Annotated in this window: 53 protein-coding genes and 1 riboswitch (1 of these 54 cut by a window edge); of the genes, 26 read left to right on the top strand and 27 right to left on the bottom strand. The window is 68.0% G+C overall.

Annotated features, from left to right (window positions below; all coding sequences use genetic code 11):
• From ACW17U_RS18710 to ACW17U_RS18695, 4 genes are all read right to left on the bottom strand, one after another.
• Complete coding sequence (locus ACW17U_RS18710) at positions 1 to 225, bottom strand: helix-turn-helix domain-containing protein (RefSeq protein ID WP_062150138.1); 225 nt, start codon at positions 223 to 225, stop codon at positions 1 to 3.
• A gap of 19 nt (positions 226 to 244) precedes the next feature.
• On the bottom strand, positions 245 to 778 hold the full coding sequence (locus ACW17U_RS18705; RefSeq protein ID WP_062150140.1) for a DUF2975 domain-containing protein: 534 nt from the start codon (positions 776 to 778) through the stop codon (positions 245 to 247).
• Between the two features lie 78 nt (positions 779 to 856).
• Positions 857 to 1,027, bottom strand: coding sequence for a hypothetical protein (locus ACW17U_RS18700; RefSeq protein ID WP_166504095.1), 171 nt, complete (start codon positions 1,025 to 1,027; stop codon positions 857 to 859).
• 87 nt (positions 1,028 to 1,114) lie between these two features.
• Positions 1,115 to 1,708: a glutathione S-transferase family protein gene (locus ACW17U_RS18695; RefSeq protein WP_492054337.1), complete on the bottom strand. Its 594-nt coding sequence runs from the start codon at positions 1,706 to 1,708 to the stop codon at positions 1,115 to 1,117.
• Between the two features lie 25 nt (positions 1,709 to 1,733).
• Here ACW17U_RS18695 and rdgB point away from each other — a divergent pair, with 25 nt between their 5' ends.
• Genes rdgB through ACW17U_RS18670 form a run of 5 tightly spaced genes read left to right on the top strand, consistent with a single transcriptional unit; the run spans position 1,734 to position 5,608 of the window.
• Positions 1,734 to 2,336, top strand: coding sequence for an RdgB/HAM1 family non-canonical purine NTP pyrophosphatase (gene rdgB / locus ACW17U_RS18690; protein ID WP_062150144.1), 603 nt, complete (start codon positions 1,734 to 1,736; stop codon positions 2,334 to 2,336).
• Positions 2,329 to 3,477 (top strand): radical SAM family heme chaperone HemW, encoded by a 1,149-nt coding sequence (gene hemW / locus ACW17U_RS18685; protein WP_492054336.1) that lies wholly within the window; start codon positions 2,329 to 2,331, stop codon positions 3,475 to 3,477. Before rdgB ends, hemW begins: the two co-directional genes overlap by 8 nt.
• Positions 3,478 to 3,531: 54 nt before the next feature.
• Entirely contained in the window at positions 3,532 to 4,422 is an 891-nt protein-coding gene (gene rsmI / locus ACW17U_RS18680) for a 16S rRNA (cytidine(1402)-2'-O)-methyltransferase (RefSeq protein ID WP_492054335.1), read from the top strand.
• The gene (locus ACW17U_RS18675) at positions 4,419 to 4,796 is read left to right on the top strand and encodes a YraN family protein (protein WP_492054334.1); all 378 of its coding nucleotides are present in this window, start codon (positions 4,419 to 4,421) and stop codon (positions 4,794 to 4,796) included. The genes rsmI and ACW17U_RS18675 overlap by 4 nt, the downstream gene beginning before the upstream one ends.
• Entirely contained in the window at positions 4,793 to 5,608 is an 816-nt protein-coding gene (locus ACW17U_RS18670; RefSeq protein WP_492054333.1) for a SirB1 family protein, read from the top strand. Before ACW17U_RS18675 ends, ACW17U_RS18670 begins: the two co-directional genes overlap by 4 nt.
• A 500-nt stretch (positions 5,609 to 6,108) precedes the next feature.
• Here ACW17U_RS18670 and ACW17U_RS18665 read toward each other — a convergent pair whose 3' ends face one another.
• Entirely contained in the window at positions 6,109 to 8,202 is a 2,094-nt protein-coding gene (locus ACW17U_RS18665) for a PDZ domain-containing protein (protein WP_492054332.1), read from the bottom strand.
• Positions 8,203 to 8,704: 502 nt separating this feature from the next.
• Here ACW17U_RS18665 and gshB point away from each other — a divergent pair.
• From gshB to ACW17U_RS18650, 3 genes are all read left to right on the top strand, one after another.
• Positions 8,705 to 9,652, top strand: coding sequence for a glutathione synthase (gshB, locus tag ACW17U_RS18660; protein ID WP_492054331.1), 948 nt, complete (start codon positions 8,705 to 8,707; stop codon positions 9,650 to 9,652).
• Between the two features lie 137 nt (positions 9,653 to 9,789).
• A complete protein-coding gene (locus tag ACW17U_RS18655; RefSeq protein WP_492054330.1) occupies positions 9,790 to 11,340 on the top strand; it encodes a YifB family Mg chelatase-like AAA ATPase in 1,551 nt (516 codons plus the stop codon).
• 176 nt (positions 11,341 to 11,516) lie between these two features.
• Entirely contained in the window at positions 11,517 to 11,780 is a 264-nt protein-coding gene (locus ACW17U_RS18650) for a hypothetical protein (protein WP_492054329.1), read from the top strand.
• Between the two features lie 59 nt (positions 11,781 to 11,839).
• Here the strand turns inward: ACW17U_RS18650 and ACW17U_RS18645 are convergent, their stop codons facing one another.
• The gene (locus ACW17U_RS18645) at positions 11,840 to 12,478 is read right to left on the bottom strand and encodes a glutathione S-transferase family protein (protein WP_492054328.1); all 639 of its coding nucleotides are present in this window, start codon (positions 12,476 to 12,478) and stop codon (positions 11,840 to 11,842) included.
• A gap of 135 nt (positions 12,479 to 12,613) precedes the next feature.
• On the opposite strand from ACW17U_RS18645, the gene ACW17U_RS18640 reads away from it, so the two are divergent.
• Positions 12,614 to 14,164 (top strand): response regulator, encoded by a 1,551-nt coding sequence (locus ACW17U_RS18640; protein ID WP_492054327.1) that lies wholly within the window; start codon positions 12,614 to 12,616, stop codon positions 14,162 to 14,164.
• Positions 14,165 to 14,196: 32 nt separating this feature from the next.
• Complete coding sequence (locus tag ACW17U_RS18635; RefSeq protein WP_492054326.1) at positions 14,197 to 15,906, top strand: AmpG family muropeptide MFS transporter; 1,710 nt, start codon at positions 14,197 to 14,199, stop codon at positions 15,904 to 15,906.
• Positions 15,907 to 15,940: 34 nt separating this feature from the next.
• Here ACW17U_RS18635 and ACW17U_RS18630 read toward each other — a convergent pair whose 3' ends face one another.
• From ACW17U_RS18630 to rlmN, 3 genes are all read right to left on the bottom strand, one after another.
• On the bottom strand, positions 15,941 to 16,768 hold the full coding sequence (locus ACW17U_RS18630) for a S1 family peptidase (protein WP_062150183.1): 828 nt from the start codon (positions 16,766 to 16,768) through the stop codon (positions 15,941 to 15,943).
• Positions 16,769 to 16,792: 24 nt separating this feature from the next.
• Positions 16,793 to 17,221: a DUF350 domain-containing protein gene (locus ACW17U_RS18625; protein ID WP_062150186.1), complete on the bottom strand. Its 429-nt coding sequence runs from the start codon at positions 17,219 to 17,221 to the stop codon at positions 16,793 to 16,795.
• An 83-nt stretch (positions 17,222 to 17,304) separates the two neighbouring features.
• Positions 17,305 to 18,507: a dual-specificity RNA methyltransferase RlmN gene (rlmN, locus tag ACW17U_RS18620; protein WP_062150189.1), complete on the bottom strand. Its 1,203-nt coding sequence runs from the start codon at positions 18,505 to 18,507 to the stop codon at positions 17,305 to 17,307.
• Between the two features lie 241 nt (positions 18,508 to 18,748).
• Between rlmN and ACW17U_RS18615 the strand changes: the two genes are divergently transcribed.
• On the top strand, positions 18,749 to 19,999 hold the full coding sequence (locus ACW17U_RS18615; protein WP_062150192.1) for a UbiH/UbiF/VisC/COQ6 family ubiquinone biosynthesis hydroxylase: 1,251 nt from the start codon (positions 18,749 to 18,751) through the stop codon (positions 19,997 to 19,999).
• Here the strand turns inward: ACW17U_RS18615 and ACW17U_RS18610 are convergent.
• The 5 genes from ACW17U_RS18610 to ACW17U_RS18590 form a co-directional block, all read right to left on the bottom strand.
• The gene (locus ACW17U_RS18610) at positions 19,996 to 21,096 is read right to left on the bottom strand and encodes an acyltransferase family protein (protein WP_492054325.1); all 1,101 of its coding nucleotides are present in this window, start codon (positions 21,094 to 21,096) and stop codon (positions 19,996 to 19,998) included. The genes ACW17U_RS18615 and ACW17U_RS18610 overlap by 4 nt on opposite strands.
• A 6-nt stretch (positions 21,097 to 21,102) precedes the next feature.
• Entirely contained in the window at positions 21,103 to 21,309 is a 207-nt protein-coding gene (locus ACW17U_RS18605) for a Trm112 family protein (RefSeq protein WP_062150199.1), read from the bottom strand.
• A 43-nt stretch (positions 21,310 to 21,352) separates the two neighbouring features.
• The gene (locus ACW17U_RS18600; protein ID WP_492054324.1) at positions 21,353 to 22,027 is read right to left on the bottom strand and encodes an LON peptidase substrate-binding domain-containing protein; all 675 of its coding nucleotides are present in this window, start codon (positions 22,025 to 22,027) and stop codon (positions 21,353 to 21,355) included.
• Between the two features lie 8 nt (positions 22,028 to 22,035).
• Complete coding sequence (locus ACW17U_RS18595; protein ID WP_492054323.1) at positions 22,036 to 22,953, bottom strand: tetratricopeptide repeat protein; 918 nt, start codon at positions 22,951 to 22,953, stop codon at positions 22,036 to 22,038.
• Positions 22,954 to 23,035: 82 nt separating this feature from the next.
• Entirely contained in the window at positions 23,036 to 23,539 is a 504-nt protein-coding gene (locus ACW17U_RS18590; protein WP_492054322.1) for a prolyl-tRNA synthetase associated domain-containing protein, read from the bottom strand.
• A gap of 158 nt (positions 23,540 to 23,697) precedes the next feature.
• Here ACW17U_RS18590 and ACW17U_RS18585 point away from each other — a divergent pair, with 158 nt between their 5' ends.
• Positions 23,698 to 24,441, top strand: coding sequence for a DUF6065 family protein (locus ACW17U_RS18585; RefSeq protein ID WP_062150205.1), 744 nt, complete (start codon positions 23,698 to 23,700; stop codon positions 24,439 to 24,441).
• 125 nt (positions 24,442 to 24,566) lie between these two features.
• On the opposite strand, the gene glmM is transcribed toward ACW17U_RS18585, so the two are convergent.
• Positions 24,567 to 25,913, bottom strand: coding sequence for a phosphoglucosamine mutase (glmM, locus tag ACW17U_RS18580; protein ID WP_492054321.1), 1,347 nt, complete (start codon positions 25,911 to 25,913; stop codon positions 24,567 to 24,569).
• 149 nt (positions 25,914 to 26,062) lie between these two features.
• Between glmM and glmS the strand changes: the two genes are divergently transcribed.
• Positions 26,063 to 27,883: a glutamine--fructose-6-phosphate transaminase (isomerizing) gene (gene glmS, locus ACW17U_RS18575; RefSeq protein WP_062150207.1), complete on the top strand. Its 1,821-nt coding sequence runs from the start codon at positions 26,063 to 26,065 to the stop codon at positions 27,881 to 27,883.
• A gap of 46 nt (positions 27,884 to 27,929) precedes the next feature.
• Here the strand turns inward: glmS and ACW17U_RS18570 are convergent, their stop codons facing one another.
• On the bottom strand, positions 27,930 to 28,397 hold the full coding sequence (locus ACW17U_RS18570; RefSeq protein WP_492054320.1) for a nuclear transport factor 2 family protein: 468 nt from the start codon (positions 28,395 to 28,397) through the stop codon (positions 27,930 to 27,932).
• Between the two features lie 25 nt (positions 28,398 to 28,422).
• Complete coding sequence (locus ACW17U_RS18565) at positions 28,423 to 28,827, bottom strand: YkvA family protein (RefSeq protein ID WP_492054319.1); 405 nt, start codon at positions 28,825 to 28,827, stop codon at positions 28,423 to 28,425.
• A gap of 56 nt (positions 28,828 to 28,883) precedes the next feature.
• Between ACW17U_RS18565 and ACW17U_RS18560 the strand changes: the two genes are divergently transcribed.
• Positions 28,884 to 29,666 carry an SDR family NAD(P)-dependent oxidoreductase gene (locus ACW17U_RS18560; RefSeq protein ID WP_062150209.1) on the top strand — a complete coding sequence of 261 codons (783 nt, stop codon included), beginning with the start codon at positions 28,884 to 28,886 and terminating at the stop codon, positions 29,664 to 29,666.
• 147 nt (positions 29,667 to 29,813) lie between these two features.
• On the opposite strand, the gene ACW17U_RS18555 is transcribed toward ACW17U_RS18560, so the two are convergent.
• The 3 genes from ACW17U_RS18555 to ACW17U_RS18545 form a co-directional block, all read right to left on the bottom strand.
• Positions 29,814 to 30,413 (bottom strand): CC0125/CC1285 family lipoprotein, encoded by a 600-nt coding sequence (locus tag ACW17U_RS18555; RefSeq protein WP_062150210.1) that lies wholly within the window; start codon positions 30,411 to 30,413, stop codon positions 29,814 to 29,816.
• A 92-nt stretch (positions 30,414 to 30,505) separates the two neighbouring features.
• Positions 30,506 to 31,135: a LysE family translocator gene (locus tag ACW17U_RS18550; protein ID WP_492054318.1), complete on the bottom strand. Its 630-nt coding sequence runs from the start codon at positions 31,133 to 31,135 to the stop codon at positions 30,506 to 30,508.
• Positions 31,136 to 31,177: 42 nt separating this feature from the next.
• Positions 31,178 to 31,582: an MAPEG family protein gene (locus ACW17U_RS18545; RefSeq protein ID WP_062150217.1), complete on the bottom strand. Its 405-nt coding sequence runs from the start codon at positions 31,580 to 31,582 to the stop codon at positions 31,178 to 31,180.
• A gap of 224 nt (positions 31,583 to 31,806) precedes the next feature.
• On the opposite strand from ACW17U_RS18545, the gene ACW17U_RS18540 reads away from it, so the two are divergent.
• Entirely contained in the window at positions 31,807 to 33,132 is a 1,326-nt protein-coding gene (locus ACW17U_RS18540) for a PQQ-dependent sugar dehydrogenase (RefSeq protein WP_492054317.1), read from the top strand.
• A 171-nt stretch (positions 33,133 to 33,303) separates the two neighbouring features.
• On the opposite strand, the gene ACW17U_RS18535 is transcribed toward ACW17U_RS18540, so the two are convergent.
• From ACW17U_RS18535 to ACW17U_RS18525, 3 genes are all read right to left on the bottom strand, one after another.
• Positions 33,304 to 34,536: an argininosuccinate synthase gene (locus tag ACW17U_RS18535; protein WP_492054316.1), complete on the bottom strand. Its 1,233-nt coding sequence runs from the start codon at positions 34,534 to 34,536 to the stop codon at positions 33,304 to 33,306.
• An 85-nt stretch (positions 34,537 to 34,621) separates the two neighbouring features.
• On the bottom strand, positions 34,622 to 34,984 hold the full coding sequence (locus ACW17U_RS18530) for an SdpI family protein (protein WP_062150226.1): 363 nt from the start codon (positions 34,982 to 34,984) through the stop codon (positions 34,622 to 34,624).
• A 333-nt stretch (positions 34,985 to 35,317) separates the two neighbouring features.
• Positions 35,318 to 37,294, bottom strand: coding sequence for a potassium transporter Kup (locus tag ACW17U_RS18525; protein ID WP_062150229.1), 1,977 nt, complete (start codon positions 37,292 to 37,294; stop codon positions 35,318 to 35,320).
• A 187-nt stretch (positions 37,295 to 37,481) separates the two neighbouring features.
• Between ACW17U_RS18525 and ACW17U_RS18520 the strand changes: the two genes are divergently transcribed.
• On the top strand, positions 37,482 to 37,907 hold the full coding sequence (locus ACW17U_RS18520) for an Rrf2 family transcriptional regulator (protein WP_062150232.1): 426 nt from the start codon (positions 37,482 to 37,484) through the stop codon (positions 37,905 to 37,907).
• An 87-nt stretch (positions 37,908 to 37,994) separates the two neighbouring features.
• Positions 37,995 to 38,795, top strand: a complete 801-nt coding sequence (locus ACW17U_RS18515; RefSeq protein WP_492054315.1) for an SDR family NAD(P)-dependent oxidoreductase — start codon at positions 37,995 to 37,997, stop codon at positions 38,793 to 38,795.
• A 131-nt stretch (positions 38,796 to 38,926) separates the two neighbouring features.
• On the opposite strand, the gene ACW17U_RS18510 is transcribed toward ACW17U_RS18515, so the two are convergent.
• The gene (locus ACW17U_RS18510) at positions 38,927 to 39,622 is read right to left on the bottom strand and encodes a MarC family protein (RefSeq protein WP_492054314.1); all 696 of its coding nucleotides are present in this window, start codon (positions 39,620 to 39,622) and stop codon (positions 38,927 to 38,929) included.
• Between the two features lie 85 nt (positions 39,623 to 39,707).
• Here ACW17U_RS18510 and pyrF point away from each other — a divergent pair, with 85 nt between their 5' ends.
• Positions 39,708 to 40,409: an orotidine-5'-phosphate decarboxylase gene (gene pyrF / locus ACW17U_RS18505; RefSeq protein ID WP_492054313.1), complete on the top strand. Its 702-nt coding sequence runs from the start codon at positions 39,708 to 39,710 to the stop codon at positions 40,407 to 40,409.
• 41 nt (positions 40,410 to 40,450) lie between these two features.
• Here pyrF and ggt read toward each other — a convergent pair whose 3' ends face one another.
• Positions 40,451 to 42,142 carry a gamma-glutamyltransferase gene (gene ggt, locus ACW17U_RS18500; RefSeq protein ID WP_492054312.1) on the bottom strand — a complete coding sequence of 564 codons (1,692 nt, stop codon included), beginning with the start codon at positions 42,140 to 42,142 and terminating at the stop codon, positions 40,451 to 40,453.
• Positions 42,143 to 42,425: 283 nt separating this feature from the next.
• Between ggt and ACW17U_RS18495 the strand changes: the two genes are divergently transcribed.
• Entirely contained in the window at positions 42,426 to 44,816 is a 2,391-nt protein-coding gene (locus ACW17U_RS18495) for a PAS domain S-box protein (RefSeq protein WP_492054311.1), read from the top strand.
• A 6-nt stretch (positions 44,817 to 44,822) separates the two neighbouring features.
• Here ACW17U_RS18495 and ACW17U_RS18490 read toward each other — a convergent pair whose 3' ends face one another.
• A complete protein-coding gene (locus ACW17U_RS18490) occupies positions 44,823 to 45,038 on the bottom strand; it encodes a DUF1674 domain-containing protein (RefSeq protein WP_084746108.1) in 216 nt (71 codons plus the stop codon).
• A 79-nt stretch (positions 45,039 to 45,117) separates the two neighbouring features.
• Between ACW17U_RS18490 and ACW17U_RS18485 the strand changes: the two genes are divergently transcribed.
• The 7 genes from ACW17U_RS18485 (at position 45,118) to ACW17U_RS18455 (ending at position 53,862) form a co-directional block, all read left to right on the top strand.
• Positions 45,118 to 46,401, top strand: a complete 1,284-nt coding sequence (locus tag ACW17U_RS18485; RefSeq protein WP_492054310.1) for an RsmB/NOP family class I SAM-dependent RNA methyltransferase — start codon at positions 45,118 to 45,120, stop codon at positions 46,399 to 46,401.
• A gap of 61 nt (positions 46,402 to 46,462) precedes the next feature.
• Positions 46,463 to 47,125, top strand: coding sequence for a ribulose-phosphate 3-epimerase (gene rpe, locus ACW17U_RS18480; RefSeq protein ID WP_062150259.1), 663 nt, complete (start codon positions 46,463 to 46,465; stop codon positions 47,123 to 47,125).
• 8 nt (positions 47,126 to 47,133) lie between these two features.
• Positions 47,134 to 48,876 (top strand): heparinase II/III family protein, encoded by a 1,743-nt coding sequence (locus ACW17U_RS18475; protein ID WP_062150262.1) that lies wholly within the window; start codon positions 47,134 to 47,136, stop codon positions 48,874 to 48,876.
• A 51-nt stretch (positions 48,877 to 48,927) separates the two neighbouring features.
• Positions 48,928 to 49,167, top strand: a complete 240-nt coding sequence (locus ACW17U_RS18470) for a hypothetical protein (protein WP_492054309.1) — start codon at positions 48,928 to 48,930, stop codon at positions 49,165 to 49,167.
• 178 nt (positions 49,168 to 49,345) lie between these two features.
• Positions 49,346 to 51,319, top strand: a complete 1,974-nt coding sequence (locus tag ACW17U_RS18465) for a hybrid sensor histidine kinase/response regulator (protein ID WP_492054308.1) — start codon at positions 49,346 to 49,348, stop codon at positions 51,317 to 51,319.
• Positions 51,320 to 51,388: 69 nt separating this feature from the next.
• Positions 51,389 to 51,469: riboswitch (ZMP/ZTP riboswitch) on the top strand.
• A 31-nt stretch (positions 51,470 to 51,500) separates the two neighbouring features.
• Positions 51,501 to 53,093, top strand: coding sequence for a bifunctional phosphoribosylaminoimidazolecarboxamide formyltransferase/IMP cyclohydrolase (gene purH / locus ACW17U_RS18460; protein WP_492054307.1), 1,593 nt, complete (start codon positions 51,501 to 51,503; stop codon positions 53,091 to 53,093).
• Positions 53,094 to 53,103: 10 nt separating this feature from the next.
• Positions 53,104 to 53,862, top strand: coding sequence for a dienelactone hydrolase family protein (locus tag ACW17U_RS18455; protein WP_492054306.1), 759 nt, complete (start codon positions 53,104 to 53,106; stop codon positions 53,860 to 53,862).
• Here the strand turns inward: ACW17U_RS18455 and ACW17U_RS18450 are convergent.
• A protein-coding gene (locus ACW17U_RS18450; protein ID WP_492054305.1) for a DUF418 domain-containing protein crosses the window boundary here: on the bottom strand, positions 53,859 to 55,047 show its 3' portion. Its footprint extends 8 nt past the window's final position; only the last 1,189 of its 1,197 coding nucleotides appear in the window; its start codon lies off the right edge, out of view; the stop codon is at positions 53,859 to 53,861. The genes ACW17U_RS18455 and ACW17U_RS18450 overlap by 4 nt on opposite strands.

Genomic DNA, 55,047 nt, shown 5'->3' with positions numbered 1-55,047 from the left:
TCAGTCGTCGCTGTCGGGTGGCCCGGCGTCGAAGGTCAGCAGATCGCCCGGCTGGCAATCCAGTTCGCGGCACAGGGCGTCCAGGGTCGAGAACCGCACCGCCCGCGCCTTGCCGGTCTTCAGGATCGACAGGTTGGCGATGGTCACGCCGACCCGGTCGGACAGTTCAGTCAACGACATGCGACGTTCGAGCAGGACGCGGTCGAGGTTCACGCGGACGGGCATAGGACGGGATCTCCGCGGATCAGATGGTGAGTTCGGCTTCGCGACGCAGGCGGGCGCCTTCGCGGAAGATCTCGGCGAGGACGAAGACAACCAGAACCGAGAACCAGGCGGTCAGGGTGAAGCTGTCGTCGATGACCTCGGCCTTGGGGGCCAGCCAGCGGGCCAGTCCCGAGAAGATGTAACGCCCGACCTCGAGCCCGGCCAGGATCAGGCCGATCATCCGCAGGCGCAGGACGTTGTCCGGATGGAAAGGGTCGCCGGCCGTCAGGGTGACGAAGATCCGGCGCAGGCGCTCGACGATGAACATCCAGCCGCCCAGCAGCAGGGCCCAGGCGGCCAGGGCACCGGCAAACAGCGGGCCGTCACGGCTGACGGCCTCGACCGCGTCACTGATCGGCAGAATCTGGGCCAGCAACTCCGGATTGAAGCTGAACAGCAGGGCGACGAGGGTGAACAGGGACAGAAGGCTGACGAAGATCCACAGCCCGACATAGATGACGTCGAGGATGATCTTCAGAAAGCTCGATACCGAACCGGGCCCCAAGGCGCGCATGTTTGCCTCCCCCTCACCCTCCCCAGGGCGTCAAAGCCTGCTCCGCATCAGGGCGGAGCGTCAACCCGCCGATTGTCCCTAGAGAGTCTGCACGACGAAGGTGATTGCCGACACCGGAACGCCCACGATCAGGGCCACGGTGAGCACGGTCATCAGGGCCTTGTCGGCGAAACTGAACAGGCGGGCGGCGGACATGGCGGGCGGATCCATCGAGGTGGCCGGACGCCGGCCAGGGTCGGCGGCGTCCATGCTCCACTGATAGTCCCCGATTTGGGCTTCAACAATGCTGAGTATCGATAAACGATATTAAACTTTGGCAATGATGGTCGATCGGCATCAGGTGAGTTGCACAGAAGTCACAACCATCGACTCGCGCCGGCTAGCGGCCTCGAACCAGGCGGCCAGGGTGGGTCGACCGCCGCGCCAGTCGATCACCTGGCGGGCGTCGAAATAGGCCAGTTGGGCCGCGACGGCGATTTCAGCGATGGCGAAACGGGAGTCGCTGAAGCCTTCGGCTTCCAGCCGGTCCAGGCCGGCGATGATCGCGCGCAGCTGGCGGTCGATCAGCTCCGGACGCTGGTCATCGGCCGGGCGCATGCGCTCGCGCACGACGGCGATGGCGGCCGAGCCCATGCCGTCGGCCAGGGCCTGCAGGGTCAGGGCCTGGCGGCGGTCCCGGCCCGCCGCCGGGATCAGGCCGGCCCCGCCCGACGCATCGAGATGGTCGCAGATCACCGACGAGTCGAACAGGATCTCGCCGTCGGCGAGGATCAGGACCGGCACCTGGCTGAGCGGATTGGTCGCCCTCAGGCTCTCGTCGGTGAACGGGGCGACCGTCTCCAGCACGATGGCACCGGTAAAGCCGTTTTCGTGCGCCACGATGCGAACCTTGCGCGCAAAGGGCGACAAGGCAGAGTAAAGGAGCCGCATTGGTGATTTCCTCAAGGAGCCGATCATGGCGCTGAGACTGGAGCCTGGGCTTAAGCTCGTAGTGGCCACACACAATCCCGGCAAGGTCCCCGAGATCGCGGCCCTGCTGGAGGGACGGTTCGAACTGGTCGCCGCCGGCACCCTGGGCCTGCCCGAGCCGGAAGAGACCGAGACGACCTTCGTCGGCAATGCCCTGCTCAAGGCCCGGCACGCCGCCGACCTGTCGGGCCTGATCGCCCTGGCCGACGATTCCGGACTTTCGGTGACCGCGCTCGGCGGCTCGCCCGGTGTCTATTCGGCGCGCTGGGCCGGGCCCGGCAAGGATTTCGCCCAGGCCATGGCCAAGGTCGAGACGCGGCTGGAAGAAACCGGCTCGGACGATCACAGCGCCTGGTTCACCTCGGCCCTGGCCGTGGCCTGGCCCAACGGGCCTTCCGTAGTGGTCCAGGGCGAGGTCCACGGCACCCTGACCTTCCCGCCGCGCGGCACACGGGGCTTCGGCTATGATCCGATCTTCGTGCCCGACGGCCACGCCCTGACCTTCGGCGAGATGGAGCCGGCCGCCAAGGACGCCATGAGCCACCGGGCCCGGGCCTTCGAAAAGCTGAAGGCCGCGCTGTTTGAGTGAGGCCGCCCCCCTCGGCGTCTATATCCACTGGCCCTATTGCGCGCGGATCTGCCCCTATTGCGACTTCAATGTCGTGCGCGACCGGGGGCGGACCGAGGAACAGGCCCAGCTGGCCGACGCCATCGTCGCCGACCTGGTGGCCCAGCGCGCCCTGACCGGACCGCGCCGGCTGCTGTCGATCTTCTTCGGCGGCGGCACGCCCTCCCTGATGGATCCGGCCCAGGTCGCCCGCGTGATCGAGACGGCCAGGGGCCTGTGGTCGCCGGCCGACGATCTGGAGATCAGCCTCGAGGCCAATCCCACCGACGCCGAGGCCGGCCGCTTCGAGGCCCTGGCGGCGGCCGGCGTGGCCCGCCTGTCGCTCGGCGTCCAGTCGCTGCACGATGAGGCCCTGGCCCTGCTGGGCCGCAATCACGATGCCGGATCGGCCCGTCGGGCCATAGCCGTGGCGGCCCGGACCTTTCCGCGCCTGTCGGTCGACCTGATCTATGCCCGCCCCGGCCAGACGGTCGAGGCCTGGCGAGCCGAGCTGGAAGCCGTGCTGGCCCTCGGGCCCGAGCATGTCTCGCCCTATCAGCTGACCATTGAGGCCGGCACCGCCTTTGATCGGGCAGTGGGGCGCGGCAAGCTTGTCGTGCCGGACGAGGACCTCGCCCACGACCTGTTCGAGACCACCCAGGCCGTGCTGGAGGCCGCCGGTTTCGACGCCTATGAGGTCTCCAACCATGCCCGGGGCGAGGCGGCGCGGTCGCGGCACAATCTCGTCTACTGGCGGGGCCACGACTATGTCGGCGTCGGCCCCGGGGCCCATGGCCGCCTGACCCTGGCCGACGGCCGCATCGCCACCACCGCCCATCGCCGGATCGCCGACTATGTGGCCGCCGTGCGCGACACCGGTCTCGGCTTCGAGCGCGAAACCCTCTCGGCCAGTGAAGCCGCCGAGGAGCGGCTGCTGCTGGGCCTGCGGATCGACGAGGGCGTGGCCTTTGAGGACCTGGCCGAGCTGGGCCTGAGCGCCGCTACCGCCAAGGTCCGCCACCATGTCGAGCTGGGCCTGCTGGCCGATGACCCCCGGCGGTTGCGCGCCACCCGGGCGGGGCGCATGGTGCTGGACCGGCTGACAGGCGCGCTCGCGACCTGATAGGACTGCGCTCCGAAACAGTCCCGCGTCTCCCGGCGCGGCAAGGATCCCCGCGTGAGCCGCCACCCCGACCCGCCTGCCCTGTCCGACGCGCCCCTGGCCCCGGGCCTCTATCTGGTGGCGACGCCGATCGGCAATCTGCGCGACATCACCCTGCGGGCCCTGGACGTGCTGAACGCCTGCGACGTGCTGCTGGCCGAGGACACCCGCGTCTCGGGCAAGCTGCTGGCCGCCTACCAGATCTCCAAGCGGCTGGAGCGCTATGACGAACATGTCGCCGACCGGGTAACGCCGAAGATCCTTGAGCGCCTGGAGGCCGGCGAGCGGGTGGCCATGGTCTCCGACGCCGGCACGCCGATGGTCTCCGATCCCGGCTTCCGCCTGGCCCGCGAGGCGATCGCCGCCGGCCATCAGGTCTTTCCGATCCCCGGGGCCTCAGCGGCCCTGGCGGCCCTGACCCTGGGCGGCCTGCCCACCGACCGCTTCCTGTTCGCCGGCTTCCCGCCGCCCAAGAGCGCCGCCCGCAAGACCTTCTTCGAGGAACTGGCCCCGGTCCGCGCCACCCTGATCTTCTATGAAGGGGCCTCGCGGGTCGCCGACAGCCTGGCCGACATGGCCGCCGTCTTCGGCCCGCGCGACGCCGCCGTGGCCCGCGAACTGACCAAGCTCTACGAGACCTGCATCCGTGGCCCGCTGGATGTGCTGGCCGCCGATCCGCGCTTTGACAGCCCCAAGGGCGAGATCGTCATCCTGGTCGGCCCCGGCTCGGAAGCCCCGGTCCAGGCCGGTGACGCCGAAAGCGCCCTGCGTGAGGCCATGTCCCGCCTGCCCCTGGGCGAGGCCGCCTCCGAGGTGGCCAAGGCCCTGGGCCTGCCGCGCCGCGACCTCTACCGCCAGGCCCTGGCCCTGAAGGACGCCGCCGCCGAGGCGGACGAGGCGGGATGACCGCCGCCCGCCAGGTCCGGGGTGCCCAGGCGCGCCAGTCTGGCCGTCGGGCCGAGGTGCTGGCCGCCGCCTGGCTGATGCTGAAGGGCTACCGGATCCTCGGCTTTCGCCTGGCCACGCCCCTGGGCGAGATCGACCTGCTGGCCCAGCGCGGACCGGTTCTGGCGGTGATCGAGGTCAAGCAGCGGGCCCGGCTCGACGATGCGCTCGATGCCGTGACCGCCGACCAGAGGGCCCGCCTGCGCCGCGCCGCCGCCCATATCGCCCGCTCGCGTCAGGGCCTGAGCCCCCTCACCGTCCGCCTCGACCTGATGGCCATGGCCCCCGGTCGCTGGCCCCGCCACCTGCGCGATGCCTGGCAGGAGGGCTCATGAGCCGCGAGGCGGCCGAGGCGGTGCTGACGCGGGTCGGCCAGGGCTCCGATGCGGACTTTCCGCTGTTCGAGGCGGCCCTGGCCTGCGCCCTGCATGACGACCCCGATCGCGATCCGGCCCCGGCCCTCGCCCTGGCCCGGGAGGCCGGCGAGCGCCTGGCCGAACGCCTGCAGTCGGAATCCCCCGAGGAGGCCGTCGCCGAGGCCCTGGCCGGTGACCTGCAGCTCAGCGGCGACGTCACCACCTATGACCATCCCGACAATGCCGATGTCATCGCCATAGCCCGCCGCCGCCTGGGCCTGCCGGTGGGGCTGGGGGTCTTCTACCTGCACGCCGCGCGGACGGCGGGCCTGGCCCTGCACGGCATCGACTTTCCGGGCCACTTCCTGCTGCGGATCGAGTCCGAAGTCGGGCCTCTCGCCCTCGATCCGTTCGGCGAGGGCCGGGTGGTGCTGCCCGCAGAGCTGTCGCGGCGGGCCCTGCGCACCGGCCTGATGCCCGATGTGGCCGCCCGCTTGGACCTGCTGATGGCGCCTGTGACCGATCGGGCAGTCTTGATCCGCCTACAGAACAATGTCTTTGCCCGCGCCCAGCAGGCCCGGGACTGGCCGAGGGCCGAGCGCTCGGCCCTGCGCCGGGCCCTGCTCAATCCGGCCGACCACCGCCCCTGGCTCGACGTCGCCGCCGCGCGTGAGGGCCAGGGTGCTCTGGCTGGGGCGCTGCAGGCGCTGAGCCGGGCGCAGACCCTGGACGGCGGTGCAGCCATCGCCGCCCGCGCGGCGCGGGAGCGGGTGAGGTTGCGGCTGAACTAGGGAGGGCTGGTGCCCCGGTTCGGCCTGCGCCGGATGCGGTCAGGCCGAAGGGCTGTTGAGGATGGGGGGCGGAACTCGAACCCCTCTCTCATAGAGAGAGGGGTTCAGTAGGTCCGACATGGGTCGGGAACGGAAATCACGTTACTGCCTGAAATCGGACATTGGAGCTTTGGTCCGGAAGCGGACATCGCCAAGGTAAGACAAGGATGGAAAGCGACAGGAACCGCTGCGCGCCTTCAGCCGTCCTCGGCGCGCAGGCCTCAGACCCGTCCTGAGCAAACGCTGGCATCGCCATTGGAGCTGTTGCCAACAAAGCCATCACTCGAAGGCTCATGGCTTCCTCAAGCGCCAAAGAGAATGGTTGGTCGTACGAAGCATTTTAGCGCAAATTCGGGCCTCACATGAACGCTAGTGTTTGCGTCTACTCCGGAAATGGTGGGAAGCACTCGTCGATCGTCAAGAACCGGAATGAACGGGTTCAAGTCCCTGGCCCTTAGTCCCTAGAAATACCGCACACAACTCGGCCGCCCCGTTGGGCACTTCCAAGTCATCCGCTCAACGAAGACGCCGAATCGCTTGGCGATATCGGCGGTGTCGGTTGGGTGAAGTGGATAGCCGCAACCGAACACCTTGTAGGGGCCAGACGTGCCAATCTCGCGCATGTTGGAGCTGCAGGTGGCGCTCAGTTCATTGCGCCAGTTCGGCTTATCGAAGTTCACATAGTTCATTTGCAGCGCGCCGGTGCACCGCCAGTTGCCGTATTGAGCCTGGGGCCCGCTCAATTCACAGAGCGTAACGGCCTCGTACCAGGTCGGCCCCTCAGGAACGGACCCCGCCGGCGGTCGACCCGGGGCGGGTGCGGTGCCGGGCGGTCGAGGTGAGCCGGGCGTTCCGGGGACGCCGCCGACCCCGGGGACGCCGCCTGAGACGCCGCCACTGCCATTGCCGCTTGCGCCGGGTCTTGCGCCGCCGTTCGGGCCGCCTTGCGCCACCTGGCGTGTCGGGGCCGTGGTCTTGGCGCAGCGCGGCGCGGCGGCGTTGCGCGGGTCGTAGCAATTCAGCTCCGCCGCACCGGCTTGCGGGCCGTTGCTAACGAACGCCGGGGGTGCCTGGCCGTTCGTGGGTGCGATGATGGGATCGGGGAAGCCACCCAGCGGTGTCTGACCGAGTTGTCCCTCCACCCTCGTTCGGGTTGTTGGAGCGAGTTGAGGCGCTGACGATCCCCCGGCGGCGGTTTGACTTGCGCCACGCCGGGTGGCTTCCTGCGCCGCGACGGCACGATTGGCTTCGGCTTGGGCAATTTGCTGGGCAACACGATACTGCCGGTCGGATTCAGCGGCTGCGTCGATTATGGCCTGAGAGCGGGCGTTGGCTTGGTTTGCTTCCTGCATCCCCGCCGCGTAGCCCTGCCCGACGGCGACTGCGCCCTGCATCAGCAGGCCAAACATTTCGGTGCGGTCCTGAGCCGCGCGAGCCTTAGCCGCCTGTCTCTCCTGCGTGGCGATCGCAACCTGTCTCTTTACTTCTTGCCATTCGACGGTTTCGCGGGGCGTCTGTTCGCGCAGGCTAATCTCATAAGGCTCGGCAGAGAGGGGGCCCTGCACATGCAAAAAAGTTTTGCGACCGGCGGCAGTCACGAAATTGACGTCGACAGCGTTTTCACCGAGACCATAACCGCCAATTGACCAAGGCAGGCCATAGCCGCAGTTGTCATACTGGATATCAATCCTCAGGCTCTTGCGATTTGCCGTGACTCGCGCTCGTAAATTTCTGGCCTCGCTGCTCAGAACTTCTATGCAGTCCGCTTTCCAACCCCAGCCAGATACTGACTCAGCGTCATCGCGTTCTAGCATTCCTAGAATGACTTCCCCGATGCGGATCGGATCAACCGTATAGGAGGGTCCGCTCCAGATAGATCCGGTCCGCTTCTCGGGTCGAGAGGCGTTGACCTTCGGCGTCAGGACGGGAGCAGTGCTTGGGACAATCGGAAGGTCCCAAGCGGCACCACCACGCTGGATCTTCACTATGATGCTACGCTCGACCACAAGCCCCTGGAGGGCGGCTTTGAGGGTGGAATCGTCTTGGACCGTCTTGCCCGCTAAGGCCAACACTCGATCCCCCGTTTGGATGCCCCCCTGTGCAGCGGGGCCGCCGGGCCAAACGCTGGATACGTATGCGCCAGCAACCCCATTAGCCTTTCCGAGCGAAAGCCCAAGCCAGCCCTGGTTTCCGTGGAGCCCTATGTCTTCGGCGTCGACCTTCATTGCCGTACAGGTTTCGGGGCTGAGTTTCGGCGCGTTTGGTGCGCAGAGTTCGCGATAGGCCTTGGCCGCCTCACTGCCGGGCTTAGCCGCACTGTCGATATCGCGTTTCATTGCCTGGCAAGTAGTAGCGCTGAGCGTAGGATCGCTCGGCGCGCAGAGCCGCGCATAGATCGCCGACGGAGACTCTGCCGAAACGGCGGGTGCGCTTGCCGGTGAGCTGGCCGGAGAAGCTTTGCCGGGGCCGAGCAATCCGCCCAGCAGACCTTGTGCCTGAGCCACGCCGCAATCTGCCGCAAGCAGGACCAGGGCCAATACAAGCTTCTTGAACATTCAGACTGCCCCAAGGGGCCATCGCCCCTAGCAAAAGTCAGAAAGTGTGAGTTGGATGTCAAGAACTGCGGAAGCCCCAAGGCCCGCAACGGGTCGGAAGCACGCCTTGCCTTCCCGCCCGAAAGCGGACGCCCCAGCGTCTCGCTCATCCTTACATCTCCTGGATGGCTGTAGCGTGCCGGTCTGACCTGGTTGGTCAAGGACTGGCCTGCGGCCAGCCGCTGCGCGGCGGCGCGGAGCGCCGTACTTGAGCAACCAGGTCAGACCGGTGATCCTCTCGCCGTGAGATTTAAGGAGGACTCCCTTCGGCGCGAAGGCGAGCGGGGCGCCCAATATCTCCCCGTCACTCCCGCCACAAGGGCGGGAATGACGGCGATGGTGTTGAGAGTGTGCATCAGGCCCCGCCAACTCCCCCCTCGCATTCCCCCCCTTGCCGCCTTAACTAGGCAGTCGCCGTGCGGGACGCCCCGCGTCGCCGCGCCAGCCTGATCCGGAGTCGTCCATGTCGTTGAGAGTCGCCGTCCAGATGGACCCCGTGCAGGGGATCAATATCGACACCGACACCACCTTCCAGATGATGATGGAAGCCCAGACCCGGGGTCACCGGCTGTGGGTCTATACCCCCGACAAGCTGTCGATGGAGGACGGCCGGGTCTTTGCCCGCGCCCAGTCCCTGGTCCTGACCGCCACCAAGGGCGCGCACGCGACCCTGGGCGAGGTCGTGCTGCTGGACATGAAGGACGATGTCGATGTGGTGCTGATGCGCCAGGATCCGCCGTTCGACATGGCCTATATCACCGCCACCCACTTCCTCGAGAAGGTCCACCCTCACACCCTGGTGGTCAACAACCCGGCCGAGGTGCGCAATGCGCCCGAGAAGCTGTTCGTCACCGATTTCCCCGGCGTCCAGCCGCCGACCCTGATCACCAGCGACCATGAGGCGATCTACGACTTCCGGGCCCGGCACGGCGACATCGTGCTGAAGCCCCTCTATGGAGGCGGCGGATCGGGTGTGGCGCGGCTGCTGGCCGATGACCCCAATCTCGACGCCCTGCTGGAACTGCACGCCATGATCGGCCGCGAGCAGGTGATCGCCCAGAAATTCGTGCCGGCCGTCAGCAAAGGCGACAAGCGCGTGCTGCTGGTCGACGGCGAGCCGGTGGGCGCGATCAACCGCGTGCCGGCCGCCGGCCAGGTGCGCTCCAACCTGCGGGTCGGTGGCCGGGCCGAGGCGGTCGAACTGACCGCCCGAGATCTGGAGCTCTGCGCCATCATCGCCCCGGAGCTGAAGCGGCGCGGCCTGCTGTTCGTCGGCATCGATGTGATCGGCGAGTACCTGACCGAGATCAATGTCACCTCGCCGACCGGGGCCCAGCAGCTGAAGCGGTTCGGCGGCGCGGATGCCTCGGCGGTGCTGTGGGATCGTATCGAGGCCATCCGGGCGGGCTAGGCCTGATCCGTCGCGGATCGGGGCCTTGGCGGAACCGCTAAAACCCTGATTTCCCAAAATGTTCGTTTTTCGTTCTTGCTACGCCCTGTGTCGCGTGGTTGGCTTGTGGATAAGTCCAACCCAACCCTGAGGCGGGCATGGCCGCGAAGGTCGTCACCGTGGCTTTCGAGGGCGTCGAGGCCCGGCGCGTCGATGTCGAGGTCCAGCTGACCACGGGCCAGCAGGTCTTCGTCATTGTCGGCCTGGCCGACAAGGCCGTGGCCGAGAGCCGCGAGCGGGTGCGCGGGGCCTTTGCCGGTCTGGGCCTGTCCCTGCCGGGCAAGCGCATCGTCGCCAACCTGGCCCCGGCCGACATGCCCAAGGAGGGCACCCACTTTGACCTGCCCATCGCCCTGGCGGTGATGGCGGCGATCGGGGTGGTGCCTCTGGATGCCCTCGACGGCTGGGCGGCCATGGGCGAGCTGTCCCTGGACGGACGGATCGTGCCGGCCGCCGGAGCCCTGCCGGCAGCCATGGCGGCCGGGGCCCTGGGCCTGGGCCTGATCTGTCCCGAGGCCAGCGGGCCGGAAGCGGCCTGGGCCGGCGGCACCCGTATCCTGGCTCCGCGCTCGCTGGTGGCCCTGATCAACCATTTCCGAGGCAGCCAGGTCCTGGGCGCGCCTGCCCCCGGTCCGGTGATCGAGGGCGAGCGGGCCAGGGACCTGCGCGACGTCAAGGGTCAGGAACACGCCAAGCGCGCCCTGGAGATCGCCGCCGCCGGGGGTCACAACCTGCTGTTTGTCGGCCCGCCAGGTTCGGGCAAGTCGATGCTGGCCCAACGCCTGCCGGGACTGCTTCCGCCGCTGTCCTCGGCCGAGCTCCTGCAGACCTCGATGGTCCATTCCGTAGCCGGACTGATCGCCCGCGGGGCCCTGACCCGGGCGCGGCCGTTTCGCGCGCCGCACCACTCGGCCAGCATGGCGGCCCTGACCGGCGGCGGGCACAGGGCCAAGCCCGGCGAGGTCTCCCTGGCCCATAATGGCGTGCTCTTCCTCGACGAGCTGCCCGAGTTCGGGGTCCAGGCGCTGGACAGCCTGCGCGGCCCGCTGGAGACCGGCGAGGTCATGGTGGCCAGAGCCAATGCCCATGTGCGCTATCCGGCCAAGGTGCAGCTGGTCGCCGCCATGAACCCCTGCCGCTGCGGCCATGGCGGCGCGGGGCGCGGCTATTGCGGCAAGGCTCCCCGCTGCCAGCGCGACTATCAGGGCCGGGTCTCGGGACCGCTGATGGACCGCATCGACCTGTCGGTCGACATGCCCGCCGTCACCGCCGCCGACCTGGCCCTGCCGCCGCCGATCGAGGGCTCGGCCGAGGTCGCGGCGCGGGTGGCCCGCGCCCGCCAATTGCAGATCGACCGGGCCGAGGCGGCCGGCAGTTTCGAGACGCTCAATGGCCGGGCCGAGGGGGCCTTTCTCGAAAAGATCGCCGGCCTGGACGAGGCCGGCCGGTCCCTGCTGGCCCGCGCCGCCGAGGCCGGCCGGATCAGCGCCCGGGGCTGGACCCGGGTCCTGCGCCTGTCGCGCACCATCGCCGATCTCGAGGGCGCTGACGGGGTGCGCCGCCTGCATGTGGCCGAGGCCCTGGCGCATCGACGCTCAGCCGCGCCGGGCGAGGAGGCGACGCCGGGCCTGGGACAGGGGGCGGTCTGAGCGGTCCGGTCCGCGCGACGCGACGGGGCCCCGGCGCGGGCCTGGCCCTTGTCGCTTGAGCCTTGGCGCTTGACGCACCCGGCCGAACATCGCGAACCTTCCATCCGGATCGTGCCGGATCCCTGACTGATCGCCCTGCCCCCGAACCCCGGGGCGCGCCTTGAAAGACCCGCCCCATGCGCCTCGCTCTTACCGCCTCACTCCTGCTGCTGTCCCTCGCCACCACGGCCTGTACCGACAGCAAGCGCGCCAGTCGGGAAGCGACCTGGAGCGACAAGCCCGCAGACATCGTCTGCTGGACCTATGGCACCCAGACCTATGCCGGACGTTCGACCGGCAAGGTCGAGTATGACGAAGGCGGCCGGATCTCGTTCGTGGACGCGGCCCATGGCCGCTACACCACGATCGAGGGCGACTGCCGGGTCGTCTACGCGAAATAGCGATCGGCCGGCGTCAGCCGCAGGGCTGAACCGGTCAGACCGCGCCGCGAGGTCCGGATTCACGCCGGCGGCTGGGCACCGGCCGGGATGAGCGCATTGTCGATCTCATCGGCCCGCAGATTGGCGGGGCGCTGAAGGTGCGGTGCCACATAGGCCTCGAACGCCGCGCGCGTCTCGATCGTCCCGAAGCTCATCCCCCAGGACAGGTGAGAGGCGAGATAGAGGTCTGCGGCCGTAAAGCGGTCGCCCACCAGATAGACCCGGTCCCTGACCGCCGCTTCGACGGCGTTCAGGACATCCATCATGCAGCCAAACCCCAGTGACGTGCGCTGCTCAGGCGTCGGTTCAAGGTTAAGCGCCTGACTGGCCACGGCCTGCTCGATCGGACCGGCCCCGAAGAACAGCCAGCGATAATAGGGACCGCGCAGCGGACTATGGGCCGGAGGGGCCAGGCCGGCCTCGGGAAAGGCATCGGCAAGATAGGCGCAGATGGCGGCGCATTCGGTGACGATGACCCCGTCATGGACGATGGCCGGCACCTTGCCCATGGGATTGATGGCGAGATAGTCGGCGGACCGGGTGTCTGCGGTCTCCCAGTGAAGGACCCTGGTCTCATAGGCCTGACCGATCTCTTCCAGCATCCAGCGGACGATGCGGCCGCGCGACATGGGATGGGTGTAAAAGACGAGGTCGGACATGAGCGGCTCCTGGTGTCGGCAGCAGCCTATCCCGAGCCTGCTGACAGCGGAGTGGCAGCAGTCCTTCCCGATCAGCGACGCGGATCCCTCCGCCTTTGACCGGGTGTTAAGTCGCAGCCGCTAGGCTCCACGCCCATGAGCATTCCCCGTACCTCAGACGGCGTCACGCCCGAACAGCTGGCCACCCTGAGCCATGAGTTCCGGACGCCCCTCAACGGGGTTCTGGGCATGGCCCGGCTGCTGGAAGGCACCCGCCTGACCGCCGAGCAGCGGGCCTATGTCACCGCCCTGCGCGAAAGCGGCGACCACCTGCTGTCCCTGGTCAATGACGTGCTGGACTTTGCCCGCCTGGGGGCCACGGCCATCGATCTGACGCTGGCCCCGGTCGATATCGAGGCCCTGCTGCGCCAGGTTGCCGAACTGATGAGTCCGCGCGCCCAGGAAAAGGGTATCGAGATCGCCTGGGCCGTCTCGGCCGGCCTGCCGACCATCCTGGCCGACGAGGGCCGGCTGCGGCAGATCCTGCTGAACTATGCCGGCAATGCCGTGAAGTTCACCGAGACCGGCGGGGTGCTGCTAACGGCCGCGACCACCGCCGGCGGCCGGGTCCGGTTCTCCGTGGCCGACACCGGGCCGGGTGTCGATCCAGACGCCCGCGAGCGGATCTTCGAGGCCTTCGTCCAGACCGATGCCAGCCATCGCACCCAGCTGGGCGGCTCGGGCCTGGGCCTGGCCATCGTCTCGCGCCTGACACGGGCCATGAACGGCGAGGCCGGGGTCGCCGGCGAGGTCGGCCAGGGTGCCGACTTCTGGTTCGAGGCCGCCTTTGAGCATGCAGCCACTGCCGGCGCTGATCCGGCGACGCCCCTGCGCCCCCTGGCCGGACGGGTCGTGGCCGTGGCCTCGGCCAATGCCATTGTCCGCACGGCTACCGCGCGCCAGATCGAGGCCGCCGGTGGACGGGCCGTGGTCGCCACGACCGTGGCCGGAGCCCTGACGGCCGCCCCCGCCGAGGCGGTCCTGCTGATCGACGCTGCCCTCGCGGGACCGCGCGGGCCCCTGCGGCCTCCGGTCGGCCGCCGGGCCGTGGTCCTGCTGACCCCGGACCAGCGCGGCCGCATCGACCGTCTGAAGAGCGCCGGTTTCAGCGGCTATCTGATCAAGCCCCTGCGGGCCGCCTCGATCGTCGCCCAGGTGCTGCAGGCCACCACCCAGAGCCCCCAGCGGGCCGAACGTCCGGCCGAGGACGATCGCATCGCCCCGGCCGCCGCCCCCGGCGTCCGGGTGTTGCTGGCCGAGGACAATCCGATCAATGCCCTGCTGGCCCGCACCCTGCTGGAACGCGAAGGCTGCAAGGTCGACCGCGTCGCCGACGGCGAACAGGCGGTCGCAGCCCTGTCCAGCGACAGCTATGACCTGATCGTCATGGATCTGCGCATGCCGGTCCTGAACGGCCTCGACGCCACCGTCCGCCTGCGCGAGCAGGGGGTCAGCACCCCGATCGTGGCCCTGACCGCCGACGCCTTCGACGAGGACCGCCGGGCCTGTCTGGCGGCCGGCATGAACGACTTTCTGGTCAAGCCCCTGACCCACACGGCCCTGCGCGACGTGCTCACCCGCTGGACAGGCCCCAATGCCCCCGGCGTCTGGACGAAAACCGCGACGCGGGCCAAGGTCGCCGGCTGAGGCCGGGGCGTTCCCCGCCAGGGGGACGCCGCATGACAGACCAGCCCAAGGCCGCTTCGGAAGGGGCCGCGCCGAAGAAGACCCTGCTCCAGACCCTGGCCTTCTTTCTGGAGCGCCGCAGCCTGGTTATGCTGGGCCTGGGGTTCGCCTCCGGCCTGCCCTACATGCTGATCTTCGACACCCTGTCGCTGTGGCTGCGCGACGCCGGCCTGTCCCTGGCGGTGATCGGCTTCTTCAGCCTGGCCACCCTGAGCTTCTCGTTCAAGTTCCTGTGGGCCCCGCTGATCGACCGCGCCAGGGTCCCGGTGCTGCACGGTCTGCTGGGCCATAGGCGGGCCTGGATCCTGGTCTTCCAGACCGCGATGATCCTGGGCCTCTGGACCATTTCGACCCTCAATCCCGCCTCGCAGCTGGCCGCCCTGGGCGCGGCCGCCGTGGCGGTCGGCTTTGCCACGGCCTCGCATGACATCGTCATCGACGCCTGGCGGATCGAGGTCGCCGACAAGGAAGAACAGGGGCCGATGGTGGTGGCCTATCAGTGGGGCTACCGGGTGGCGATGATCGCCGCCGGGGCCGGGCCCCTGCTGCTGGCCGAGCGTTTCGGCTGGAACTTCTCCTATGCCGTCATGGGCGTGGTGGTCGGCATCGGGGTCCTGGCCACCCTCTGGGCCCCGCGCGAGGCCGAGCACACGGTGCGGCCGATCCCGACCGGCGACGTCAACCAGCCCCGCGCCCTGGAGATCCTGGAATGGATCGCACGACTGGCCATTCTGCTGGTCGGGGCCCTGGCCCTGGGCTCGGGCCTGTCGGGCGATGCTTCCCTGCTGTCGAAACTGGTCGGCGGCGAGGCCCTGGCCGAGGCCTGGAAGGCCAAGCCCAACGGCGTCTGGCTGCAGTTGCTCGGCGTCCTGGCGGGCCTGGGCATCGTGGTCGTGGCCGCCTGGCCGATCCCCAAGGTGCGCACCAAGCCGGGGGTCTATATGTCGGCCGCCTTCGGCGAACCCCTGATCGATTTCACCAAGCGCTTCTCGGGCGTGGCCGGGCTGATCCTGGCGGCGATCTGCGTCTATCGCGTCTCGGACTTCGTGCTCAACATCATGAACCCGTTCTATCGCGACATGGGCTTTACCCTGGTCGAGATCGCCGAGATCCGGAAGGTGTTCGGCATCGTCGCCTCGATGATCGGCGTCTTCCTGGGCGGGGTGATCGTGGCGCGTCTGGGCCTGATGCGCGCCCTGGTCATCGGGGCCTTCGCCCAGCCGATCAGCAACCTGTTCTTTGCCTGGCTGGCGATGAGCGGTCACAGCGTGCCGGTGCTGTTCTGGGCGATCTGTATCGACAACCTGGCCGGCGGCATCGCCGGCACGGCCCTGATCGCCTACATGTCCAGCCTGACCACGGCCGGTTTTACGGCCACGCAATATGCCCTGTTCTCATCGCTCTACGCTCTGCCCGGCAAGCTGATCGCCTCGCAGTCAGGCCGGATCGTCGAGGCCTCGGCCATCGCTGCCGAGGCAGGCGGCCCGATCGGTGCCCTCAAGGGCCTGTTTACCCGCCTGCCGCCGGAAAGCTTCACCGCCGCCGGGGCCAAGCTCGGGGTCAGCGCCCCGGCCATGGCAGCGGGCTATACGGCGTTTTTCCTCTACACCGCCCTGATCGGCATTGTGGCCATCGTGCTCTCGTTCATGGTTGCGGCGAAGCAGGGCGAGATTGACCGACGGGCGGAAGCGGCGACGGCTTGATAGTCCTTCCCCTGAAGGGGGAGGACTATCGACCTCAAGTCCCCAGACAGACCACCTGGGCTACGCGCAGGTCGCGCCTCAGGCCGTCGGCCACGCGGCCATAGTTCTCGGTGGTGATCGCCTCGCCGACGGCGAAGTCGCTGCCGCGCCGGTGGGGGCCCAGCAGGGTGCGCAGGGTCTCGGGGGCGGTCGTATAGATCCGGCCGCGACGGGGGCTCTCGGCGACGGTGACGCCGATCACCCGGCCCGCACTGTCGAGGGCCGGGGCCCCGGAGAGGCCAGCCAGGGTGCCTTTCAGGGTGTCGGTGCGCCCGACCTCGGCCCAGACCAGCACCGGTTCGGTCCTTGCGCCACGACCATGGACGACCAGGTTCTCGCGGCCCAGCAGGCGCGATGCCGCCTCGCCCGGATGGCCCTGGGGGAAGCCCGGATGATAGGCCCGCGCCCCGCGCCGCAGGGGCTCCTCCAGACCCAGGGGCACGGCCGGAGCCCCGCCCTCGGTGGTAAGGATGGCCGCATCGGCACGCGGGTCGAGGGTGATCTTGGCCGCGACGCCGCGGCCGTCGGCCACGACGATGGCGGCTGACTTGCAGCCATCGACGACATGGCGGGCGGTCAGCCAGGTGCCGTTGTCACCGACCGAAAAGGCCGTGCCCGAACCCGGCTCGGGCTTGCTCGGCACCTGAACGACAATGGACGGATCGAACGGTGAGGCCGGTCCCAGCGGCAGGCCCTCCTCGCCCGGCACCGGCGGCGGCGGCGGCGGGGCGTCGGAGCGCTCCTGCCGGCCGACCGCGACAATCAGCAGGGCGCTGACGGCGGCGGCATAGACCAGCCAGTCGGGGAGCTTGGGAAAATGCACGGGCGGGGCCCTCGCTTTTCCGGATCAGCCGGCCACGGCGGCGGCGAGGATCAGGGCGGTGGCCAGCTTGGCCCCCACCAGCAGGGCGGCGGCGGCGACCTCGCCCTCATGGATGCGCTCGGGCAGGCCCTGCAGCACCATGTCGGTCAACCGGAAGACCAGCAGCTGCACGGCAATCGTGGCCGCGCCCCAGATGACGATCTCGATCACCGAGGTCGAGGCGGTCAGGGAAATGGCCAGCGGAATGGCCAGGCCCACCATGACCCCGCCCAGGGACAGGGCGGCGGCCGAATTGCCTTCACGGATCAGCTTGATCTCGCGGTGCGGGGTCAGCATCGCATAGAGGGCCGTGCCGATGATCAGCATCAGCAGGGTCACGCCCGCATGCATCAGGGTAACGGGGAAGCCCGTGGCAAAGGCCTGGACCTCGGGCGACTGGAGCTGGGACGGCATGAACGCGGATACCCTTGGAACGAAGAAACCAAGTCCTATCACGGGACGGCGAGAGTTGCGTAGGGGGCTCGCTTCGAAGGCGTCTATGCCTCCGCGTCGTCCTCATCATCATCCAGCACGCCGGCCATGGCCGCCATGGACAGCTGGCGCAGGGCCGAGGCCCGGACCTTCTCGCTCTCGCTCTTCAGCTGGCCGCAGGCGGCGAGGATGTCGCGGCCGCGCGGCGTGCGGATCGGCGAGGAATAGCCGGCCTTGTTGACGATAGCGGCGAAGGCCTCGATCGCGGCCCAGTCCGAGCACTGGTAGTCGCTGCCCGGCCAGGGATTGAACGGGATCAGATTGATCTTGGCCGGAATGCCCTTGATCAGCTTGATCAGGGCGCGGGCCTCGTCCGGGCTGTCATTGACGCCCTTCAGCATCACATATTCGAAGGTCACCCGGCGGGCATTGCTGATGCCCGGATAGGCGCGGATGCCGGCGATCAGCTGCTCCAGCGGATACTTCTTGTTCAGCGGCACCAGCACGTCGCGCAGGGCGTCATTGGTGGCATGCAGGCTGATGGCCAGCATGGCCTGGGTCGTTTCGCCCAGGGCCTGGAGCTGGGGCACGACGCCCGAGGTCGAGACCGTGATGCGGCGACGCGAGATGGCGATGCCCTCGTTGTCGCTGATGATCTCGATGGCGTCGGCGACCTGGCCCAGATTGTAGAGCGGCTCGCCCATGCCCATGAAGACGATGTTGCTGAGCAGGCGGTCGTCCTTGTCCGACGGCCATTCGGCCAGGTCGTCCTTGGCCACCTGCACCTGGGCGACGATCTCGGCGGCGGTCAGGTTGCGGACCAGGGCCTGGGTGCCGGTGTGGCAGAAGCTGCAGTTCAGGGTGCAGCCGACCTGGCTGGAGACGCACAGGGCACCGGCCCGGCCGACCGACGGGATATAGACCGCCTCGACCTCGATGCCCGGGGCCATGCGGATCAGCCACTTGCGGGTACCGTCCTTAGACACCTGGCGCTCGACGATCTCGGGCCGGGCGATGGTGAAGACCTCGGCCAGGCGGGCCCGGGTCTCCTTGGCGACATCGGTCATCATCGCAAAGTCGGTGACCCCGCGATGATGGATCCAGCGGAAGATCTGGGTGGCCCGCATCTTGGCCTTGCCGTGCTCGGCCACCCCCGACTCGGTCAGGGCGGCGACCATCTGCGGCCGGGTCAGGCCCGACAGATTGATCAGCGGCTTCGGCGCAGGTGCCGCGCCAGTGACGCGCGACAGATCGAGGGTGACGCTCAAGGGGCGGTCCGGGGTCGGGAGGATTTCAGGGGTCAAGGTCGGCCTATAGCAGATGGCGGGGGCTTTGCCAAAATCAGCCTGAAGGACTTGCCCCCTCCGCGCTTCGCGCTCCTCCCCCGGAGGGGGAAGATGAGCGCGTCTTCCCCCTCCGGGGGAGGACGGCTGCGCAGCAGCCAGGCGGGGGCCCGTGGTGGCCACACTGCCTCTGGACACCCCCAGCCCACAGGCCCATATCCGCTGCATGCGCACGCACGACGCCGATGTGATCATCGCGGGAGCCGGCATGGCCGGATCCACCCTGGCCCTCGCCCTGGCCTCAGGGGGACTGCGGCCGCTGCTGGTCGATCCCCAGCCGTTTGAAGCCCAGCTGGCCCCGACCTTTGACGGGCGATCCTCGGCCATCGCCTATTCCAGCTTCCGGCAGTGGCGGACCCTCGGTGCGGGCGAGGCCCTGGAGCCGCACGCCCAGCGCATCGAGCAGATCCTGGTCACCGACGGCCGCACCCCGGGTGCCGCCGCACGCGGTGCCTCGCCGGCCTTTCTGCGCTTCGATTCCAGCGAGATCGCCGACCGTTCGGACGGCGAGCCCCTGGGCTATCTGATCGAGAACCGCCAGATCCGCGCGGCCCTGTCCCAGACCGTGACCCGGGCCGGGATCCCGGTGATCGCCCCGATGGCGGCCAACCATCTTGAGGTCGACGCCGGAGGCGCGCGCCTGACCCTGTCCGACGGACGGGTGCTCAGCGCGCCCCTGGCCGTCAGCGCCGAAGGCCGGGGCTCGACCCTGCGCAAGGCCGCCGGCATCGGCGATATCGGCTGGGGCTACGGCCAGAGCGGCGTGGTCGCCACGGTGAAGATGCAGCGCCCGCACGAGGGCGTGGCCCACGAATATTTCCTGCCCAGCGGCCCGTTCGCCATCCTGCCCCTGACCGACAACCGCGCCAGCCTGGTCTGGACCGAGAGCACGGCCCGGGCCGAGGCCCTGAGCGGGGCGAGGCCCGAAGCCTTCCACGCCCACCTGATGCGGCGGTTCGGCGAGTTTCTGGGTGATGTCGAGATCGTCGGCCCGATCTTCGTCTATCCCCTGTCCCTGTCCCTGGCCGAGCGCATGGTCGCGCCGCGCCTGGCCCTGATCGGCGATGCCGCCCACGGCGTCCACCCGATCGCCGGCCAGGGCCTGAATCTCGGCCTGAAGGATGCGGCGGCCCTGGCAGAAGTGCTGGTGGAAGCCCTGCGCGGCGGCGAGGATCTCGGCAGCGAGGTGGTGCTGGAACGCTATGCCCGCTGGCGGCGGTTCGACACCGTGACCAATGCCCTGGCCTTTGACGGCTTTGTGCGGCTGTTCTCGAACGACAATCCGCTGCTGCGCCTGGCCCGCGGGATCGGCCTGGCCGCCGTCAACCGCATCGCCCCGGCCCGGCGCTTCTTCATGCACGAGGCCGGCGGCGCGGTGGGCGACCTGCCCCGCCTGCTGCGCGGTCAGGCGCTCTAAACCTTCACGATCCAGTTCCTGCGCCGCATATAGGCCACCACCGCCCAGACGAGGCCGATGAAGATCACCACCGGGATCAGGGCTGCCGCCTTGGTACCGACGACCGGTGAGGCGGCGTCATAGGGGATCTTCAGCATGTGGGCGGTCAGGATGATCGAGGCCAGCTCGTGCAGCACGTAGGCGAAGATGGCATTGACCCCGAAATCGGTCAGGAAGTCCCGCCCGGGCACCCGCCAGAGCCGGATGTCCAAAGCCTCGTGCAGGGCTGCCAGCACCAGCAGGGCCGCTCCGCTGGAGACCAGGACATAGCTGCTGGTCCACAGGTCCTTGACGACCGGAAAGGCCAGCCCCCAGGCGAGACCGACCACCAGGAGCAGGGCCCCGGCGACCGCCAGGCCCCGCGCGCCGCGCCGGGCCGCCAGCCACTCTCCGGCCGCGACCCCGATCAGGGCCTGGGCTATGGCCGGCAGGGTGCCGAGCAGGCCTTCGGGATCATAGCCCAGCGGGCCTTTGACATAGGTATGGGCCCCCAGCACCAGGCGGTCGGCATAGGCGACCAGGCTTGACCCCGGGGTCATCAGGTCGGCCGCACCGCCCGGGAACGGTGCCAGGCAGAGTGGCCAATAGAGCAGCAGCAGGCCCACCGCGAGGGTCAGACGGGTACGGGGTCCGGTGATCCGGTAGAGGACAGCGGCGGCCAGAAAGGCCAGGGCGATCCGCTGCAGCACGCCCATGGGACGGAACAGCACGCTTTCGGGCGTGGCCAGCCAGTAGATGTTGCTGACCAGCAGGCCCAGCAGGATCAGCCGGCCGGTCCGCACCAGCAGCCGGCGCAGGCCGCCGGCATCCAGGCCCCGCTCTGCGGTGGCCAGGGGGATCGAGACCCCGGTCATGAAGATGAAGGCCGGAAACACCGCGTCGGCCAGGGTGAAGCCGGCCCAGGCCGAATGCATCAGGGCCGGAAAGACATCATAGCCGCTGACATAGTGCAGATAGGCGGCCGAATTGACCAGGATCATGCCGACAATGGTCAGGCCGCGCAGGACGTCCAGCGACGCCAGACGCGGCGGCTTTACGGCACTGCCGTCGAACGCCATGGCCAGTTATTCGCCGTCTTCCAGCGACCGCGCCTCTTCGGGCAGCATGATCGGTACGCCGTCGCGGATCGGATAGGCCAGCTTGGCGGCCCGGCTGACCAGTTCGCCCCGGGCGCGGTTGTAGTCGAGGGTGGTGCGGGTGACGGGACAGACCAGCACTTCCAGCAGGCGCGGGTCGATATCGGCGGGCGGCGGGGTCGGGGTCGCGGTCATGTCCCCTGTCTAACGCTCCCCTTTCCGGCTGGATAGAGGGGGCTCACTGGATCGAGGGCGGCTCGTCATCATCGTCGACGGCAGCATCGATCTCGAGCAGGGCGACCAGGGTCGCGCGCCGGTCGGCCAGGGTCGGGGCCTCCAGCAGGGCCTGTTTCTCGATGGCATCGAACGGCAGGGCCATGGACAGGCTGTTGACCAGGGCGTCGGAAGGGGCAGCCTCAGCACCGCTCCAGTCTATGGCCAGGCCGCGATGGTCCAGATAGCGGCGCAGGGCCGCCAGCAGCGGGGCCGGATCGGCCGCGGGCGAGGCCAGGCCGTCGTCGCGCAGATCGGCCTCAAAGGACGAGAAGTCGGCCCGTACCTGGCGATAGGGGGTGCGCACCGGCAGTTCATCACCGGCCCGGAACCGGCAGACCCCGGTCAGGGTGATCAGATAGCGGCCGTCGCTGGTCTCGGCGAAGCTGGTCACCCGGCCGGCGCAGCCGATCGGGGCGAGGCTGGGGCCGTGGTCGCTCGCCCGGCCCGCGCCCTTCGGCCGGGTCTGGATCATGCCGATCATCCGCTCGCCCGACATCACGTCGTCCAGCATGTTGAGATAGCGTGGCTCGAAGATGTTGAGCGGCAGCTGGCCGCCGGGCAACAGCAGCGCCCCGTCGAGCGGGAACACCGGGATCACCAGCGGCAGGTCACTGAGCCGTCGAAGGGCACCCGGCATGTGAACCCCTAGCTGAACAGGATGGCCGACAGCCGCTTGCGGCCGGCCTTGGCGACATCCGACATCGGCCCGGCCGCCTCGAACACGGTCAGCAGCTGCTTGCGGGCCGCCTCGTCGCTCCAGCTGCGGTCGCGGGCGATCAGGGACAGCAGATGGTCGGCGGCGGCCTGCAGGTGACCGGCCCCGGCCAGGGCCTTGGCCAGTTCGAACCGGGCCTCATGGTCGTTTTCGTCGGCGGCCAGACGGGCCTCGAACGGCGCGGTCTCGGACGGGGCGTCGGCAGCCAGGGCCAGGGCGGCGCGGACGCTTTCCAGATCCGGGTCGCGGGCATTGGCGGGGGCCAGGGCCGCGACCTCGGCGGCATTCTCCAGGTCGCCGCTCTCGAGATAGCAGCGGGCCATGCCGCCGATGGCCTTCAGATTGGCCGGATCCATCTGCAGGGCCTGGGCAAAGGCCTGGGCCGCGCCGCCGATGTCGCCGAGATCGAGGGATTCCTTGCCCATGGCCAGCAGGGCGTCGAGGTCGCTCTGGGCCGGCGGGCCGGACAGGCGAGCGATGAAGGCCTTGATCTCGCTCTCGGGCACCGCGCCCTGGAAACCGTCGACCGGCTGGCCGTTGACGAAGGCGTAGACGGTCGGGATCGACTGCACCCGCAGCTGGCCCGAATAGCCGGGGTTCTTGTCGACGTCGATCTTGACCAGCTTGACCGCCCCGCCGGCGGCGGCGACGTGCTTTTCGAGGGCCGGGGTCAGCTGGCGGCAGGGTCCGCACCATGTGGCCCAGAAGTCGACAATGACCGGCTGGGTCTTCGAGGCCTCGATGACATCGGCCATGAAGCTGGCATCGGTGCCGTCCTTGATGTGCGCGCTTTTGCCGGCCGGACCACCGGCAGGGATGGGGGCGGGCTTTACACCGATCAGGCTCATCGAAAGTGTCTCACTCAGGCAGGAAGGTCGTCGAGCTCAAGATGGTCCTTCAGGACGACATCTGCAATCGCCGCTTCGCGTCTCAGGCGAGGGACATGGCCTCGAAATCGACGATCATCGGCGTGATCCCCAGGGCTGTGAGAAAGGCGCGAAGGCCGGCCTGACTGACCGCCGTGGTGGCGTCATTGCCCAGAGGATGGAAATTGACCGGATCGGCCTGGGCGAGAGCCGCGTCCAGCACGAAGCGCACGCGATGCTCGCTGTCATTGATCAGGCCAAAGGCGGTCACCGAGCCCGGACTGACGCCCAGGGTCTCGATCATCATCGCCTCCGGTCCGAACGACAGCCGGCCCGAACCGATCACGGTGTGGAGGCGCTTGAGGTCGATCACCGTCTCGCCCAGGGCCGAGATCAGCCAGAGCTGGCCCTTGGCGTCCTTCAGGAACAGGTTCTTGGTGTGGCCACCGGGCATGGCCGCCTTGATCTCCAGCCCCTCCTCGACCCGGAACACCGGCGGATGGTCCAGGGTGGTGTGGGCGATGCCATGGGCGTCGAAAAAGGCAAAAAGGTCGGCGCGGGTCTTCATGCGAAGGCTTTTAGGAGCATGCACTTCCGTCTCCAAGCCTAACACCGCTCTCCCTGGCGAAAGCCGGGGAGAGCGGATGGGGGCTAGGGGCGCTGGACGCGTGGACCTTCACGGCGCTAAGCAGAACCCAGGGTCAAGGAAACAGGAAGACGCGCGGTATGGAACTGGAGTGCTATCCCACCGAGAACCGCCCGCCGGAGATCGTGCCGGGCCGCCCGCAACGGGCCTGGATGGACCACTTCGCCGACCGCCATCCCTATCGCTGCCTGCCGCTGTCCATGGCCAATACCTCGGGCTGGGAGATCCTGTGCCCGGTCGGCTTCTCGATGACCTGGGACGGCGGGGCCCACCAGGAGTGCATCAAGTTCCAGCCTGACCACCCCTATCCGGGCTTCAGCGAGTTCGTGAAATCGCACTTCTCGCGCGGCACGGTGACCTTCCATACCGGCTATCTGTTCCGCACCCCGCCGGGCTGGTCGATCCTGACCATGGGCCCGCCCAATCACATCAAGGACGGTATCCAGCCCCTGGCCGGCCTGGTCGAGACCGACTGGCTGCCCTTCCCCTTCACGATGAACTGGCTGTTCACCCGACCCGGCACGGTGCGCTTCGAGAAGGGCGAGCCGTTCTGTTTCATCATGATGATCCAGGACAAGGCCATGGATAATGTCCAGCCGGTGATCCGCTCGATGAACAGCAATCTCGACCTGCGCCGGCAGTACGATGTCTGGGCCGAGAAGCGCAGCGAGTTCAACAGCCTGATCTTCAAGCGCGACCCTGAGGCCACCAAGGAGGCTTGGCAGCGCTTCTACTTCAAGGGCGAATATCCCGAGGAAGTGGCGGCCGAAGCCCCCAGCCACCACGTCAACAAGCGCCGGCTGAAAGCCCCGAAACTCGGCTAGAGCGTTTTCCGATAGGTGTGAAACGGTATCGGATCGAAAAACGCTCTAAACTTTTGATTTAAGGCCCTTTTCGTCCGACCCTGATGAAGCCGTCAGGTCGGAAAGGGCTCTAGGGCCGGCGGCCGTCAGGCCGCTTTCACGGCCGAGACGATCGACTTGACCACCTGGCGGACCAGGGCGGGGTCGTCGCCCTCGGCCATGATGCGGATCAGGGGTTCGGTGCCCGAGGCGCGCACCACGATGCGGCCGGCCCCGTTCAGCTGGGCTTCGCCGTCGGCGATGGCTTCTTTCACCGTCTTGGCCTCGAGCGGCTTGCCGCCACCGAAGCGGACATTTTCCAGCAACTGCGGCACGGGCTCGAACTGACGGGCCAGGGCGCTCATCGGCTGGCCGGACTCGATCATCACCGCCAGCACCTGCAGGGCGGCGATCAGGCCGTCGCCGGTGGTCGAGAAGTCCGACAGGATCAGGTGGCCCGACTGCTCGCCACCGAGATTGAAACCGCCCTCGCGCATGCGGGCCATCACATAGCGGTCGCCGACACTGGTGCGCTCGAGGGTCAGGCCCTGTTCGCCCAGGAAGCGTTCCAGGCCGAGATTGGACATCACCGTGGCGACCACGCCGCCGGCCTTCAGCTTGCCGGCCTTGGCATAGGCGGCGGCGATGATGGCCATGATCTGGTCGCCGTCGACCACCTGGCCGTTCTCGTCGCAGATCACCAGCCGGTCGGCGTCGCCGTCGAGGGCTATGCCGATGTCGGCGCGATATTCCCGAACCAGCTTGGCCATCGACTCCGGATGGGTCGAGCCGCACTCGTGATTGATATTGGTCCCGTCCGGATCGACGCCCAGCGGAATGACCTCTGCCCCCAGTTCGTAGAGGGTGACGGGAGCGACCTTGTAGGCTGCGCCATTGGCGCAATCGATGACGATCCGCAGGCCGGCCAGGGACAGCTGGCGCGGGAAGGTCGCCTTGACGATCTCGACATAGCGGGCCTGGGCATCGTCGATGCGCTTGACCCGGCCCAGGCCGCGCGGCGGGGCCAGGCCCTCCTGCAGGCCCTCGTCCATCAGGGCCTCGATCTTCAGCTCCTGGGCATCCGACAGCTTGTAGCCGTCCGGACCGAACAGCTTGATGCCGTTGTCGGCGAAGTCGTTGTGGCTGGCGCTGATCATCACGCCCAGATCGGCGCGCATCGAGCGGGTCATCATGGCCACGGCGGGCGTGGGCAGGGGGCCAAACAGTCGCACATCCATGCCGACGCTGGCAAAACCCGCCACCAGGGCCGGTTCGATCATGTAGCCTGATAGCCGGGTGTCCTTGCCGATCACCACCAGATGCCGGCGGTCGTCCTGCGAGCGGAACAGCTTGCCGGCCGCCAGACCGACCCGCAGGGCGACCTCGGCGGTCATCGGGTGCTTGTTGGCCTGGCCGCGGATGCCGTCGGTGCCGAAATAGGCGCGCTTGCTCATGGTCGCTCTGGTCTCGAGGTGGATCGCGAAACGATCCGAAATGCAGATTTATGTGGGCCAAACCTGCACGAATGCTAAAGCCCGGCCAACGACTATACCCGCGTGGGTAGCCATAATCCCGGCGGGCGCGATTTACAAAGGACCTTGGCATGTGCGGCATCATCGGCATCGTCGGAAATCAGCCTGTCGCCGATCGTCTGATCGAGAGCCTCAAGCGTCTGGAGTATCGCGGCTATGACTCGGCTGGCATTGCCGGCCAGGTCGACGGGGTGCTGCAGCGCCGCCGCGCGCCGGGCAAGCTGCGCGAGCTGGAAAGCGTCCTGGCCCACGAGCCGCTGATCGCCACCACCGGCATCGGCCACACCCGCTGGGCCACCCACGGGGCTCCGACCCTGCGCAATGCCCACCCGCACATCGTCGGCAAGGTGGCGGTGGTCCACAACGGCATCATCGAGAACTTCGCCGAGCTGAAGGCCGAGCTGATCGCGGCAGGCCGCGAATTCCAGAGCGACACCGACACCGAGGTCGTCGCCCACCTGCTGGACGCCGAACTGGCCACTGGCCTCGCCCCGCTGGAGGCCTTCAAGGCCACCCTCGACCGTCTGCGCGGCGCCTTTGCCCTCTGCGTCCTGATCGGCGGCGAGGACGAGGTGATCCTGGCCGCACGCAACGGTCCGCCCCTGGCCGTAGGCTATGGCGACGGTGAGATGTTCGTCGGCTCCGACGGCCTGGCCCTGGGCCCGTTCACCAACCGCGTCGCCTATCTGCACGACGGCGACTATGTGATCCTCAACCACACCGGGGCGAAGATCTTCGACCAGGCGGGCCAGGTCGCCGACCGGCCGATCAAGATCGTCCCGGCCTCGGCCGTGCTGATGGAGAAGGGCAATTACCGGCACTTCATGGAAAAGGAGATCCATGACCAGCCGGAAGGATGCCAGCGCACCATCGCCGCCTATGTCGATCCCATCACCGCCCGCGCCGCCGTGCCCGGTAACATCGACTGGGCCGCCCTGGACCGCATCCAGATCGTCGCCTGCGGCACCTCCTATATCGCCGGCATGGTCGGCCGGTACCTGATCGAGCAGCTGGCCGACCTGCCGGTCGATGTCGAGATCGCCTCGGAATTCCGCTATCGCCAGCCGGCCATCCGGGCCAGCGCCCTGGTCATCGCCATGTCGCAGTCGGGCGAGACCGCCGACACCCTGGCGGCCCTGCGCTACTGCCAGGAGAAGGGCATGAAGAGCGCCGTGGTGGTCAATGCCACGGAATCGACCATGGCCCGCGAGGTCGATGTGGTCTGGCCGATCCATTGCGGACCCGAGATCGGCGTCGCCTCGACCAAGGCCTTCACTGCCCAGGTCAGTGTGATGATCGCCCTGGCCATCGCCGCCGCCAAGGCGCGCGGCCGGATCGACGACGCCGAGGAGCAGCGCCTGGTCAAGGTTCTGCTGGAGGCCCCGCGCCTGATCGCCGAGGCCATCGGCCTGGAAGACGCCATCAAGGACATCGCCGCCGAGGTCGCCCGGGCCCGCGACGTGCTCTATCTGGGCCGTGGCCCGATGTCGGCCCTGGCCCTGGAAGGGGCCCTGAAGCTGAAGGAAATCAGCTATATTCATGCCGAGGGCTATGCCGCCGGCGAGCTCAAGCACGGCCCGATCGCCCTGGTCGACGAACAGACCCCGATCGTCATCCTCGCGCCCTATGACAGCTGGTTTGAGAAATCGGCCTCGAACATGAGCGAGGTCATGGCCCGCGGCGGCCAGGTGATTTTCATCACCGACACCGAAGGGGCCCGGCACGCCCCGGCCGGTGCCAAGGTGGTGATCACCGCCCCGGCCTGCGACCCCCTGGTCTCGGCCCTGGTCATGTCCGCCCCGATCCAGCTGCTGGCCTATCATGTGGCCGTGCACAAGGGCGCGGATGTCGACCAGCCGCGCAACCTGGCCAAGTCGGTGACAGTGGAATAGGGGCGCTCGAACGCCCTGGCGGCGGCAGGCCTGGACCTGCCGCGCCCTATCTTGCCCCGAGCTCTGCGCAGGCCTCGGGTTCCTTGGTCCAGGTCAGACTGGCGATCCGCCAAACCCCGTCCTGCTTGATCAGGGTGAAGACCTCGACGCCACAATGGCTGGTCACGCCATCGATCAGGAACTCATAGGGGCCAGTCACCGTGGCCAGGGGCCCGCGTCGCATGACCTGATGCGCCCACATCCGCTCGTTGCGGCCCGGCTTGAGGAGGCGCCCCAGACTGTCCTCGACCGCAAAGCGGCTGAAGGTCGTCGCGCCGTCGGCGGTCAGCCCCACGGCGGCGAGTTGGCCGCCCGGCAGCACTACCGCCTGCATGGCGGCCGGATCGGCCCTGGCAATCGCGTCGAAGAAGCGCTGGACGCTGCCCAGCACCGCTGTGTCGTCCGGATCCTCCGCTAGGGCGGGGGTCGAAGCCGCAGCGAGCGCCACTGCGAGCATCAGGGCCTTGAATCGCATCTCGGGCTCCGGGTCCGAACCTGTCTCAGTCGTCCTTGGCCATCCGGTCGAGGAAGGCCTGGGCCGCCTCACGGTGGCGGGGCCGCAGGTTGCGGCCGACAATGGCGATGACCGCTGCGATCACGGCGGCGTCGTCGGTCATGCCCAGGGCCGGCAGGATGTCGGGAATGACGTCGGTCGGCAGGACGAAATAGGCCAGGGCCGCCATCATCATGCCCTTGGCCGCCGCCGGGGTGGCCGGGTCGCGGGCGCACCACCAGATCGACAGGGCCTCGGCGGCGAATGGGATCCGGGACGCCACCTGGCGAATCTTGGGCAGGAAACCCCGCGCCACGCGTTCTTCGTTCAGCTTCACCGTGGCCGGAACCAGGGCCTTGGCCGGGTCCAGGATCTGATTGACGTCGGGGGACGGTTTGGCGTCAGCGCTCATCGGTCTAAAACCCTCTCCAAGCCGTTATCTTAAACGCAAACCCAGGGGAAACGTCCATGAAACTCGACAACACCGTCGCCGCCGTCGTCACCGGAGGCGCTTCGGGCCTTGGCGAAGCCACCGCCCGCGCCCTGGCCGCCCACGGCGTCAAGGTCGCCATCTTCGACTTCAACGAAGTCACCGGCGAAGCCGTCGCCAAGGACATCGGCGGCGTGTTCTGCAAGGTCAATGTCACCAGCGACGCCGATGTCGACGCCGGCTTCGAGAAGGCCCGCGCCGCCCACGGCCAGGAGCGGATCCTGGTCAACTGCGCCGGCACCGGCAATGCCGCAAAGACCGCCGGTCGCGACAAGGCCACCGGCGAGACCAAGCACTTCCCGCTCGATGCCTTCGACCGCATCATCCAGATCAACCTGGTCGGCACCTTCCGCTGCATCGCCAAGTCGGCCAAGGGCATGCTGGACCTCGAGCCGCTGGAAGACGGCCTGCGCGGTGCCATCGTCAACACCGCCTCGGTCGCGGCCGAGGACGGCCAGATGGGCCAGGCGGCCTATTCGGCCTCCAAGGGCGGCGTGGTCGGCATGACCCTGCCGATCGCCCGCGACCTGATGAGCGAAGGCATCCGCGTCAACTGCATCCTGCCGGGCATCTTCAACACCCCGCTGATGAACAATGCGCCGGAAGCGGTGAAGGCCGGCCTCGCCGCCTCGGTGCCGTTCCCCAAGCGCCTGGGCAATCCGGCGGAATATGCCCACCTGGCCCTGACCATGATCACCAATGACTATTTCAACGGTGAAGACGTCCGCCTCGACGGCGGTATCCGCATGGCTCCGCGCTAAGACGGTAAAGCGGAGGGGGTGGTCACTTGCCCCCTCCGCGCCTTTGGCGCTCCTCCCCCGGAGGGGGAAGATGATTCATCCGCCCCCTCCGGGGGCGGGCGGTCGCAAAGCGACCCGGTGGGGGCAAGTGATCGGCCCCCGACTACCCTACTTCTTCGGCGTCGGCAGGACGATGCTGCTGGCCAGGCTGGTCATGATCTCGCGGGCGTCATAGGCGCGCGGATCACCTTCCGGCTTCTTGCCCCGGTGCAGGACAATCTCGGCACCAGCCTCGAACTTCTCGATGGTCCGCACCTGGCTGCGGTCAAAGAAGAAGGGGTCACCCCAGAAGGGATCCCAGGTGCGCCAGCCATAGCTGGGGCCGAAATAGCGCCAGGCCGGTCGCCAGTAGCTATAGGGATAGCCATAGCCCAGACCAAAGCCGGGACGCGCCAGGGGATCGGGGTCCAGCACGGTGCGGGCCGTGCGGTCGGTGCGACGGTCGGCGGTCTCGAACCAGTCCGCGCCCTGCTGCACGGTCAGTTCGGCGGCGCGGTACAGCAGATAGCGCTCGACCGTCTCGCGCGAGGTCAGGCTGTTGCCGGCGAAGCTGACCCGATAGCGATCCGGCTCCAGGCGCAGCTCGGAAAAGCCGCCCGCTGACGGTCCCGAGGCGACCTTGGGCTGATAGGGCGTGGCGGTCGCACAGGCCGAGAGTCCGGCGGCGACGACCAGGGCCGCGACAAGGGCAGCTTTTCTCAAAGACATGGACAGAACTCCGTGACCCCAACCTCGCAGGTCTGGGCTGCAACTCTGGCGAGGCTTTGTGGTTTCGCCAAGGCGAAATCGGCGGGGCGGGCTCAGCCCCGCGACACGATCAGGATCGCTGCACAGATCAGCAGGGCCCCGACCGTGAAGGCAAACACCCGCCGAAACACCGGCTCGTTCATCCGCGTCGACAGGGCTGCCCCGCCCAGGCCGTAGGCGCTCATGCTGATCACATCCAGGCCGATGGTGGCACAGGCGAACATGAACAGCTGCGGGACAAGCGGCCGGCCGACATCCAGAAACGGCGGCAGGACGGCCGTGAAGAACAGCAGGGCCTTGGGATTGGCGATCTGGACGGTGAAGCCGTCGACAAAGGCCGACTTGCCGCCCCGGGCCGTGGCGACTGTCTCGCGCTCGGCATTCTTCCAGCCGGCCCACAGCGACTTCAGGCCCAGCCAGACCAGATAGGCCGCGCCGGCCAGGGCCAGGATGTGGAAGGCCTGCGGAAAGGCGATGATCAGGGCCCCCAGACCGAGGGCCGAGCCGAAGAACCAGATCAGGGTGGCGCAGTTCATCCCCGCCACGCCGAGCAAGGCCGCGCCCTTACCCTTTTCCATGCCGGTGGCGATGGCGAACAGATTGGCCGGTCCCGGCGTGATGGCCATGACGGACATGGCGGCCAGGAAGGCGGCATAGCGGGCGGGATCGACGGGAAGGGCCATGGTCACGCTATAGGTGAGGCCCTCCCCGTCGAAAAGCGCGCTTTAGGCGCCGACGGCGGCCAGAACCCAGATCGCCCGTCCCAGGGCGCCGAACAGCAGAATGGCCGCTGCGGTCATCTGGATCATGAAGCCCAGCTCGCGCTTGTTGGCGGCGGCGGCATAGCCCAGGGCATAGACGATCCGGCCGATGATCCAGACCACGCCCAGACCGGCGGCGACCATGTCATTCCAGAAATAGGCGAACAGCCACAGGGAGGGCAGGAAGATCGGCAGCCATTCCAGCGTATTGGCCTGGACACGGATATGGCGCTCGAGTTCGGGATCGCCGGTCATGGTCGGGGCGGCAATGCCGCTCTTCTTGCGGGCCCCGCCGACGCGGACCCCCATCCAGACATAGACCAGCAGGGCGACCAGCGTGACGATGGCGACATAGGCGTGCGTTTGCATGTAAAGGAGCTCCCCGGATTCCGAAACGGTCTGCGCCGTCCGGTGGGAACCTGTCATGGTTCGCGCCAAACCGGAACTCTTGCCCGTTTGCGGGGCTCACCCCTCCGGGCACCGGTGACGGGGGGTGCCATGCGCGTCGAATCTCCCGCGCTCCGCGGTCGGTTTCCCTGTAACCGCCGCGCGTCCTCACCTAGGCTGACGTTCGGACCGTACCGGACGCCCTCATGAAACGCCTGATCGCGGCCCTTGCGCTGCTCGTAATGCTTGTCGCCTCGCCCGTGATGGCGGCACCCTATGTCCTGTCGCCAGGCCAGACCTGCGACGGCTGGCCGAGGCTGCCGATCGAGATGGCACCCGGGATGTGCGCCGGCCTTGTGGTCGCCCCGCCGCCGGGGACCAGCGGCCTGTCGAAGCGGGTCCTGCGGATGCCACGAACCCTGGTGCAACTGCCAGGCGGCGACTGGATCGTCACCGATCTGGGCGGCTGGGATCCGGGCAAGGGGTCGGTCTGGCGGCTGCGCGCCGAGGCGGGGCGACCCGCCGTTCTGACTCCGTTGCTCAAGGGGCTGACGATGCCCCATGGCCTGGCGATCGGCCCTGACGGCCTGGTCTATGTCGGCGAGATGAGCCGCATCATCCGCATGAATCCCGGCGCGCCACTGCCGGCCACCACGGTCGAGGTGGTCGTCGCCGGCCTGCCGGACAATCGGCTACACGACACCCGCCACCCCCTGTCCAACTTCATCTTCGACGCCAATGGCGACCTGCTGGTCAATGTCGGCGCGCCGAGCGACCGCTGCCTGGTCGAGGGCAAGCCGGACGGAACGCCGCGCTGCCTCCAGAGCGAGGGGGCCGAGGCCCTGGCCGGCGTGCGGCGCTATCGCTACCTCAGCCAGGGGCGCTGGGCAGAGACCTACACCATGGTCGCCCGCGGCCTGCGCAACAGCCTGGCTTTGGCGCGGACGCCGGCGGGCACGCTGCTTCAGGCTGAGAACAGCTACGACTTCGACCCGGCGGCCGACCGGCCGTTCGAAGAGCTGAACGTGCTGGTCGAGGGCGGTCACTACGGCTGGCCCTACTGCTACGACATGGTGAAATCGACCCCCGGCTGGGTTGGGGCCACGAATTTCCGGTGCCGCTCGGCCGACCATACCCGGCCGGCCCTTCTGCTGCCGCCGCATGCCGCGCCACTCGGCATGCTGGTCTATCAGGGCGGGCTGCTGCCGCAGCTCCAGGGCCGGCTGCTGGTCAGCTATCACGGCTATCGCGCGACCGGTGCCCGGATCGTGGCCTTCGCCCTGGATGCCAGGGGGATGCCGGTAGCGACGGCCAGGGCGCGGTACCCGGCCTATGGTGCCGATGGTCTGGTGTGGAAGCCCCATCCCGGTCCGGCGGCCGAGCCGCTGATCCTGACGCCGGGCTGGCAGGCCGTCGCGGACAAACGGCCGATGGGGGCACCGGTCGGGCTGGCGGTGGCCGCGGATGGGGCCGTCTGGGTGGCGGACGACCGGAACGGGACGGTGGTGCGGGTGTCCGTGGACCGGCCGTGACGGCTTCTTCAAATCCCTGGCGGCTACACCGGCCGTCTCGGTGGAGTACGCGGGCCAGGTGACGGTGCTTCCCGGCCCCGCCGCGCCGCCGCTGACGAGTAGGCTCAGGAACGAAAAAGGCGCCGCGAGCTGAGCTCGCGACGCCTTTCCATCGTCGATCTTTGGTTGACCTCAGCCCTTCGTCCGCTGATCCCGCTTGGCCAGAACCCGCAGGCGCAGGGCGTTGAGCTTGATGAAGCCGCCGGCGTCGCGGTGGTCATAGGCGACCTTGCCTTCCTCGAAGGTCACCAGGTCCTGGTCGTACAGGCTATAGGGGCTGGTGCGGCCGATGATCGAGACATTGCCCTTGTAGAGCTTGACCCGCACCTGGCCCGAGACCTTGGTCTGGCTGTAGTCGATGGCCGCCTGCAGCATCTCGCGCTCGGGGCTGAACCAGAAGCCGTTGTAAACGAGCGAGGCATATTTCGGCATCAGCTCGTCCTTCAGGTGCATGGCACCCCGGTCCAGGGTGATGCTCTCGATGCCGCGGTGGGCGGCCAGCAGGATCGTGCCGCCCGGGGTCTCGTAGACGCCGCGCGACTTCATGCCGACGAAGCGGTTTTCCACCAGGTCGAGGCGACCGACGCCGTTGTCGCGGCCCAGTTCATTGAGCTTGGTCAGCAGGGTGGCAGGGCTCATCGCCACGCCGTCGATGGCGACCGGATCGCCCTTGTCGAAGTCGATCGTGAAGACGTGCGGTTTGTCGGGCGCATCTTCCGGCGCGATGGTGCGCATGTGGACGAATTCAGGGGCCTCGACCGCCGGATCTTCCAGCACCTTACCCTCGGACGAGGAGTGCAGCAGGTTGGCGTCGACGCTGAAAGGGGCTTCGCCGCGCTTGTCCTTGGTGATCTGGATCTGGTGCTTCTCGGCAAACTCCAGCAGGGCCTCGCGCGACTTGAAGTCCCATTCGCGCCAGGGGGCAATCACGGTGATGTCGGGCTCGAGGCCGTAATAGCCGAGCTCGAAACGGACCTGGTCATTGCCCTTGCCGGTCGCGCCGTGGCTGACGGCGTCGGCGCCCATCTTGCGGGCGATCTCGATCTGCTTCTTGGCGATCAGCGGGCGGGCGATCGAGGTGCCCAGCAGGTACTGGCCCTCATAGACCGTATTGGCGCGGAACATCGGGAAGACATAGTCGCGGACGAACTCTTCGCGCACGTCCTCGATGAAGATGTTCTCGGGCTTGACGCCGGCGGCCAGGGCCTTGGCGCGGGCCGGCTCGATTTCCTCGCCCTGGCCGAGGTCGGCGGTGAAGGTGATGACCTCCGCGCCATATTCGGTCTGCAGCCACTTCAGAATGATCGAGGTGTCGAGGCCGCCCGAATAGGCGAGCACGACCTTCTTCACGGACTTGTCAGCCATGCGCGGGGTCCTTCCGGAGAAACACAAAGTCGGGCGCGTTCAAGGGCGCCGGGGGCGACGGGTCAAGTCCTAATGGGACCTCGCCCTAAAGCCGGTCCTCGCCCTGCAGGGTTCGGATGACCGCGCGCAGGTGCGCCAGCTGGGCCATGGCCAGAATCGCGGCCAGGGCGGCGCGCACGCACAGCAGCATCATCGCCTCCAGCCCCTGGGCGCGGAAGGTCGCTCCCGACAGGGTGAAGGCGAAGATGATGGCCATGGCCGCCGTCGGAATCCACAGCAGTCCCACGACCCGGGACGTCCGCCAGGTGGGCTGGCCGTCGCGGCCCCAGTGCATGGGAATGGTCACATCCTTGGGGATGCGCTTCCAGGCCTGCAGGGCGGTCGAGGCGATGATGGCCAGGGCGGCGATGGACAGGCCATCGCCGATGACGCGTAAGGCGGTGCTCATGGATGTTGTTCCTTGAGAGATTTCCAAACGAGGTGGAGCGTCACGCTCGACACCCACGCGCAGAAAAGGGGGATCATGACGTAGGCGTAGCTCCGGATTCCGGTGATCACGGGCAGACCAGCGTGAATCCGTGAGTACAGCTCTCCCCACGCCAGAAGCATGAAGATGATCGGATACCAGATCGTCCATCGCGACCGATCAAGTGGTCGTCCACCGAGATCGACTATACGGAGGCGCTCCATTCGGCGGGACAGCCACCAAGTACAGATGCTGAAGCCCGCGCAGGCGACTGTCGCGACCGCAAAAACGAGGATCGCTAGTCCATAGGTCACTCTAGACCGTCACCTGGGCGCCCAGCTCGACCACGCGGCCGGGCGGGATCTTGAAGAAGTCCGTCGGGTTGGCGGCATTGCGCATCAGATAGATGAACAGCCGGTCCTGCCACAGCGGCATGCCGCTATTGGCCGAGGGCACGATCGAGCGGCGACCCAGGAAGAAGCTGGTGGCCATGATGTCGAACTTCAGCCCCTGCTTGCGGCACACGGCCAGGGCCTTGGGCAGGTTCGGGCTTTCCATGAAGCCATAGGTGATGACGACCTTCTTGAAGTCGTCATTGACCTTCTCGATCTTGACCCGGTCGTCCTCGGCGATGCGCGGGGTGTCGCCGGTACGGACGGTCAGGATGACATTGCGCTCGTGCAGCACCTTGTTGTGCTTGAGGTTATGCATGAGGGCGACAGGCGTCATGTCGGGGTCGGAGGTCAGGAAGATCGCCGTGCCGGGGGCGCGGTGCGGGGCCCGGGCCCGCAGGATCTCCATCAGGTCGGCCAGGGGCACGCTGTCGCGGCGGGTCTTGGCGGTCAGAATCTGCGAGCCGCGCACCCAGGTGGCCATGATCAGGAACAGCACCGCACCGATCAGCACGGGCAGCCAGCCGCCCGAGAAGAAGCGCAGGGCATTGGCGCTGAGGAAGGTGATGTCCAGGGTCAGGAAGGGCACCAGGAAGCACAGGGCCTGAGGCAGGCTCCACTTCCACAGTTTCCGCATGACGATGAAGGCCATGCAGGTGGTGACGATCATGGTGCCGGTCACGGCCAGGCCATAGGCATGGGCCAGGGCCGACGAGGTCTGGAAGGTGAACATGATCGCCAGCACGCCGAACAGCAGCATGGTGTTCAGCTGCGGCACGAAGATCTGGCCCGACTGGGTCTCCGAGGTGCGACGAACGTCGAGACGCGGCAGCAGGCCCAGCTGGATGGCCTGCTGGGTCAGGGAGAAGGCGCCGGTGATCACGGCCTGGCTGGCAATGACCGTCGCGGCACCCGCCAGCAGGACCAGCGGCAGGCGGAAGGCGGCCGGGGCCATTTCGAAGAACCAGTTCAGCTCCGGCATCGGTCGGCCGGCAGCCGCAGCAGCGTCGAGGGTCATCAGGGCGAAGGCCCCCTGACCCAGATAGTTCATGGTCAGGCACGGCAGGACAAAGAACAGCCAGGCCGCCTGGATCGGCCAGCGGCCGAAATGGCCCATGTCCGCGGTCAGGGCCTCGACCCCGGTCACGGTCAGGAACACGGCGCCCAGCACGATGAAGCCGGTCAGGCCGTGCTCGGCCAGGAACCCGACCGCATAGTGCGGGCTGATGGCCATCAGCACGGCCGGATACTGCGCCAGATTGATCGCCCCCAGCAGGAACATCACGCCGAACCACAGGGCGCAGACGGGGCCGAACAGCTTGCCCACCGAGGCCGTGCCCCGGCTCTGGATGAAGAACAGGCCCAGCAGCATGACCGTGGCGATGAACAGCACCACCTGGTTGGTAACATTGTTGGCCAGGGCCGGAATGGTTCTCAGGCCCTCGACCGCCGACAGGACCGACATGGCCGGGGTGATCAGGGCGTCGCCATAGAACAGGGCCGCGCCGGCCACGCCGAGGGCGAAGACCAGCATGGTGCGTCGACCCATGGCGTGCTGGGCCAGGGCCATCAGGGACAGCACCCCGCCTTCACCCTTGTTGTCGGCCTTCATGATGAAGACCACGTACTTGATCGTCACCACCAGGATCAGGGCCCAGAGCGCCAGAGAGACCACGCCAAAGATCTCGGACCGGGTCACGCCGTCATGGGCGGCGGCGTGCAGGGCTTCCTTGAAGGCGTAGAGCGGGCTGGTGCCGATGTCGCCGAAGACGATGCCGACCGAGCCGAGGGCGAGCGCAAAGAAGCCATGCCCCTTCGCGCCGGGTCCGTGCTGATGCGGAATGTCTGAGGGGGCGGGCGCGCAATCCGGGGTCGGGTCGCTGGAGGCTTCGGAAGCCATGGAGTGTCTCCGGGCGCCCCCTCTCGCAAAATGCGAACGGCGGGCCCATATCGATCAAGCGCGGCGCGATACACCCAATCTGATCCGGGTTCAATCGTCACGCGGCGTTCAATGGCTTTACGGGCAAATCGGTTCGTAAAGAGTTTTTGATTGAACGCGCGCCTATCGTCCTTAGGTTCCTGCCGAGATGTCCGACAGTCAAAAGTTTCCCGTAGCGGCTCACGCCCTCGCCTATCTGGCGCACAAGCAGGCCTTTTCGCCTGATCGCGCCGTTGCGAGCGTCGAACTGGCCGCTTCGGTGCCGACCAATCCCGTCGTTGTCCGGCGAGTGACGGCCATGCTCGGCAAGGCCGGCCTGATTGGGGCCCGGGCCGGGGCCAATGGCGGGGCCTGGCTGCTGCAGCCGCCACAGGACATCACGCTGGACCGGGTCTTGCGGGCCGTGCACGGCTGCGCCCACCTCGGCGTGGCCCCGCCGGGGGTCAAGGGCTGCCCGGTTGGCGAGAAGATCCCCGACGCCGTCAGCGCCGCCATCATCGCCGCCAATACCGCCGCCCATGACCGGCTGGCCCAGATCACCGTGGCCGATCTGCTGGCAGGCGCTCAGGCCTAGGGCCCGCCGGGCCTGCCCCGCCTTGAACCAAATCGCCGGCCGTGCTGGTCTCCGGCCCAACCTCGCTTTCGCATCGGATAGAGCTCCATGGCCCGCCGTCTCGCCCTGATCACCGGTGCCTCCGCCGGCATCGGAGCCGCCTTTGCCCGCATCCTGGCCAGCCATGGCTATGACGTGGCCCTGACCGCGCGCCGCGCCGACCGGCTGGAGGCCCTGGCCAGCGAGATCCGCCTGCGCTTCGGGGTCGAGGCCTATGCCATCCCCGCCGACCTGGCCGACCCGGCCGGGGTCGAGGCCGTTCTGGCGGGCGTGGTCGCCCAGGGCCGGGTCGTCGACGTGCTGGTCAACAATGCCGGCTATGGCCTGCCGGGCACCTATGCCACCACCAGCTGGGCGGATCAGGGAAAGTTCCTGCAGGTCATGCTGACCTCGGTCTGCGAGCTGAGCCACAAGGTGCTGCCCGGCATGATCGAGCGGAAGTTCGGCCGCATCGTCAATGTCGCCTCCCTGGCCGGCCTCGTCCCCGGTGCGGCCGGCCACACCCTCTATGCGGCCACCAAGGGCTTCCTGGTGAAGTTCTCGCAGAGCCTGCACCTGGAGAACCTGGCCACCGGCGTGCACGTGTCGGCCCTGTGCCCGGGCTTCACCTATTCGGAATTCCACGACGTCAACGGCACCCGGGCCCAGGTCAGCCAGTCCCTGCCCGAATGGCTGTGGCTGGGGGCCGATGAAGTGGCCGCCTCGGGCTATGAGGCCGTCGAGGCCAACCGCCCGGTCTGCGTCCCCGGTGCCCCCAACAAGACCATCGCCGCGATCGCCAAGATCCTGCCCGACGACTGGGCCCTGGCCCTGATGGCCAACCAGGGCAACCGCTTCAGGAAGGTTTGAGGCTTCTTCATCCTCCCCCTGCGGGGGAGGGGGACCGCCGAACGGCGGTGGAGGGGGTCTTACGCTGGCACGACGCTTGAGCGACTTGCCCCGCTGCGCGCTCCTCCCCCGAAAGGGGAAGATGAAAACCCCTACTTCCCCTCAGCGTAAGGTGCCTTCGCATCCTGGCGCACCAGGCCGCGCGTGGCATCGCCCACCCCGACCAGCACGAACTGCACCGCCAGGGCGCAGAGGATCAGGCCCAGCACCCGCACGACGATGCTCATGCCGATCCGGCCCAGGACCTTGCTGATCAGGGGCGAGGCCCAGAAGGTCAGCACCGTGACCACAGAGACCGCCGCAATGACGCTGACCCCCAGGGCCATGCCGGCCGCGCCAAATTCCTTGGCCTCGGCGGCATAGATGATCACCGTCGAGATCGAGCCCGGCCCGATCAGCAGCGGCATGGCGAAGGGCACGATCAGGCGCTCGAAGCGGGCCTTGGCATAGACCCGCGCCGACTGGCCCTCGATGCCCTCGGCCGCGTCAGCGAACATGGTGGTGAAGTCGTCACGCACCATGTCCAAGCCGAGGATGAACAGGATGATGCCGCCGGCGATGCGGAAGGCCGGCATCGAAATGCCGAAAAAGGCCAGCAGCCCGACCCCGGTAAAATAGAAGAAAACCAGGAAGGCGACCATGAACAGGCCGATATAGACCGCCACCATCCGGCGGCCGGCGGCGGCCGCGCCCAGGGTCGCGGCGGCGAACAGCGGCACATTGCCGATCGGGTCGATCAGAGCAAACAGGGCGACGAAGAAGTTGACGGCAAGTGTGGCCTCGGTCATTCGACGTCCTTACCTTTTTCAAAGCGCCGGCTTCCGCCCTTTCCTAGGGTGAACCCCCGCGCGCGCCAACCCCCGGGGCAAGACCATGACCGCCGATCCGCGCCTGATCATCCCGCTGGACCTACCCACCGTCGACGAGGCCCGAGCCATGGTCGAGCGGCTGGGTGATGCCGTGTCGTTCTACAAGATCGGGCTGGAACTGTTGGCCACCGACGGCATGGGCCTGGCCCGGGCCCTGAAGGCCCAGGGCAAGTCGGTTTTCCTCGACTGGAAACTGCACGATATCGGCGCGACCGTGGAGCGCTCGGCCCGGGTGCTGGCCGGGGCGGGCTGCGACCTGCTGACCGTCCATGCCGAGCCGCAGGTCATGCGGTCGGCCGTGCTGGCCCGGGGTGATTCGGATCTGAAGATCCTGGCGGTGACGGTGCTGACCAGCCTGACCGACGCCGATCTGGCCGAGATGGGCTATGCTTTCGGGGCTCGCGACCTGGTCGAGCGCCGCATCCGCCAGGCCATCGACTGCGGGGTCGACGGGGTGGTGTCCAGTCCGCATGAAGCGGCGCTCGCCCGCGAAATCGCCAAAGACGCCTCAAGGCCTGACTTCCTGGTGGTGACCCCCGGCGTGCGACCCGACTGGTCCGCCAAGAACGACCAGGCCCGCGCCGCCACCCCCGCCGACGCCCTGCGCGCCGGCGCCAGCCACCTGGTCTGCGGCCGCCCGATCACGGCGGCGGCCGATCCGCACGCGGCGGCCCTGCAGGTGATCGCGGAGATGGCCGGGGTATGATCAATAGATACTCCCCCACTGGGGGAGAATCTTTCGCCCGCCTACTTCACCACCCTCGCCTCACCGCGCGCCCGGGGATCGGCGACCGGAACCGGCGCGCCGTTCAAGACCTGGATGGCTTCGATATCGCCGTTGTAGTCCTGGTCGACCAGGACATAGCCCATGGCCTCCAGCCCCCGGCGCAGCTCGGCCGAGGCCGGGGCATAGGGCTCGAAGGTGATCGTGTCCTTCGGAAGCAGCTGGTGGTGGAAGCGCTGCTGCTTCTGGGCCTCGGCCAGGGACAGGCCGTGATCATAGACGTTGGCCAGCACCTGGAAGACCGAGGTGAAGATCCGCGAGCCGCCCGGCGTGCCGATCACCATGGCCACCTGGCCGTCCCGGGTCAGGATGGTCGGGGTCATGGACGACAGGGGCCGCTTGCCGGGCGCGATGGCATTGGCCGACCCGCCGACCACCCCGAACATGTTGGGCACGCCGGGCTTGGCCGAGAAGTCGTCCATCTCGTTGTTGAGCAGGAAGCCCGCCCCCTCGACCACCACGCCGGAGCCGAACCAGCCGTTGATCGTATAGGTGTTGGAGACGGCATTGCCCCATTTGTCGACGATCGAGAAATGGGTGGTCTGCGGCCGCTCCAGGCCCGGCTGCACCGACGGGGTCGGCGAGGGCTTGTCCGGGTCGATCTGGCCAGCGCGCCGCGCCAGATAGGCCGGAGCGATCAGGGCCTCGACCGGCACCTTCACGAAATCCGGATCGCCCAGATATTCGGCCCGGTCGGCGAAGACCCGCTTTTCGATCTCCGCGACCAGATGCATGTAGCGCGGGCTGTTCAGCGGCACGCCTTCAAACAGCCTGGCCGCCTGCTGCTTCATCAGCAGCAGCTGCATCAGGGCGATGCCGCCCGAGCTGGGCGGCGGGGCGGTGATGACCCGATAGCCGCGCCAGTCGGCCTGCAGGGGCTCGCGCCACACCGCCCTGTAGGCCGCCAGATCGGCCCGGGTGATCAGGCCCTTCACCGGGCCGCGCCCCATCTGGGCGACGATCAGCTCGGCGGTCTGGCCCTCATAAAAGGCCTTGTCGCCGTCCCTGGCGATGCGGGTCAGGGTGTCGGCCAGGGCCGGCTGGCGGAACATCTCTCCGGCCTTCAGCCCGCCGAAATGGGCCTCGAAATTGGTCGGGGCCAGGGGGCCGCGGCTGCCGTCGAGGATGCCGATCAGCTGCGGCGTGACCAGAAAGCCGTCGCGGGCATAGCCGATGGCGGGGGCCAGCACCCTGGCCCAGGGCAGCTTGCCGAACCGCTGGTGGGCCATGGCCATGCCGCGCACCGTGCCGGGCGTGCCGACGGCCAGATTGCCATACTGGCTCAGCTCGGCCACCGGCTCGCCGTCGGGGCCCAGGAACATCTCGGCCCGGGCGGCGGCGGGGGCGGTCTCGCGATAGTCGAGGAAATAGGGCTTGCCATCGACCAGCAGGGTCATGAAGCCGCCGCCACCCAGATTGCCGGCCTCGGGATAGGTCACCGCCAGGGCAAAGGCCGTGGCCACCGCCGCGTCCACGGCATTGCCGCCGGCTTGCAGGATCTGTTCAGCCGCCAGGGCTCCATAGCGGTCCGGCGAGGCGACCGCGCCGGCGGTGAGGGTCGGTTGCGGCCTGGCGGCGGGCTTGGCCAGAACCGGGGGCGCGGCGAATAGCAAGGCGGCGGCGAGCACCGCGCAGAACCGGGCGAACAGACGCAAGACAACAGCCTCCCTCGGGTGAGAGCCCGACGTTAGTCGATACTGGCCGCGCCAGAAGCCCTGACGACGAAAGACGCCGCGAATTTCCGAACACGTGCGGGACAGGGCATCGCGGTCGGCCCAAGTGAAAAGGACTGGGCGCCGATCGACCTCGCGTCGATTTGACACAGCGAATGCCGTTTCCTTTTAACGAATGCGCGCCACTGTCGATCATGGCGCCTAACCGGTTCGCCGGCGTTATCCTTTCCGGTTGAGGCCCATCTGGTAGGGCAGGATATTCTGCATGGTCCGCAAACTCGGCACTGACCGATCCGCGTTGCCCCTCGTCGACGAGCAACAGTATCGCATCCTCGTCGACGCCGTGACCGACTATGCCATTTACATGCTCGACCCCGCCGGTGTCGTCACAAGCTGGAACGCCGGGGCCCAGCGCTTCAAGGGCTATAGCACCGACGAAGCCATCGGCCGTGACTTCGCAATGTTTTATGCCGCCGAGGACCAGGCCGGCGGCGAACCTCAGCGAGCCCTCGAAACGGCACGGCGGCTAGGGCGCTTTGAGAGCGAAGGGTGGCGGGTCCGCAAGGACGGGAGCTACTTCTGGGCCAGCGTCGTGATCACGCCCATTCATGAGGGCAATAGACTGGTCGGGTTTGCCAAGGTCACGCGCGACATCAGCGAGCGAAAGGAGGCCGAGCAAAGGCTGGCTTCCGCAATGGCTGACGCGGCGAAAGCGCAATCCGACCTTTACGAGCGTAAAGCGGCCAAAGCCGCCCAACAGGCGATCATGCTCAAGCTTTCGGAGGACATGGCGGGCGTAGGGACCTGGTCATGGGATGTTGCGACCGATCGCACCACCTGGTCGGATCAGGTCTACCGAATTCATGGCTACGAGATCGGCGTTGAACCGCCGCCCTTGCAGGGGGTCCTCGACCGATACCATCCTGACGACGCGAAGCTCCTGGGCGACTGTGTGCAGCGAGCGGTCTCTGAGGGGCGCGATTACGCCTTGGAGGCTCGGATCTACCGGCCTGATGGCGCGGAGCGACAAGTGATCGCTCGCGGTGCCTGTCTTCGCGATACAAGCGGCGCGATCAGCACGATAGTTGGTACGTTTCAGGACATCACCGAACATCTGACGACGTCGCGGTTCATCCGCACCTTGGCCGACAATCTGCCGGGTCTGGTCGCCTATTGGGACAGCACACTGCATTGTCAGTTTGCAAACGCCGCCTATTCGGATTGGTTTGGCATCTCTTCAAGCGAGATGCTCAAGATCACGCTGCCTGAACTTCTGGGCCCTGAGCTGTTTGCTAAAAATGAACAGCACATTTGCGGCGTACTGGCAGGGGAACGGCAAACATTCTCTCGAACCCTGGTCAAACCTTCCGGCGACGTCGGCCATACCTTGAGCCACTATATTCCGGACACTGATTCATCCGGGCAGACCCAGGGCTTCTATGTCATGATCAGCGACGTCACGTCGCTGAAAATTGCCGAGGAAAAGCTTCAGGAAGCCAATACTCTTTTGGTGGCCGCTCGCGATCAGGCTGAAGCTTCTGCCGCCGTGAAGTCAGAGTTTATGGCCAATGTGAGCCATGAGCTTCGCACACCCCTCAACAGCATCATCGGATTCTCGGAGTTGCTGAAGCCCTGCCTGGAGAATGATCCGCAAAGCCACCACTATGCCACGCGCATCAGTCAAGCGGCCGACGCGCTGCTCACGGAAGTGAACGACATTCTGGATTTCTCCAAGCTTGAGGCGGGGCAGGTGGAGATCGAACTGCGCCCTGTCCAGCTCGGTGAGTTCCTGTCCAATTCCGTCGGACTTATGGCCCCCCAGGCCGCCGCAAAGGCGCTGGCGCTGATCTGCGACATTGATCGGGCACCAGACGCAGCGCTGCTGCTCGACGACACGCGGCTGCGGCAGGTTTTGCTGAACTTGATCAGCAATGCCGTAAAGTTCACCGGCGTGGGCTCCATAACGGTTTCCGTTGCGCCGATCGCAGACGATCAACGCCTCCGTTTTGAGGTTCGCGATACCGGCAGCGGCATAGCGGCAGAGCGCATTGATCGGCTGTTCAAGCGATTCTCGCAGGTGGACGCCTCAACCGCCCGTCTTCACGGCGGCACAGGACTTGGCCTCGCCATCTGCAAAGGGCTGGTGGAGGCCATGGACGGCACCATCGGCGTCACCAGTGTTCTGGGTAAAGGCAGCACCTTTTTCTTCGAGGTGCCGCTGGTAAAGGCCGACCTCGAAAGGCAACCCGATCCTGATTGCGACAAACACGACGCCGATACGATCCACGGACTCAGCCTGCTGATCGTGGACGACAACGAGACCAACCGGGAACTCGTGCGCCTGATCAGCGAAAGCGTCGGACTGGAGGTGGTCGAGGCCGACTGCGGTGAAGTCGCCGTCAGCAGGGCGCGCGAGCAACCGTTCGATCTGATCCTGATGGATATACGGATGCCGGGCATGGGCGGAGAAGCGGCCGCTCGCGCCTTCGTCGACGGTGCTGGGCCAAACGCGGATACGCCCATCCTGGCCTTCAGCGCCGATCTCGCGACCTCGTTTGGAGCATCGGGGCCCTTTTCAGGCACCATCGCCAAGCCCATCGCCCCCGCCGCCCTCGTGGACGGCCTGTGCTACGCCTTGGCGGGCCACAGGCGGTAGAGTGCCTCAGAAATCAACCGCCACGCCCTTGCGTTCCCAGTCGCCGAACCGGGTCGGTTCGGGGCCGTCGCGGCCGCCCTGTTCGTCGGCCAGGATCATCGCTTCAGCGGCGGCACGGCGGGCGGCGGCTTCTTCAAGGGCGCGCAGGGCGGCGGGGGTCAGGACCTTGTCGGGGGCGGCCCCCAGGGCCTCGGGATTCGGGGTGTTTTCGGGCTCGGACATGTCGCTTCCATAGCACGACCCCTGCGCCAATTCATCCAAGCCCCTTGCGCTCCGTCGCGTCACAAGGCACGGCGGGGCGGTGAATCATGAACTCAATGACGGCCTCCCCGCCCGGGAAGCTGCGCTTAACCTGATCGACGCGGCCCTGTCGCGTCGCGGCGGCCTCGACGAAGCCGCATCCGCCCACGGTTTCCGCTTCCTGGAACCGCGCGAGCGCGCCTTTGCCCGCGCCCTGGCCATGGCTACCCTGCGCCGCCTCGGACCGATCGACCGCGCCCTTTCAGCCAAGCTGCAGAGAGAGCCGCCGCCGCGCGTGCGCAACCTGCTGCGCCTGGGAGCCGTCCAGGCCTTCTATCTCGAGGTGCCGGCCTTTGCCGCCGTCGCCACCAGCGTCGAACTGGCCGGGGCCAACAAGGCCAGCCGGCCGTTCAAGGGTCTGGTCAATGCCGTGCTGCGCGGCCTGCTGCGCGACGGCCCGCCGTCGGACGATCCCGAGCACCTGGCACCGCCCTGGCTGATCTCGCGCTGGACCAGCGCCTGGGGGGTCGAGACCGCCCGCGCCGTCGCCTCGGAAATCGCCAAGGAGCCGGCCACCGACCTGTCGCTGAAGGACCCCGCCTTGGCCGAGTCCTGGGCTGAACGCCTTGAGGGCGAGGTGCTGCCCGGCGGCACCCTGCGCCTGGCCCGCAAGGGCGACGTCGCCGCCTGGCCGGGCTTTGAAGAGGGCGGCTGGTGGGTGCAGGACGCCGCTGCCGCCATCCCCGCCCGCCTGCTGAACGTCAAGCCCGGCGAGACCGCCGTAGACCTCTGCGCTGCGCCGGGCGGCAAGAGCCTGCAACTGGCTGCGGCCGGCGCCGTGGTCACCGCCGTCGACCGCTCGGCCGCACGGCTGGAGCGCCTGACCGACAATTTCCGCCGCATGGCCCTGACCGCAGAGGTCGTGGCCGCCGACGCCGGGGCCTGGGACGACAGCCGGACCTTCGACGCCGTACTGCTCGATGCCCCCTGCTCGGCTACCGGCACCTTCCGTCGCCATCCCGACGTGCTGTGGGCCGCTCGCCCCGGCGATGTGGCCAGCCTCGCCGCCGTTCAGGCCCGCCTGCTCGACGCCGCCGCCGACCGGACCCGGCCCGGCGGCCGGCTGGTCTATTGCGTCTGCTCGCTGGAGCCCGAAGAGGGCGAGGCCCAGGTCGAGGCCTTCCTGGCCCGCCGGCCCGACATGCGCCTGGATCCGGTCACGGCGGGCGAGGCCGGTTCGCCGGCCGCAAGCCTGACGACCCGCGGTACGCTTCGCCTGCTGCCCCATCATCTCGAAGGCGGCCAGGACGGCTTTTTCGCAGCCCGGTTTGTCCGCCAGGACTGAGTTGGCGGGCGCGACCATCCGTTCGCTTGTCCCACGCGGCGACCCCGGTTAAGCCAAGGGCATGACCGCCGCACCGCTCATCGCCCCGTCCATCCTCGCCTCCGACTTTGCCAAGCTCGGCCAGGAGGTCGCCGCCATCGAAGCGGCCGGTGCCGACTGGGTGCATGTCGACGTGATGGACGGCCATTTCGTGCCCAACATCACCCTGGGCCCTGACATCGTCAAAGCCATCCGGCCGCATGCCAGTATCCCCTTTGACGTCCACCTGATGATCAGCCCGGCAGACCCCTATCTCGAAGCCTTCCGCGCCGCCGGGGCGGACATCATCAGCATCCATCCCGAGGCCGGACCGCACCTGCACCGTTCGCTCAAGCGCATCCGCGAGCTGGGGGCCAAGGCCGGGGTGGTGTTCAATCCCTCGACCTCGATCGACCATGTCGAGTGGATCCTGGAAGACGTCGACCTGCTGCTGGTCATGTCGGTCAATCCGGGCTTTGGCGGCCAGAGCTTCATTCCCGGCCAGCTGCGCAAGGTCGAGGCCCTGCGCAAGATGGTCGACAGGGCGGGCCTGGACATCATCATCGAGGTCGACGGCGGCGTGACCCCGGCTACCGCCCCGCAATGTGTCGCCGCCGGGGCCACGGCCCTGGTCGCCGGCTCGGCGGTGTTCAAGGGCGGACCCGAGGCCTATGCCGGCAATATCCGCGCACTGAAGGGCGGCTGATCGCCTCGATGGTGGCCGAACGCATCGCGCGCCTCTTCTCAGGATTCCCCGCCCTTCCGCGCGGCGGGATCCTGTCGCGGGCGATCGGGGCCAACATCAAGCGGCACGTCGAACGCGAATGGTTCGGCTCGCCGCCGCACCGGCTGCTGATCACCCTGCCGCGGCCCGGCGGCCTGGCGGCCCGGCCCCACGATCCGCGTCCCGTCGATCCCGAGCATGGCCGCAAGATCCTGGCCGGGATCATGACCCTGTCGGGCGGGGCCCTGCGCCTGGGCGAGGCCGGCGATCCCTTCGACACCCCCAGCCCCTCGCGCCGCTTCGCCCTGGCCCTGCACCGCTTCGACTGGCTGCCTGATCTGGTCGCCGCCGGCAGCCAGGAGGGCCACAATGCCGGGGCCCGCCGCGCCCTGCGCCTGCTGGACGACTGGCGCCGGGTCTTCGGCCGCTGGAACGCCTTTTCCTGGAGCGGCGAATGCCTAGAGCGGCGGGTTTTTCACCTGGCCTGCGCCGCCCGCACCCTGGCGAGCGAGGGCTCCGACGCCGAGGTCGCCGACCTGACCCTGGACCTGGCCCGCCAGGCCCGCCAGCTGCTCAAGGCCTCCGACGCCCCGGACCGGACCCTGGAACGGGCCGTGACCGTGACCATTGCCGGCTGTGTCCTGGCCGACCGGCCGGGCGAGCGCCTGATCGACCAGGGCCTGAAGATCATTGCCCGTGAGATCGACCGCATCGTGCTGGGCGACGGAGGCCATGCCAGCCGCTCGCCCGAGGCCGGGCTGGAGCTGCTGTTCGACCTCCTGACCCTCGACGATGCCCTCGGCCAGCGCGGCCGCCCCTCGCCGGAGGCCGTCAGCCGGGCCATCGACCGCCTGGCCTCGGCGACACGGTTCTTCACCCTGGCCGATGGTCAGCTGGCGGCCTTCCATGGCGGCGAGGCCGTGCCCTCCACCCGCATCGCCGCCGCCCTGGCCCATGACGATGCCGGTCCGCGCCCGCCCTTCTCGGCCAGCCACAGCGGCTATGAGCGCTTGCAGGGTGCCAGTCTGCAGATCATGGCCGATGCCGGCATCCCGGCCACCGGCGTGCTGAGTCGCGCCGCTTGCGCCCAGCCGGCCGCCATCGAGATCGTCTGCGGCAAGGACCGGCTGATCACCAGCTGCGGCTGGAGCCCCGAGGCCGGGGGTGCCCATGCCTTCCGCCTGTCGGATGCCGCCTCGACCCTGTCGGTCGGAGATGGCTCGGCCGGCCGTCCCCTGTCAGGCTTCCGTGCCCACGCCCTGGGCCCCTGGCTGGTCGATGGCGCGACCGATGTTCAGATCAAGCGCCATGACGCCGAGAACGGGGTCTGGCTGGACGTCGTCCATGACGGCTGGCGACGCCTGGGCCTCTCGCACGCCCGCCGGCTGTTCCTGGACATCACCCACGACGAACTGCGCGGCGAGGACAGCCTGATCCCCATCGCCCCCGGCGACGCCGCCGGCCCGCGCCGCTATCTGCCCTTCGCTGCCCGCTTCCACCTCCACCCAGACGCCCGCGCCTCGATCGCCCGCGACGGCAAGAGCGTGCTGATCCGCGGGCCGTCCAATGTCGGTTGGTGGCTGCGCAATGACGCCGTCGACGTCGAGATCGCCGCCTCGGCCCATTTCGACCACGGCCAGGCCCGCAAGGCCGGCCAGATCGTGCTGAAGAGCCAGGTCCGCCCCGAGGTCGGGGCCAAGATCCGCTGGAAGCTGACCCGGGCCGAGGGCTAGGCGGTGGGGTTCGCGCGACGGCCGCCGCTGGATCCCGGCCGCTTACGGCAGGTGCCTGACTACAGCCAGGACGAGGTCGCCGAGGTCTGCACGGCCCTGGCCGCCGAGGCTCCGGCGCTCTGGGCGGTGCTGGTGCGCGAGGCACAGGCGCCGGCAAGCGTGACCACGGCCGACTACGACGATTGTTATGACGCCCTGCTGACCTGGCTGTTCGAGCGGCGGTATGTGGATACGCACATCGAGATGGCGATGTTGTTCAAGGCGGTGAGGGGGCGGGCGGGGGGCGCTTAAGCTCTGAACGACGCGGGCTTGGCAGGCGTCAGGCTGGACCTTTTCATCCGCCCCCAGAAAGGGAGAGGAACTTCATCTCCTCACCCCACGAGACAAATCGTCGCAAGGCCGCCGCTAGCCGAGTCGGTCTAAATCCTAGGCACCGCAGATTACCGCTGCACGCGCAGTTTGAGGCCATATGATCGCCGGAGCTCTGGACCAGACCTCGACTGTGACCGCTACCCTGCAGGCCGCCCTCGATGTGGTGCCCAACGGTTTCGCGGTGTTCGACGCCGATGACCGGTGCCTCATGTGGAACGCACGCTATGCGCGTCTGTGGGCCAATTGGGGCATCGTACTGACGCCGCTGGCGCGGTTCGAGGATCTGCTGCTCGCCGGACTGGCCGCAGGGCGCTATCCCGAGGGGTCTGCTGCGCCCGATGCTTGGCTCGCCCATCAGTTGGCCCGCCGCAAGCTTGATATGGCCGAGGAGTTTCGGGAGGAATTCGGCGAGCATCTGCGCTTTGAAAACCGGCGCACGCCTTCGGGCGGCATTGTAACCACCTGTGTCGACATTACCGACCTGCGCCGTGGCCAGGAACAGGCCCGGTCCGCTCAGTCCTTCCTCGACGCCGTGATCGAGAACGTGCCGGCCGCGCTGTTCGTCAAGGACGGCGATACGGGCCGCTTCCTGCTGGTCAACCGGACCGCCGAAGATCTGCTGGGCTTGTCGCGCGCCGACCTGCTGGGCAAGAACGACCACGACTTCTTCCCCCTCGAACAGGCTGATTACTTCGCCGCCGTAGACCGTCAGGTGGTGGAGAGCGGCGAACTGGTCACCATCGACGAGGAGCCGCTGGACACGCCGCACAACGGCCGCCGCTGGCTACAGACCCGCAAGATCGCCGTTTCGGGCGAGGATGGTCGCCGCCACCTGCTGGTGATCTGCGAGGACATCACTGGGCGCAAGGCCAACGCCGCCGCTCTGGCCCAGGCCCTTGAAAAGGCCGAGGCCGGCAGCATCGCCAAGAGCGAATTCCTGGCCAATATGAGCCACGAGATCCGCACACCGCTCAACGGCGTGGTCGGCATGGCCGAGGTATTCAGCCGCACCGCCCTGGACGAGGCCCAGCGCGAGATGATGGCGGTTATCCTCAATTCGGGGCGCACGCTCAACCTGCTGCTCAGCGACATCCTGGACCTGTCGAAGATTGAGGCCGGGGCTCTGGATCTGGCCGAGGAGCCCCTGGATCTGCGCGAAGCGGTCAGCGCCGCCGTTGCCGTCTTCGAGGCCGTGGCCCAGAACAAGGGCCTGACCTTTCAGCTCACCTTTGCCGAAGACTTCCACGATCACGCCTCGGGCGACGCCCTGCGTCTGCGCCAGATCATCGCCAACCTGACCAGCAATGCGGTCAAGTTCACCGCCCGGGGTGTGGTTGCCATCCAGGCCGGGACGCAGCTGCAGGCCGACGGACGACTGGGGCTGACCGTTACGGTCAGCGACAGCGGTGAAGGCTTCGACCCCGCCACCGGCGATCGGCTGTTCGAACGCTTCCAGCAGGCTGACGGCTCGGTGACCCGCAAGGTCGGCGGCACTGGCCTGGGCTTGCCCATAGCCCGGCGGCTGGCCCGGTTGATGGGCGGCGATATCGTTTGTACCGCCCGGCCCGGGGCCGGGGCCACTTTCACCTTTCATGCCCCACTGACGGCCAGCCAGGCCCCGGTGCCGGAGCCAGTCCTCGACCCCTCGGCGGCCTGGGCCGAGGCGCCCCGGCTGCGGGTGCTGCTGGCCGAAGACCATCCCACCAACCAACAGGTAGTCTGCCTGATGCTGGCCGACGTCGCCGACGTTACCGTGGCGGCCGACGGCCAGGCGGCGATCGAGGCCTTTGATAGCAACCCCTTTGACGTCGTACTGATGGACACCCAGATGCCGGTCCTGGACGGCCTGGCCGCCATAGCCGCGATCCGCGCCCGGGAAGGTCAGCTAAGCACCCGGCGCACCCCGATCATTTCCCTCACCGCCAATGCCATGCCCCATCAGGTCAAGGCCTGTCTGGATGCCGGCGCTGACCTGCATCTGGCCAAGCCCGTCAGCATCCAGGGCTTGCTGGCCAGCCTGAACACGGTTCTGGCGGGCGGGCCCACACCGGAACCCTGCCTCAAGGGGTGACCGGGAAGCCGAGCAGCGGCGGCGCACGCAAGGCGCGATTGACTCCCCGGGCTTCCCCCGTATTTTCCGCCCCGTTCGGGTGACTGGCGCTGGAGGTGGGCAACCACCGGGGAGCTCGAACGCAGATTGCCGCGCGCCTGGGCTCCTCACTGTCTCGTTTCACCAGACCCGGAGTCCCGCTGTGCCCGCCGCCCCCGACTATCCCGCCGCCCCCGATCTCGTTGCGCCCAAGCGCGCCCTGCTGTCGGTCTCCGACAAGACCGGCCTGGTCGAGGCGGCCCGGGTGCTGCACGCGGCCGGCGTCGAACTGGTCTCGACCGGCGGCACCAAGGCGGCGATCGCGGCGGCCGGCCTGCCGGTCAAGGACGTCTCGGACCTGACGGGCTTTCCCGAAATGATGGATGGCCGGGTCAAGACCCTGCACCCCATCGTCCACGGCGGCCTGCTGGGCGTGCGTGACGCCCCCGAACACGCCCAGGCCATGGCCGAGCACGGCATCGGCGGCATCGATATCCTCTATGTGAATCTGTATCCGTTCGAGGCCACCGTGGCCAAGGGCGGCAGCTATGCCGAATGCGTCGAGAACATCGACATCGGCGGCCCGGCCATGATCCGCTCGGCGGCCAAGAACCACGGCTATGTCGCCGTCTGTACCGACCCTTCGGACCTCGCCGAGGTGCTGGACGCCCTGGCCGCCGGCGGCGGCACCAGCCTGGTCCTGCGCCAGACCCTTGCGGCCCGCGCCTATGCCCGCACGGCGGCCTATGACTCGGCGATCAGCGCCTGGTTCGCGGCCGCCCTCGGTCAGGACTTCCCGGCTCGCAAGGCGATCGCCGGCGAGCTGCGCCAGGTGATGCGCTATGGCGAGAACCCGCACCAGAAGGCGGCCTTCTACGCCTTCCCCAACCCTCGCGTCGGGGTGGCCACGGCGACCCAGCTGCAGGGCAAGGAACTGTCCTACAACAACATCAATGACACCGACGCCGCCTTCGAGTTGATCGCCGAGTTCGATCCGGCGGCCGGTCCGGCCGTGGCGATCATCAAGCACGCCAACCCCTGCGGCGTGGCCGTCGGCGCAAACCAGCGCGAGGCCTATGAGCGGGCCCTGGCCTGTGACCCGACCTCGGCCTTCGGCGGCATCGTGGCGGTCAATAGCCGCCTGACCCGCGAGGCGGCCCTGCAGATGGTCGAGATCTTCACCGAGGTGGTGATCGCGCCGGAGGCGGACGATGACGCCATTGCCGTATTTGCGGCCAAGAAGAACCTGCGCCTGCTGGTCACCGGCGGCCTGCCGGACGCCCTGTCGAGCGGCGACACCTTCAAGAGCGTGGCCGGGGGTTTCCTCGTGCAGTCGCGTGACGATGCCCGGATCACGGCGTCGGACCTGAAGATCGTCACCAAGCGTCAGCCGACGGACGAAGAGGTCCGCGACATGCTGTTCGCCTTCACGGTGGGCAAGCACGTCAAGTCCAATGCCATCGTCTATGCCCGCGCCGGCCAGACCCTCGGTGTCGGGGCCGGCCAGATGAACCGCAAGGATTCGGCCCGGATCGCCGCCCTGCGCGCCGCCGATTTCGGCCTCGACCTGGCGGGCTGCGCCTGCGCCTCGGAAGCCTTCTTCCCGTTCGCCGACGGGCTGATCCAGGCCGCCGAGGCCGGAGCCACCGCGATCATCCAGCCGGGCGGCTCGATGCGTGACGGCGAGGTGATCGAGGCCGCCGACCGCCTGGGCCTGACCATGGCCTTCACCGGCGTACGGGTATTCAGGCACTAGGATCCCGATGATGCAAAGCGCCACCTGGGGAGCCAAGGTCATCGAGCACTCGCGGGTGTTTAAACCCGAGGGCGCCGGCCCCTTCCCGGTGGCGCTGATCCTGCACGGCTGCGGCGGCAAGACGCCGTTTCTCGAGGCCTATGCCCAGACGGCCGTCGAGGCCGGCTATGCGGCCGTGGTCGTCGATTCCCTTGAGCCGCGCGGCCTGTCGAGCCTGGACGCCAAGCTGACGGTCTGTACCGGCCTGAGGCTGCGCGGACACAGGCGAGCCGCCGACCTGTTCGGAGTCATGGCCTGGCTCGAAGGCGAGGCCTGGGCCGATCCGCGGCGGATCTTCCTGGCCGGCTGGAGCCATGGCGGCTGGACGATCATGGACGCCTTTGCCCTCGGCCCACGGGTCGGCGCGGTGACGGGTCTGGCCGACGCCGATCCGGCCAAGCTGCGCGACCGGGTCCATGGCGCGCTGCTGGTCTATCCCTATGCCGGCTATCCCGCCCTGACCACGCGACAGGGCTGGGGCGGCGGCGGGCCGAAGGTGTTTGCCGTACTGGCCGGCCGCGACCAGGTGGTGGGCTGGAAGGCCCCCAAGCGCGCCCTGGAGCGGCTGATCGCCGACGGTCTGGGCGTCGACACCGTGTTCCATGCCGACGCCACCCACGCCTTTGACGATGACCGGGCCAATGATCCGCGCGCCCGCTACCGGCCCGACCTGTTTGCCCAGACCCGGGACTATTTCAGCCAGGCCCTGTGGCAGGGCCTGGACGGCTAGGCTACGGCCCTGGCCTTCAGGATCGGGGTCGGGCCGCGATAGAGCCGACGCCAGAACCACTCCAGCGGCCCCATGGTGAAGCGGTCCATCCACCATTTCGACCACAGGATCTGCAGGATCCAGACGCCGACGACGATCAGGGCCAGGACCGGCCGGTCGACCTTGCCATGCAGGTTCAGCCCCCGGCCGCCATAGAAGATCGCGGTCATGATCACGGACTGGGTCAGGTAGTTGGTGAAGGCCATCTGGCCGACCGGGGCCAGGATCTCCGGGATCTTCTTCCAGAAGCCTGCCGACCGCGAGGCGAACACCACCAGGCTGACATAGGCCAGGGTGGTCAGGGGCGCGGTGGCCATCTGCACGACCCCGGCCGCCATGCCGAGCGGCTTGGGCAGTCCGGTCAAGGCAAAGGTGATGAAGAGCCCGCCCGTGACCGCGAGGGCCAGCAGTCCGACGACGGTGAGAATGACATAGGTCTTCTTCGAGGCCTCGCCGGTCAGGACTCCGGTCTTGAAGCAGCCCAGACCGATCAGCATCAGGCTGGTGGTCATCACCGCAATGATTGGCTCCCCGGCCAGCAGGGGCAGGCGGTCCTTGGCGTTCTGGATCAGGGACTGCAGGAAGGTCCCAGCATACTGGGCGGCGGCGGCACTGTTCTCGGCCGCCTCCTTGGCGGTCCGGGCCGCCTCCTTGGCCGCATCCTGCGGGATGAACAGAGCCGCGACCGTACCGGCCACCATCAGCAGGCTGAAGCCGATCCAGATGCCGATCCCGACCTTGAACAGCCGGCTGGGGGCCCAGGAGCGGGCAAACATCACGACGAAACCGGCCAGGGCGTAGCTCAGCAGCACATCGCCGAACCAGATCGCAAAGCCGTGCAGCAGGCCAAAGAGCACCATCCACATCAGCCGCTTGCGCAGGATGGCCCCCTTTTCGGTCTCGGACCGTTCGCCCCCGACCAGGAAGATCGAGACGCCGAACAGCATCGAGAACAGGGTCACGAACTTGCGCTGGAACAACCACTGGGTGGCGACCCAGACCGAGACCGTGTCGGCACCCGTGCCATGCGGCCAGTGCCGCACCGACTCGGCCAGGCCGGCCGTGACGGCGAAGTCCGGCGCATTGCAAAGCAGGATGCCCAGCACCCCCAGGCCCCGCAGGGAATCCAGCAGGACGATTCGTGAC

Source organism: Caulobacter sp. AVps16 (assembly GCF_058681455.1).
This window is presented reverse-complemented; position numbering and strand designations above follow the sequence as displayed.

Bases quoted from the DNA above. Each gene is read 5' to 3' on its own strand.
- ACW17U_RS18710 (WP_062150138.1), bottom strand. From the start codon at position 225: ATGCCCGTCCGCGTGAACCTCGACCGCGTCCTGCTCGAACGTCGCATG.
- ACW17U_RS18705 (WP_062150140.1), bottom strand. From the start codon at position 778: ATGCGCGCCTTGGGGCCCGGTTCGGTATCGAGCTTTCTGAAGATCATC.
- ACW17U_RS18700 (WP_166504095.1), bottom strand. From the start codon at position 1,027: ATGGACGCCGCCGACCCTGGCCGGCGTCCGGCCACCTCGATGGATCCG.
- ACW17U_RS18695 (WP_492054337.1), bottom strand. From the start codon at position 1,708: ATGCGGCTCCTTTACTCTGCCTTGTCGCCCTTTGCGCGCAAGGTTCGC.
- rdgB (WP_062150144.1), top strand. From the start codon at position 1,734: ATGGCGCTGAGACTGGAGCCTGGGCTTAAGCTCGTAGTGGCCACACAC.
- ACW17U_RS18675 (WP_492054334.1), top strand. From the start codon at position 4,419: ATGACCGCCGCCCGCCAGGTCCGGGGTGCCCAGGCGCGCCAGTCTGGC.
- ACW17U_RS18670 (WP_492054333.1), top strand. From the start codon at position 4,793: ATGAGCCGCGAGGCGGCCGAGGCGGTGCTGACGCGGGTCGGCCAGGGC.
- ACW17U_RS18665 (WP_492054332.1), bottom strand. From the start codon at position 8,202: ATGTTCAAGAAGCTTGTATTGGCCCTGGTCCTGCTTGCGGCAGATTGC.
- gshB (WP_492054331.1), top strand. From the start codon at position 8,705: ATGTCGTTGAGAGTCGCCGTCCAGATGGACCCCGTGCAGGGGATCAAT.
- ACW17U_RS18655 (WP_492054330.1), top strand. From the start codon at position 9,790: ATGGCCGCGAAGGTCGTCACCGTGGCTTTCGAGGGCGTCGAGGCCCGG.
- ACW17U_RS18650 (WP_492054329.1), top strand. From the start codon at position 11,517: ATGCGCCTCGCTCTTACCGCCTCACTCCTGCTGCTGTCCCTCGCCACC.
- ACW17U_RS18645 (WP_492054328.1), bottom strand. From the start codon at position 12,478: ATGTCCGACCTCGTCTTTTACACCCATCCCATGTCGCGCGGCCGCATC.
- ACW17U_RS18640 (WP_492054327.1), top strand. From the start codon at position 12,614: ATGAGCATTCCCCGTACCTCAGACGGCGTCACGCCCGAACAGCTGGCC.
- ACW17U_RS18635 (WP_492054326.1), top strand. From the start codon at position 14,197: ATGACAGACCAGCCCAAGGCCGCTTCGGAAGGGGCCGCGCCGAAGAAG.
- ACW17U_RS18625 (WP_062150186.1), bottom strand. From the start codon at position 17,221: ATGCCGTCCCAGCTCCAGTCGCCCGAGGTCCAGGCCTTTGCCACGGGC.
- ACW17U_RS18615 (WP_062150192.1), top strand. From the start codon at position 18,749: ATGCGCACGCACGACGCCGATGTGATCATCGCGGGAGCCGGCATGGCC.
- ACW17U_RS18610 (WP_492054325.1), bottom strand. From the start codon at position 21,096: ATGGCGTTCGACGGCAGTGCCGTAAAGCCGCCGCGTCTGGCGTCGCTG.
- ACW17U_RS18605 (WP_062150199.1), bottom strand. From the start codon at position 21,309: ATGACCGCGACCCCGACCCCGCCGCCCGCCGATATCGACCCGCGCCTG.
- ACW17U_RS18600 (WP_492054324.1), bottom strand. From the start codon at position 22,027: ATGCCGGGTGCCCTTCGACGGCTCAGTGACCTGCCGCTGGTGATCCCG.
- ACW17U_RS18595 (WP_492054323.1), bottom strand. From the start codon at position 22,953: ATGAGCCTGATCGGTGTAAAGCCCGCCCCCATCCCTGCCGGTGGTCCG.
- ACW17U_RS18590 (WP_492054322.1), bottom strand. From the start codon at position 23,539: ATGAAGACCCGCGCCGACCTTTTTGCCTTTTTCGACGCCCATGGCATC.
- ACW17U_RS18585 (WP_062150205.1), top strand. From the start codon at position 23,698: ATGGAACTGGAGTGCTATCCCACCGAGAACCGCCCGCCGGAGATCGTG.
- glmM (WP_492054321.1), bottom strand. From the start codon at position 25,913: ATGAGCAAGCGCGCCTATTTCGGCACCGACGGCATCCGCGGCCAGGCC.
- glmS (WP_062150207.1), top strand. From the start codon at position 26,063: ATGTGCGGCATCATCGGCATCGTCGGAAATCAGCCTGTCGCCGATCGT.
- ACW17U_RS18570 (WP_492054320.1), bottom strand. From the start codon at position 28,397: ATGCGATTCAAGGCCCTGATGCTCGCAGTGGCGCTCGCTGCGGCTTCG.
- ACW17U_RS18565 (WP_492054319.1), bottom strand. From the start codon at position 28,827: ATGAGCGCTGACGCCAAACCGTCCCCCGACGTCAATCAGATCCTGGAC.
- ACW17U_RS18560 (WP_062150209.1), top strand. From the start codon at position 28,884: ATGAAACTCGACAACACCGTCGCCGCCGTCGTCACCGGAGGCGCTTCG.
- ACW17U_RS18555 (WP_062150210.1), bottom strand. From the start codon at position 30,413: ATGTCTTTGAGAAAAGCTGCCCTTGTCGCGGCCCTGGTCGTCGCCGCC.
- ACW17U_RS18550 (WP_492054318.1), bottom strand. From the start codon at position 31,135: ATGGCCCTTCCCGTCGATCCCGCCCGCTATGCCGCCTTCCTGGCCGCC.
- ACW17U_RS18545 (WP_062150217.1), bottom strand. From the start codon at position 31,582: ATGCAAACGCACGCCTATGTCGCCATCGTCACGCTGGTCGCCCTGCTG.
- ACW17U_RS18540 (WP_492054317.1), top strand. From the start codon at position 31,807: ATGAAACGCCTGATCGCGGCCCTTGCGCTGCTCGTAATGCTTGTCGCC.
- ACW17U_RS18535 (WP_492054316.1), bottom strand. From the start codon at position 34,536: ATGGCTGACAAGTCCGTGAAGAAGGTCGTGCTCGCCTATTCGGGCGGC.
- ACW17U_RS18530 (WP_062150226.1), bottom strand. From the start codon at position 34,984: ATGAGCACCGCCTTACGCGTCATCGGCGATGGCCTGTCCATCGCCGCC.
- ACW17U_RS18525 (WP_062150229.1), bottom strand. From the start codon at position 37,294: ATGGCTTCCGAAGCCTCCAGCGACCCGACCCCGGATTGCGCGCCCGCC.
- ACW17U_RS18520 (WP_062150232.1), top strand. From the start codon at position 37,482: ATGTCCGACAGTCAAAAGTTTCCCGTAGCGGCTCACGCCCTCGCCTAT.
- ACW17U_RS18515 (WP_492054315.1), top strand. From the start codon at position 37,995: ATGGCCCGCCGTCTCGCCCTGATCACCGGTGCCTCCGCCGGCATCGGA.
- ACW17U_RS18510 (WP_492054314.1), bottom strand. From the start codon at position 39,622: ATGACCGAGGCCACACTTGCCGTCAACTTCTTCGTCGCCCTGTTTGCT.
- pyrF (WP_492054313.1), top strand. From the start codon at position 39,708: ATGACCGCCGATCCGCGCCTGATCATCCCGCTGGACCTACCCACCGTC.
- ACW17U_RS18495 (WP_492054311.1), top strand. From the start codon at position 42,426: ATGGTCCGCAAACTCGGCACTGACCGATCCGCGTTGCCCCTCGTCGAC.
- ACW17U_RS18490 (WP_084746108.1), bottom strand. From the start codon at position 45,038: ATGTCCGAGCCCGAAAACACCCCGAATCCCGAGGCCCTGGGGGCCGCC.
- rpe (WP_062150259.1), top strand. From the start codon at position 46,463: ATGACCGCCGCACCGCTCATCGCCCCGTCCATCCTCGCCTCCGACTTT.
- ACW17U_RS18475 (WP_062150262.1), top strand. From the start codon at position 47,134: ATGGTGGCCGAACGCATCGCGCGCCTCTTCTCAGGATTCCCCGCCCTT.
- ACW17U_RS18465 (WP_492054308.1), top strand. From the start codon at position 49,346: ATGATCGCCGGAGCTCTGGACCAGACCTCGACTGTGACCGCTACCCTG.
- ACW17U_RS18455 (WP_492054306.1), top strand. From the start codon at position 53,104: ATGCAAAGCGCCACCTGGGGAGCCAAGGTCATCGAGCACTCGCGGGTG.